This is a genomic window from Cupriavidus sp. 2TAF22 (genome assembly GCF_052115045.1).
GTDB lineage: Bacteria > Pseudomonadota > Gammaproteobacteria > Burkholderiales > Burkholderiaceae > Cupriavidus.
The window spans coordinates 170,576-227,090 of record NZ_JBFRFX010000005.1 but is presented as its reverse complement, the minus strand read 5'-3'; the positions used below and the strand labels follow the sequence as shown (position 1 = coordinate 227,090).

Here is a 56,515-nt window from a genome sequence, read left to right as displayed (position 1 = left end):
CCAGCGCCTGCGCCTGGCATTCCAGGTCGAGCAAGGTGTCGTAGGAACTTTCGAAAGTCCGGTTGAGCGCGCGCTTCATCAGCGCCAGCGCTTCCTGCGGCGCGTCCACGAAGCGCTGCGCGAACCGGCGCGCCTGCGCGTCGAGCTGGTCGGCCGGATGGACCGCATGCACGATGCCGCAGCGCTGCGCATCGGTCACTGCAAGGCGCCGCCCGGTGAACATCAGTTCCTTGGCCAGCATCATCCCCACGGCCCGCGGCAGCGCATAGAGCGAACCCATGTCGGGCAGCAATCCGACCTTGGCGAACGACATGCAGAACGAAGCGCGCTCCGACGCCAGCACGAAATCCGCCGCCAGGGCCAGCGAAAAGCCCGCGCCCGCGGCCGGCCCGTCCACCGCCGCGATCACGGGGATCTCGAGGTCGCGCAGCCGCCGCAGCCATTTGTGGATGTCCTGCAGCCGACGGCGCATCGCCTCCGGTGCGCGCGCCGAGGGGTCGGGGCTGGAGAAGATCGCCTGGATCGATTTCAGGTCCCCGCCCGCGCAGAAGCTGCCGCCGGAGCCGGTCAGGATCAGTGCGCGAATGCTGCGGTCATCCTCCACGCGGTCGAGCATGTCGTGATAATCCTGGCGCATCTGCAGCGTCAGGGCGTTGCGCGACGCCGGACGCTGGTGCGTGAATACCGCCACGCCGTCGTCAATGGCCAGGTGGCTGTGGCGCAATGGGATCTGCTGGGCCTGCATCGTCGTGTGTCCTCCGGGGAGTGGATAAGCGCGCGGCTCGCCGGCAGCGCGCGCGCGCCGTGTAGCCCATGCCAGCAGTGTGGCGCGCCGCACCGCCGCACCGCCCCCCTCATCAAAGGGGGCCAGGCGCGCGTTGCCGATGAACCGGCGCCTATGCGCGCGCATCGCCCCCAGTGGTGGGGGGCGATGCCGGAGCGGCTCCCGCTTAATGTGGAAGGCATCGGAAATGCAGGCGAGCCCCGCGGGCCGCCGATCCACTGGAGAGCCTTCATGAACTTTGCCCCCGACCCCAATCTCGATGCGTTCCGCCAGGAGGTGCGCGGCTTCCTGCGCCATCACCTGCCGGCCGACCTGCCGCGCCGCAAGGACGGCCTGCGCTCGCCACGTGCAGACGTGGTGCGCTGGCAGCGCATCCTCGCTGCCCAGGGCTGGGGTGCGCCCTACTGGGCGAACGAGCATGGCGGCACCGGCTGGAGCGTGCCGCAGCGCCTGGTATTCGACGAGGAATGCGCAGCGGCCGGCGCCCCTTCGCAGGATTCGTTCGCGCAGAAGCTGGTGGGCCCGGTGCTGAACCATTTCGCCAYGCCGGAGCAGAAGGCCGAGCACCTCCCGCCGATCTTCAGCGGCGAGCGCCTCTGGTGCCAGGGCTTCTCCGAACCGGGTTCCGGCTCCGACCTGGCATCGCTGCGCACCAGCGCCGTGCGCGACGCAGAGCACTACGTGGTCAACGGCCAGAAGATCTGGACCAGCTATGCCCATCATGCGGACTGGATCTTCCTGCTGGTGCGCACCGATGCCAGCGCCAGGAAGCAGGCCGGCATCAGCTTCCTGCTGGTCGACATGAAGACGCCGGGCATCACCGTGCGTCCGATCATCAGCATCGACGGCTGCCACCACCTGAACGAGACCTTCTTCGACAACGTGCGCGTGCCGGTGAAGAACCTGGTGGGCGCCGAAGGCGAAGGCTGGAAGATCACCAAGTTCCTCCTCAACAACGAACACGCCTCCACCGCCGACCTGCCCACGCTGCGGCGCCTGCAGGGCCAGATCCGGTCGCTGTCGCACACCGCGCGGGCAGGCGGCGCGACGCTGGCCGGCCGGCACGCGTTCCTGCTGCGCCTGGCACGCTATGAGGCCGAGCTAAAAGCCATCACCATCATGGTCCAGCGCGTGGCGGCGATGGAGCAGGACCACAGCCCGGCGGCCCATGCGATGGGCTCCATGCTGAAGATCCGCGGCACCGAACTGCAGCAACGGATGAGCGAGTTCCTCGTCGAAACGCTGGGCGATCACGGTGCCGTCGCGTATCCGGGCACCCACGCCGAAGCGGATGCACGGCGGCCGCCGCTGCCCATGGCGCACACCGCGCAGGGCATGGCCGCCGAGATGTTCTTCCGCCGCGCCACCACCATCTACGGCGGCACCAGCGAAGTCCAGCGCTCCATCATCGCCAGGTCGCTGTTCAGTTTCTGACGCCGCACAAGGCAAAGGAGTCCTTCGGCATGCCGCCCGAAGGACTCCTGCGAACAGCGCGCAATGCGCTGGAAGGCCGGGAAGGCGGCCGTTGGCGGGAACGGCTATTCGGGCTGCATGCCGGCCGCTGCGATCAGTTGCTTCCACGTCCGCTGGTCCGCCACCACGGACTTGCCCAGCTCGGCCCCGGTGCCGGGGTTGGGCAGGCTGCCGCGGCTGGCATAGTGCGTCATCGCCTCCGGCGAGGCGACGAACTCCAGCGTAAGCCTGGCAAGCCTGTCCACGATCGGCGCCGGCGTGCCCGCAGGGGCGAACAGCCCGCTCCAGTTGATGCGCGACACCGCCTCCACCACCGGGCTGTTCTGCATGCCGGCTTCGGACAAGGTCGGCACATCCGGCATCAGCGTGACGCGCCGCGGACTGAGCACGGCCAGCGCACGCAGCTTGTTCGACTGGATCAGCGGCATCGCCGCCGTGAACTCGACCATGGCGAAATCCACGTTGCCGCCGATCAGGTCAGGCAACAGTGTCGCGGTCGCCTTGTAGGGCACATCCGTCGTCTTGATGCCCGCCGCCTCCGCGAACGCCGCCGCCATCAGCCGGTAGCCGGTGCTGCTGCTGGCGCCGTTGAGCTTGCCGGGCCGGGCGCGTGCCGCGTTGACGAGCTCCGTCACCGACTTGTACGGCGCACTTGCGCCCACCACCAGCGCGACCGGCAACGACGACATCCGCGCGACCGGGACAAAGTCCTTGCCGGGGTTGTACGGCAGTTGCTTGAAGAGATAGGGGTTGGCCGACATCGCGCTGGATGCGGTCAGCAGCAGCGTGTAGCCGTCCGGCGCCGCCTTGGCCACATAGTCACTGGCAATGATCATGTTGGCGCCGGGCCGGTTCTCCACCACTACGCTCTGCCCCAGCTTCTGGGCAAGGAACTTCGCCAGCAGGCGGGTGTAGTCATCGATGCCGGTGCCAGGACTCGCCACGGACACGATCTTGATGACGTGCTCGGGGTAGCGCTGTGCCTGCGCGCCGGCCGGCGTTGCGAGCGCCGCCAGCATGCCGCTGGCGGCGGCGGCCAGGATCCGGCGTCGCAGCGGTGAAATGCCATGGTGCATGGTGTCTCCTCCTCGTGTGTACTGCCCCGCGGGGCAGCGGGTCTTATAGGAAAAAACGGCGCCGCACGGGCGCCGGTTTTCATGCTGGGAGGACGCGAAGTTCCGTCCGTCAGCCCGATGCTCAGGGATACCGCCTCATAATCGATTCCGCAATGCAGACCGGCTTGCTGCCGCCTTCGCGCTCCACGAGCATCTCCAGCTTGAGCTGCGCGCCACCGTTGTCCAGCGGGTCGAACGACACCAGCCTGAAATGCGCGCGCAGCAGGCTGCCGACCGGAACCGGCGCGGGAAATCGCACCTTGTCCAGGCCGTAGTTGACCCCGGTGCTGCTGTTCCTGATCTTGTAGGCGGTATGCGAAAACGCCGGCAGCAGGCTCAGCGTGAGGAACCCGTGCGCGATCGGCGCGCCGAACGGCCCGCTCTTGGCACGTTCGGTGTCGACGTGGATCCACTGGTGATCGCCGGTCGCATCGGCAAACAGGTTGATGCGATCCTGCTCCAGCACCAGCCATTCGCTGGTCCCGATGGATTCGCCGACCAGCGGCTTCAGGTCACTGATGTTCTCGTAGATCTTCATGCTTGCGTTTCCTCTTCGCCCAGGGATGCTTGCAGCGCGCGCGCGTTGCAAGCCTCATGCAGGTCTGCGTTGCCGAACAGCACGTCCGCCACCACAGCGCGTTTGAAGTAATGGCCCACGGTGTACTCCTCGGTCATGCCGATGCCGCCGTGCAGCTGGATGCCCTGCCCGCTGACATAGCGCGCGGCGCGGCCGATCAGGGCTTTGGCCTGCGACACCGTGCGGGCCAGCTCGGCCTCGCCGTCGTTCTCGATCGAGGCCAGCAGCGCGTACAGCATCGAGCGCGCCACTTCGAGTTCGGCTGCCATGTCCGCCATGCGGTGCTGCAGCGCCTGGAAACTGCCGATGGGCACGCCGAACTGCTTGCGCACCTTGAGGTACTCGGCCGTGATCTCGATCGTCTTCTCCATGCCGCCGATCAGCTCGGCGCACAGCGCGGCGATGCCGTGCGTGAGGCCGTGGCGCAGCGCAGCCTGTGCGCCGCCGGCGTCGCCGAGCAGCGCGTCGGCCGGGACGAACACCTGGCGGAACGTCACCTCCGCGGCCCGGCTGCCGTCATGCAGCGGCAAGGCCACCGCCTGCACGCCGGCAGCGTCGGCCGGCACCAGGAACAGGCTGCACAGCCCGACCGAGCCGGACTTGCCGGGCAGCACCGCTGACACGATAAAGGCATCGGCATCGCCGCCCCCGAGCACCAGCGTCTTGGTGCCCTGCAGGTGGTAGCCGCCGGGCGCCGGTTCGGCGCGCATCGCCACAGGTTCCGGCAGACCGCGCGACTCCGCTTCGCTGTAGGCCAGTGCGAAGCGGCGCGACCCGTCCGCCAGCGCTGGCACCAAGGCGTCCAGCTGCGCGGGGCTGGCGGCCGCCGCCAGGGTCTGTGCCGCCAGCACCGCGCTGCCGAGGTAGGGCTCCACCACCAGGCCGCGGCCTAGTTCAGTGGCGATCAGCACGGTATCGATGATCGAGCCGCCCAGCCCCCCGGCCGCCTCCGGCAGCGCCGCCGCGAGCCAGCCGTTGTCGGCAAAGGTCGCCCAGTGCCGGGCGTTGCAGGTCTCGGCGGACTTGACCCGCGCCGTGCGCGCCTCGAAGGCGTAGTCCCTGTCGACAAAGCGGCGCACGCTGTCCTGCAGCAAGCGCTGTTCGTCAGTCAAATTGAAATTCATGATCGGTCAGTGCCTTCAGAGTTGGAACATTGACTTTGCGATGATGGAACGCTGCACCTCACTGGTACCGCCATAGATCGTCGAGGCACGGCGGAAGAACATCTCGTTGGTGATGCCGCGGGCGACGTCCTGGCCCGGCAGCGGCGCCGCGGCATCCCCGTCCTGCGGCGTCGGATATGCCACGGCGCCGTGATCCCCCAGCGCTTCGGACAGGAAGCAGCTCATCTTCTGCTGCAGCTCGGTGCCGCGGATCTTCAGGATCGATCCCATCGCATGCGCGGCGGGACTGTGGTCCTCTTCGAGCGCCGCCACGCGCTGCACCAGCGTGGCAATCGCGGCAAGCTCCGCCTCGAAGCGAGCCAGCTGCAGCGCAAACTCATGGCGCTCCAGCAGCATGCTGCCGCCCGGATGGCGGTGCGTTGCCAGCGCGCGGATCTGCGTCAGGTAGCGGCGCAGCATCGGCAGGTCGGCGGCGGTGGCGTGTTCGTTGTTGAGCAGGAACTTGGTGATCTTCCAGCCTTCGCCCTCGGCGCCCACCAGGTTCTTCACCGGTACGCGCACGTTGTCGAAGAAGGTCTCGTTCAGGTGGTGGCAGCCATCGATGGTGACGATCGGGCGCACGGTGATGCCCGGCGTCTTCATGTCGACCAGCAGGAAGCTGATGCCGGCCTGCTTCCTGACCTCGGTATCGGTGCGCACCAGCAGGAAGATCCAGTCCGCGCGGTGCGCGTAGCTGGTCCAGATCTTCTGGCCGTTGACCACGTAGTGGTCGCCGTCGCGCACGGCGCTGGTGCGCAGCGATGCCAGGTCGGAGCCGGAGCCCGGCTCGGAGAAGCCCTGGCACCACTGCCGTGCGCCGCTGAAGATATGCGGCAGGTGCTCGGCCTTCTGCTCGGGCGAGCCGAAAGCGTTCAGCACCGGGCCAAGCAGCTTCTGCGCGCCGGTGTCCTGCGACGGCGCGCCGACCGCCGTGCATTCCTCGTCGAATACCAGGCGCTGCATCACGCTCCAGCCGGTGCCGCCATGCTCGGTGGCCCAGTAAGGCGCGCCCCACCCCTTCTCGTTCAGGATGCGCTGCCAGCGCGTGAGCTCCGGCTTGGGCGAGCGCGTGCCGATGCGGATGCGCCCGCTCAGTCCGGCGGGCAGGTTCTCGCGCAGGAAGGCGCGAACCCGCTCGCGGAAGGCCTCCAGGCCCAGGTCACGTTGAAAATCCATGCTTTGTCTCCTCGGACGCGGCTGGCAGGCCCGCCAGGGCGATTGCCGCCGCGTCGGCTTCAGGGCTGGTGGTCAGACCGGGTCCCAGCCGAACACATCGCGCGACAGGTCCAGCTTGAAGAACGAGCCCTCGAACATCGGGATGGCGCGCTCCACGCACGACTCCACGGTCCAGCCTTCGCTGTTGTGGGCGGTGCGGATCGGGCGCGGCTGCGAGAACAGGTAGACCTCGTTGTTGCGCACGCCGAAGATCTGGCCGGTAACCTGCTTTGCCTGATCCGTCAGCAGCGCGAGCGTGAACGGCGCGATCTTGCCGGCTTCGAGGCGCATATTGATCTTCATGCGCTCGGCCGCTTCCGGCGTGTTGGTCGGGATGCTGCCGACCATGCGCGTGAACGCGAACGGCGCGATGCAGTTCGAGCGCACATTGAACTTCTGCATGTCCACGGCGATGGACTTGGACAGGCCGACGATGCCGAGCTTGGCCGCCGCGTAGTTGGCCTGGCCGAAGTTGCCGATCAGTCCGGAGGTGGAGGTCATGTGCACGAAGGCGCCGCCCTCCTGCGCCTTGAAGTGCGGCGCGACGGCGCGCGAGACATTCCAGCTGCCCTTCAGGTGCACGCGGATCACGGCGTCGAAGTCGTCCTCGCTCATCTTGTGGAAGATGATGTCGCGCAGGTTGCCGGCATTGTTGACCACGCCGTCGACGCGGCCGTACAGGTCCAGCGCCTGTTGCACGATCTTCTGCGCCGAGGCCCAGTCGGCCACGCTGTCGGTATTGGCGGCGGCCTCGCCGCCGGCCGCGCGGATCTCGTCGACGGCCTGCTGGGCCGGTCCGGCGCTGCCGCCGGAGCCATCGATATTGACGCCGAGGTCGTTGACGATCACCCGGGCGCCCTGGCGCGCGGCTTCCTGCGCAATCCCCTTGCCTACGCCGGCACCCGCGCCGGTCACGATGATGACTTTCCCTTCGAGCAAGCTCATGTTTGATACTCCAGAATGGATCGATTTGTTCAGGCTATCGGCAGGCTGGATGGGTTGCTGCCTCGGTGAACATGATTGCGGCCGGCACGCCGGCGAGCACTCCCCAACCCGGGGGGCGCTCCAGAACGGTGCTTATGGAGCGGGATACAGCGCTGCCCCCCGCGCAATCACGCCTGCGCCGGCACCGTGGCGCTCAGGTCGCGCATGCGCGCTGCCGCCCCGCCGCGGCCGCCGACACCGAGCTTGGCGTAGATGTTCTTGAGATGCCATTTGACGGTCTCGGCCGAGACATTGAGCACCTTGGCAATCTTCTTGTTTGACATCGCCTGCGCCACCAGCACCAGGATCTCGCGCTCGCGCTCGCTCAACGCGGCCATGGGGCTCGCGGCCCCGCTGTCGGGCACCTGTTCCTGCCGCGCCGCGGCGCTGCCCGACGCCTGCTGCAGGCGCTCGACGTAGAACGCCAGCACGGGCTCGCCCACGGCGTCATGGACAAGGCGGCTGAACCGGTCGGGCGTGCCTTCCAGGACATCGAGAAGCGTCCGTGTCAGCCCGAGCCGGTGGCCTTCGCGCACGGCGTGGACGAAGTCCTGGCGCGCGGCCTGCGCCTCGCCGAGGCCCAGGCGCGCGATGGCGAGCTGCAGCCGCAGGCTGACCGCGCCCAGCGCCTGCTCGCTGCCGGCGAGCAAGAGCTGGATGCGCTCGATCGCGTTGGCATAGTCCTTGGTGTGCAGCGCCATGTCGACGCCGGCGCGCGCGGCCGCCCGCGCAGTCTGGGCCGCCCGCTCCGGGCCGGCCCCGGCATAGCGCTCCGCCAGGCCCTGGATGCACTCCAGCACCACATTGGCGCGCTCCATCTCGTCGCGCTGCAGATGGCGGCGCAGCCGCAGCACCAGCGCCTCGGCAAGCAGCCGGTCCAGGCCGTAGCGCACCGCATACGCCTCGAGCCGGTCCAGGTAAGCCAGCGCCTGCGCATGGCGGCCCGCGAGCCAGTGCGCATTGGACAGCACCAGGCAAGCGCGCAGCACGATCTCCGGCAGCGACACGCGCTCGAGCACCTCGATGCGCGGCTCGAGCAACTGGCAGGCTGCCTCGGTTTCGTTCAGCTCATACAGGGTATCGGCCAGCAGCCCGGCGGCCATGCAGGCCAGGCCAACGTAGGCGGCACCGTGGCGCTCGGCTTCTTCCATCACCTCGCGTACGATCTTGCCGGCCAGCTTGAGCTTGCCCTCGCGCGCCAGGCTGATGGCATGGATGCAGCGGCCGAGCTGGCCGCTGCGCGGCGCGCCGGTGCGCATCTCGGCTTCTTCCAGCACGCTGCGGGCCAGGCCGTAGTCGCCGCGCGCGGTGAGAAGCCATGACAACACATTGCCACGCGAATGCCAGGCAAAATCATCGATGTCGTCCGGCACGTCCCACAGGCGCGGCAGCATGGCCGTCGCCGCGTCGGTGTTATCCAGTTGCAGGGCCAGCCCAGCCCGCAACAGGCACAGCGTGTAGCACTCGCGCGCATCCAGCCGGTCCTGCTGCGATTCCATCTGGTCCAGGCTGCGCTGCAACTGGTCGAAATCCCGGGCGTAGAGCTGCAGATAGGCATTGACGACATGCAGGCCGAAACGCCCCTCCACCTGCTCCGTCGGCAGCATGCGCATCAGCCCCGCCACCTGGTGCAGCTTGCCGCGCGACAGCAGCGCGTGCGCGCAGCCTTCGACCATGCCCGCCGCCATGTCGGCGTGGCCGGCGCTGACGGCATGGAACACGGCCTCGTCCAGGTGCCCGCGGCGCTCGAACCAGCGCCATGCCGCGGCGTGCAGCGCGCGCTGCCCGGCCTCGCCGCGGCCGGCCAGGCGGTCGAGCAGCGTTTCACGCAGCAATGGATGGATGCGGTACCACGTCTCGTGGTCGGCACCGTCTTCCGAGGTGATGAACAGATGGTCGGCCACCAGCCGGCCCAGCCGGGACTGGATCTGGGCAATGCCCGCAAGGGGCCCGACAATGTCCGCGCAAAGCGGTGCGCTGAAGCGCTGGCAGATGGCCACGCTGACCAGCATGTCCAGGTCGGCCGGTGCCAGCCGCGCCAGCACCTCGCGCCCGAAATAGCCGGCAAATGCGCCGGTATCCTGCATGCGCGTCAGCGCGGACCTGCCGCCCTGCCGCGTGCGCAGGTCGACGGCAAAGAGCTGCAGCCCCGCCACCCAGCCGTCCGTGAGCGCATGCAGCGCAGCGGCATCGCTGCTGCCGATGGCGCCGAGCTGCTCGCGCAGGAAGCGTTCCGACTCGTCCTGCGTAAAGCGCAGGTCGCGCATGCCGAACTCCGCCACCGTGCCCTGCAGGCGCAGCCGCTCCATCGACAGCTCCGGCGCGCTGCGCGAGCTGAACACCAGGTGCAGCGGTGGCGGCGCATAGTCCAGGAGCCATTGCAGCGCCTGCAGCACGCGCGTGTCGGCGATCTGGTGCAGGTCATCGATCATCAGCACCAGCGCGCGCTGTCGCTGGGCCAGCGCCTGGACCAGCGTGATCACCCAGAGTTCGATGGCGGCCTCGCTGCAATCGGCGCCGACCACCTGCGCGGCGGCGGCGGCGGCGCCGGGGTCGGCTTCGCCGATGCTGGCCAGCAGGTAGTCGAAGAAACGGGCGGGCTCGTTGTCCTCCGCCGCCAGCGACAGCCAGCACACGTCATACCCGAGCGGCAGGATGGCCTTGCGCCACGCCATCAGGGTGCTGGTCTTGCCACTGCCGGCATGGCCCTGGATCACCACGCAGCGCTGGCGGCGCGCTTCAAGCAGCCGGTTCAGCAGCGCCTCGCGCGGCATGAGCTGGCGTGCGCCGCGCGGCGGCTGCACCCTGATGCTGGCAATGGGTCGCCACTCAGGCGCAGGCACCGCGGTGCCGCCCGTTCCCGGCAAGCGCTCTGCGGATGACGCATCCGCCAGCAATCCGGTCGGGCCGGCGGCGGCGGGCACGTGCCCCGCGTCAGCCGAGCCGCGGATCCATTGATACGCGGTGCCCGTGCCGGTCTGCATGGCGGACTCGATGGCCGCGAGCAGTTCGGGAATGCCGGCGGGAAAGCCGGCCGGGACGCCCCCCGGCCCCTGGCCCTGCGCATCGCGCAGGAAGCGCTGCACCAGGCGCAGCCAGCTCGCCACGCTGGGCGCGAGCTGCACGCTGATGCGCGGATGCTGCCGCAACCAATGCTGCAACGATGCATCGTAGTGGCCGGCATGGCTGACCGCCAGCACCAGCAGCCGGCATCCGGGCCCCGCCGCGGCGTCGGCCCGGTGCAGGAACGTCGGCCATGCCTCATCGCGGACGATACCTGCCGGCGCATCGGGCAGGCTGCCGTCCAGCATCGTCAGCGCCGTCATCAGCGAGACCGCGAGGCTGCGCTGATGGGCCGGCAGCGAACGCATGTGGCAAGCGCCCTGCCGCGCGGGCGGCACGGCCACATCGCTGTCGCCCGCGTCTGCGATCGACAGCACCAGCGCATGGACGTGCGGCGCGGCATGGAGGGCAATGACTTCCTGCCTCATGACGGATGGTGCCATGCCATCCCCGGCGCTGGCGTCGGGGGGAACCACGCCGCCCGGGGCGATCCGTTGCGGCGCGGCGCCGGCAAGCTCCTGCGCCGGCATGCCGTAGCCGTGACGGCTGGCGCCGGGCTTGAGGCCTGCCGCGCGCCAGTGGCGCGAGACGCTGGCCGCGCTCACGCCGAGTTCGGCGGCAAGGGTGCGGGTGCTCCAGCTGCGTGGCGCTTCTGCGTTCTCGCAATGGGTCAGCATCGCCAGGCGGGCAACATCCACCTTCACCGGCGGCGCGCCGCGCGGCAGGTCCTGCAGGATCCCGCCCAGTCCCGCCATCACAAAGCGCTCGCGCCAGCGTGCCACCTGTGCCCGGCCGACGCCGAGTTGCGGTGCAATTTCCTTGTTCTGCTCGCCATCGGCGGCCAGCAGGATGATGCGCGCGCGCTGCGCCAGCCGGGCCGGCGCGTCGGCGGCGCGGGTCAGCGCCTCGAGATCGGAGCGTTCCTGCTCCGTCAGGGTGATTCGGGGGGCAACACGCATGGACAGCCTCTGCGGATTGACGATGGCTTGGAGCCATGGAAATGCGATAGCGGTGCGTTGGCGCACCGCCGGCAGGACGCTTCGGCGCCTCAGCCCTGTGCCGCAACGGCGGCGGGCACGGGCTCCTGGTACAGCGTTTCGATCAGCGGCTTGCGGCGTTCGCGCGTGGTGGCCTGGTTGATGTAGCCCTTGTCGGCCACTTCATTGGCATCGATCGACGCCGGCTCGGCCATCAGCAGCACGCGGCGCACCTGTTGGCTGACGCCGCCACCGGCGCCGTTGCGCAAGCGCTGTTGCACGGCCTGCAGCACCAGCGGATGCGATACCAGCGCCGCGGCGCCCAGGGCGGCCAGTTCGGGTGCCAGCGCCTGGCAGGCCACCACGTTGGGCCATGCCAGCGCCGCCACGTAGCCCCGGTCATGGCCGCAGATCACCGCGTCGGTCAGCAGGGGCGCGCATTGCTCGAGCAGCGCCACGCGCACGGCGCCGGTGCGCACCCAGGTGCCGTTGACCAGCTTGAAGTCCTCCACGCAGCGCCCGGCATAGCGCAGCCCTTCGGCCGGCGCGTGCGCCACCGCCAGCCGCACGGCATCGCCCATGCAGTAGAAGCCCTCTTCGTCGAAGGCGGCTCCGGTCAGGTCCGCGCGACCGAGGTAGCCCTTGAACAGATTGCGGCCGCGCATGCGGATTTCATAGCGGCCGTCGCCGCCATCGAGCGGCACCAGCTTGACTTCGACGCCGGGCGCCGGCATGCCGAGGTTGCCGGTCTCGTCGGTCGGCCGGCTGAAGTTCAGGCCCATCGCGGTGGTCTCGGTGGCACCGAAGCCACTGGTGAACAGGATGCGCTCGCCGGTGATGCGCTCGGCCAGGCCCTGGAAGCGCGCATAGACGTCGGCCGGCAGGCTGGCGCCGCCGAAGCTGACGAACATCAGCCTCGCAAAGAAGGCGCGGGCCAGTTCGTCATCGCGCTCCAGCTCGGTCACCAGCATGGCCCATGCCGCCGGCACGGTGGCGAACATGGTCGGCGACACCTCGCGCAGGTTCTGCAGCGTGCGCGCGAACTGGCCCGCCACCGGACGCCCGTCGTCGATGTAGTAGGAAGCACCCAGCACAAAGGCACGGCCGAGGTTGCCGACACCGCCGAAGACATGGCTCCACGGCAGCCAGTCCAGCACCACCGCGCCCTGGTAGACCGGCGCGGCATGCGCGAACAGGAACTGGCCGATCAGGGCCTGGATGCTGGCGTAGGAGATCTCCACGCCCTTCGGCACACCGGTGGAACCCGAGGTGAAGAAGATGCGCGCGGTATGCTCGGGCCGCACCGCGGCATGCGCGGCCTCGAGCCGCGCCAGGCGCTGCGGCGTCAGCGCGGTTTCGCGCAGCGCCTCCCATGCCACCTGCCCCGCGGCCGCGCCCTCCACCGCGATGACCGCCCGGGCCGGCACCGCCAGCGCATCCAGCGCACGCGCAAACTGCGGCGCCGACTGCACGAAAACCGCCGCTGGCGCCAGCAGCTGGTGGATATCCCTGAGCCGCACGAAGTCCTTGCTCTGCAGCGAATACGCGGCGGAGGTCGCGGCACAAGGGATGCCGGCATATTCGGCGGCCGCGACCAGCAGCGCATGCTCGATCGAATTGCCGGAAAGGATCATCAGCGGCTGCTGGCGCGACAGGCCCATCTCCAGCAAGCCGGCCGCCACGGCCAGCATCTGCCGGTGAAAATCGCCCCAGGACAGAATGCGCCACGCGCCGGCGCTGTCGCGCTGGGCCAGCGCAGTCTGCGCGGCGCGCTGCTGCGCCCAGCCCTGCACGAAGCCGCTGAACCCCAGATGGGGGGATGGCACCGGCTCGGTGGCCGCGCGCAGCAGCAGCGTGCCGTCCGGCCGCGCCACATGGATGGCGTCGGCCGTGCGCAGCGCGGCATCACGGTAGCGAGGCGACGTAGCGGGCATGCCGTGCGTCAGGGCGGCCTCCGTGGCTGGGTGGCGATGGTTCAACATTGTCTTCAGTCTCCTCTGCTTGCGCCCTGGACCTGTCATCTCCAGGGCCGATATCGGTCAGTCGATGGTGGCGCCCGAGCGCTGGATGGTGGCCTTCCATTTGCTGCGCTCGGCCTTGACGAAGTCAGCGAACGGCTGAGCGGACATCGGCAGCGGCACGCCACCCATCTTGTGGATGGCATCGACGGCCGCCGGGTCCTGCAGCATGCGGCCGATGCCGGCCTGCCACCTGGCTACGACAGCGGCCGGCGTGCGCGCCGGGAAGAACAGGCCGATCCACGAAGTGGACTCCGCCTCGGGGTAGCCGGCCTGCGCGATGGTGGGCACCTGCGGCAGCGCCGGCAGGCGCGTGGCGCCCGTTACTGCCAGCGCGCGCAGCTTGCCGGCCTGGATCTGCGCCAGCGTGGACGCCGGATAGTCGAAGGTCATGTCGACCTGCCCGGCCAGCAGGTCATTGATGGACGGCGCGCTGCCCTTGTACGGGACATGCACAAACCTGACGCCGGCCTGCGCCTGGAACAGCTCGGCGGCCAGGTGCGTGCCGGTGCCGTTGCCGGCGGAAGACACGGTCAGCTTGCCGGGATTGGCCTTGGCAAAACCGACCAGCTCCCCGACGGACTGGTACGGCAGCCGGCTGTTCACGACCAGTACATTGGGAATGGAAACCAGCCCCTGCGCGGCGACGAAGTCCCTGGCCGGATCGAAGCGCAGCGCCTTGTACAGGTACTGGTTGCTCGCCATGGTCCCTTGCGTGCCCATCAGCACCGTGTATCCGTCCGGCTCGGCGCGCGCCGCCAGTTCGGTGGCCAGGTTGCCGCCCGCGCCGGGACGGTTGTCGACAATGACGCGGATGCCGGCATCACGCGTCATGCGCGCTGCTACCAGCCTGCCCAGCTGGTCGGTGATGCCGCCAGGCGGCCCCGGCACCACGAGCGTGACCGGCTTTTCGGGATAGGTGCCCTGCGCCTGTGCGGGCTGCGCTGCCCACGCCAGGGCGCCGGCTCCGAATGCCGCGGCACAGGTAGCGGCCAGTGTCCACTTACACAGGCGCCAGCACCGTTTTACAACGGATCTTTGCATTTCCAGTCTCCATTTCAGCGCCGGTGCTCCGGGACGGTGCCGGGCAGCCGAGGTGCGATGTGTTCTTGTCGCTCATCTTTCATCTACGAGCATTCGGAGCAATCCACCAAATGCCGTACTTAAAGATACTACGCCATTTCGTACTTATCTACCAGTGGTCGTAGAAATGACGGATATGTTCCACCTGAGCGCAGGCACGGCGCGACACGGCAGTGACCTGGTGGCGCCAAAAGCACCCCCGGAAGGGCTACGCCACCCTGTACCGCTGATAGCGGGGCTTATCCCGCGGCGCGTGGCTTATCCCGCGTCCGCCCCCCTTGGTCGAGTGGGGGCGAATGCCGGGCCGCTGCGTGACACTGTTCCGAAGATTCCGCAGCCCCCAGCCAGAAGCGGCTGCCAACGACGAGACCAGCCCATGCAGTACGACGCACCCCTCACCCCGGCCCCGCCATCCCTGCCGCAATGCCGGCCGGCGCCAGCGCGCCAGACGCCGCAGGCCCTTACGCCGATGGAGCGGCTCATGGACCTGTTGCAGGAGGTGCGCCAGTTCAGCAGCCAGCTGCAGCGCAAGGCCAGGCAATCGGCCCGCGGCGCCGGCGGGCCGGCCTATGCCGATGCATTGCACACCATGCTGTGCGACCGCATGCGCAGCGGCGATGCCCGCATGCGCATCGTCTGCTACGCGTCGGCGGCGGAACTGGGCGTGCCAGTGGAACTGCAGCCGGAACACTGCCGGCAGGCCATGAGCGGCGGCCGGGGCTTCCCCTTGCGCGTGCTGTTCTGGGCCGCGCACCGGCGCGTGCAGGCTGCCAGACGGCCGCGCCGCCATGCGGCGGCACAGCCGTGGAACTGAAGCGACCGACCGAATTGCCGCCCGCGCCGCGCGCGCGGGCATGGAGCCCGACCATGATGACCAGCACGACTGACCGGACCGCCATCCACACGCGACAGGTGACCTGCCACGGGTACGAGCGCAGCGATGGCATGCTCGAGATCGAGGCCGAACTGCGCGACCTCAGCCCCACCGGAACCGACCTGTTGTTCAAGCAGGTGCCGCCGGGCGGCGCCATCCACCATATGCGCATCGTGGTGACGATGGACCGGGCGCTGCTGATCCACGACGTGAAGGCCGTGATCGAAACCGGCCCGACCGAGTACTGCCGCGCGATCGAGTCTGCCTACGCCGGCCTGATAGGCCTGCAGATCCGCGGCGGCTTCCGCCAGCAGGCCAGGGCGATCGTGGGCGGCGTGCGCGGCTGCACCCATCTGACCGAACTGCTCGGCCCGCTGGCCACCACCGCCACGCAGACCACCATGGCCATCGGCCGCCGCGAGCGCAAAGGCCGCTGGCCGGGCGAGGGCACCGGGCCCATGCCGAAGCCCGTGCTGATCGGCAGCTGCCACACCTACCACGAGGACGGCGAGGCGGCGAAGCTGCTGTGGCCTGTGCACCGGCGCGTGCCGGCCGCGCAGGACGCCTGATCACTGGCGTCGGCAGCGCGGCGCCGCTGCCGAGGCCGCATGACGCGCATCGCGCGCTACCAGCAAGCCGGGCCGCCTCGGGCACCTGGCCGCTACGAAAACCACGGAGAAGACATGAGCTGTTTTGCAGAACGGGCCCGCGGGCCTTTGCGTACGTTGCTTGCGTTGCTCTGCCTGCCCGCGCTGCCAATGCCAGCCGCGGCGCAGGCGTATCCGGAGCGGCCGGTGCGCATCGTCTCGATCACCAGCGCCGGCACCGGCGCCGATGACTACACGCGCCTGCTGGCCAGGCACCTGGGACAGAAACTCGGGCAGAGCTTCGTGGTCGAGAACAAGCCCGGCGCGAACATGATCCTGGCCTGCGACTATGTCGCCAAGTCCGCGCCGGATGGCTACACGCTGCTGCTCTCGGCGTCCGGCGCCATGGCCGCCAACCCCTTCCTCTTCAAGCGGCTGCCCTATGACCCGCTGAAGGACTTCGTGCCGATCGCGCGCATGTCGGTGATTCCGGTCGCGCTGGTCGTGCCGGCCACCTCGCCGTACCGCACGGTGGCCGACCTGGTTGCCGCGGCCAGGGCGAAACCGGGCACGCTTAACTTCGGCACCTCGAGCACGGGCTACCGGACCATCCTCACCGCGTTCAACGACGCCGCGAAGATCCAGGCCGTGAGCGTTCCCTACAAGGCCATGAGCACGCTGCTGCCCGACCTGATGAGCGGCGTGGTCGACTACGGCGTCGTCGAGGTATCGGCCGTGGTGCCCCACGTGCAGTCGGGCAAGCTGCGCGCGCTGGCGGTCACCGCCAACGCACGCATGCCGCAGCTCAAGGACGTGCCCACCATGGCCGAGGCCGGCATGCCGGCGGCAGCGGTGAACAGCTGGACCGGCCTGTTCGCGCCGGCCGGCACGCCGCAGGCTGTCGTCGACAAGCTCGCGCGGTACACGCTGGAGTTCGTGAACTCGCCGGAGGCGCTCGCGCACTACGGCGCGCGCGGCAGCCTGGCCTTTCCCGCGAACGGCGCCGAGCTGCGCCAGACCATCGTCGCCGACCAGCAGATGTGGAAGCGCCTGATCACACTGGCCGGCATCGAGCCGGAATGACGCACGCGGCGTTTGCCGGCCGCACGCCAGCAACACCTGTCCTCCCCCCCTACTGACCCAAGGAAGCAAGCATGAGCATCAAAGGCAAGGCCTATATCGTCGGCGCCTATGAGCACCCGACCCGCAAGGCACCGGACAAGACCGTGGCCCAGCTGCACGCAGAATGCGCCAGGGGCGCGCTGGAAGACGCCGGCCTGACACTGGCCGACGTCGACGGCTACTTCTGCGCGGGCGATGCCCCGGGCCTGGGCGTGCTGAACATGGTCGACTACCTCGGCCTGAACGTGCGCCACGTGGACTCCACCGAGACCGGCGGCTCCTCTTACCTGGCGCACGTCTCGCACGCCGCGCAGGCCATCGCCATGGGCAAGTGCAACGTGGCGCTGATCACGCTGGCGGGACGCCCGCGCTCCGAAGGCTCCAGCGGCACCAAGCCGCGCAACTGGGGCGACAACCTGCCCGACCTGCCCTTCGAGGCACCGTACAGCCCGCTTACGGTCAATTCGTACGCCATGGTCGCCATGCGCCATATGTACGAGTACGGCACCACCAGCGAACAGCTGGCGTGGATCAAGGTGGCTGCTTCGCACCATGCCCAGCACAACCCCAACGCCATGCTGCGCGACGTGGTGACCGTGCAAGACGTGCTGAACTCGCCGATGATCTCGGACCCCCTGCACAAGCTGGACTGCTGCGTGGTGTCGGACGGCGGCGGCGCGCTGATCGTGGCGCGCCCGGAAATCGCGGCGAAGCTGAACCGGCCGAAGGTCAGGATCCTTGGCGCGGGCGAGCATGTGAAGGGCCAGCTGGGCGGCAAGGTCGACCTCACCTGGTCCGCGGCCCGCGCCTCCGGTGCGGCAGCCTTCGCCGAAGCCGGCGTCACGCCCGCCGACATCCAGTATGCGTCGATTTATGACAGCTTCACCATCACGGTGCTGATGCAACTCGAAGACCTGGGCTTCTGCAAGAAGGGCGAAGGCGGCAAGTTCGTCGCCGACGGCAACCTGATTTCCGGCATCGGCAAGCTGCCCTTCAACACTGACGGCGGCGGCCTGTGCAACAACCACCCGGCYAACCGCGGCGGCATCACCAAGGTGATCGAGGCCGTGCGCCAGCTGCGCGGCGAAGCCCACCCGGCCGTGCAGGTCAAGAACTGCGGACTGGCGCTGGCACAGGGCACCGGCGGCCTGCTGGGCTCGCGCCACGGCAGCGCCACCCTCATCCTGGAACGCGAATAACGCCTGACTGCAGGCATCGAGCACAGCCATGACCACACCCTACACCCCTACCCCATTCAAAGCGCCCGCCGAGCATCCCGACAACACGGAATTCTGGGCCGCCGCGCGCGAAGGCCGCCTGCTGGTGCGCCACTGCGACAGCTGCGGCAAGCCCCACTGGTACCCGCGCACGCTGTGCCCGTTCTGCCTGGGCACGACGCACTGGAAGCAGGCCAGCGGCCGCGGCACGATCTATTCGTTCAGCGTCACGCGGCGCGCCGGTCCGACGCCGTTCTGCATGGCCTACGTCGCGCTGGACGAAGGCGTCACGATGATGACGCAGATCGTCGATTGCGATCTCGACACGGTCCGGATCGGCCAGAAGGTGCAGCTGCGCTTCTCGCCGTCGGACGGCGGCGCGCCGCTGCCGACCTTCACGCTTGCCTGATCCGGCCAGCGGTTCCTGCCTCCTGCCCACAACCCTGCCAGCCTGATCCATGAATACGACTGCCTCCCTGGAACGACTGTTGAACCCGCGTTCGGTCGCCATCATCGGCGCCTCGGACGATCCATTGCGAATCGGCGGCCGGCCGATCGCCTCCATGCGCAAGCTTGGCTATGCGGGACGCATCCTGCCGGTCAACCCCAATCGCCGTGAAGTGCAGGGCCTGCAGGCCTGGCCCTCGGTCGCGGCCTTGCCGGAAGTCCCTGACGTGGCCATCGTGGCCGTCCCCTCCGGCCAGGTGCTGGAAGTGCTGAACGCACTGGGCGAACGCGGCGTGCCCGCGGCCATCCTGTTCAGCGCCGGCTTTGCCGAAGTCGGCGGCGACGGCGTGGCCATGCAGGCCGAGCTGGTGGCCGCGGCACGACGCACCGGCATGCGCCTGCTCGGGCCGAATTCGCTCGGCCTCGTCAACCTGCATACCGGCTTTGTCGGCAGCTTCTCCTCACTGGCTGGCATCGACGACGTGCGCGCCGGCCGGGTCGGTATCGTCAGCCAGTCCGGCGCGTACGGCAGCCACCTGGTATCAGCCATGGTGGATTCGGATGTCGGCCTGTCGAACATCGTCATGACCGGCAATGAGGCCGACCTGACGCTCGGCGAGATCGTCAGGCTGATGGTGGACGATCCCAACACCGATGTGATCGCCCTCTACTCCGAAGGCATCAACGATGGCGACGGCCTTGTCGACGCGCTGAAGGCCGCGCGCGCCGCGCGCAAGCCGGTGGTGATGATGAAGGTCGGCCGCAGCGAGGTGGGTGGCGCCGCGGCACAGTCGCACACCGCGTCGATCGCCGGCAACGATGCGGTGGTCGATGCCGTGCTGCAAGAGCTCGGCGTGGTGCGCGCCTACACCACCGAAGCAATGCTCGACATTGTCCGGCTGGCCACGCGCAGCGTGTTCCCGGCCGACAACACGCTGGGCGTGATCACCGTCAGCGGTGGCGCCGGCGTGATCGTGTCGGACGCCGCCGAGGAATACGGCGTGCCGATGCCAGAAATGCCCGCCTCCGCGCAGGCCGCGCTGCTCAAGCGGCTGCCCATCTGCGCCCCGCGCAATCCGGTTGACACCACGGCGCAGTTCATCAACGACCCGACGCTGGTGCAGCCGTTCATGGACATGATGCTCACCGAAGGCGGCTATCGCACGGTGCTGGGCTTCTTCAGCTATGCCGGCACCACGGGCCAGGTGGCGCCGGTGCTGCGCGAGCAGCTCGCACGGGTGCGCGCCGCTTATCCGGACCGGCTTTATGTGCTGGTGCTGCGCGGCCCGCGCGAGGTACTGCGCAACTACGAGGCCGAGGGCTTTACGGTGTTCGAGGACCCGACCCGCGCCGTCGCCGCGATCGCCGCCATGGGCCGTTTCGGCCGCGCCTTCGCCATGCAGCCGCTGGCGCCCGCGCCGCAGGTCGGACCGGTGGCCCTGCCGGCGCAGACGCCCAGCGAGGCGCAGGGCAAGAAGCTGCTGGCCGAAGCCGGCATCGCCAGCGCGCCGGAGAGCGCCTGCAGCGCGGTCGAGACCGCCGTGCTGGCGGCGCGCGAGATCGGCTACCCGGTGGTGATGAAGATCCTGTCCCCGGACATCCTGCACAAGTCCGAGATCGGCGGCGTGCTGCTGAACGTGAGCGACGAGGCAGCCGTGCGCAGTGGCTTTGCCACGCTGATGGAACGCGCCGCCAAGGCCGCGCCCGAAGCGCGCATCGAAGGCGTGCTGGTGGCAAAGCAGCTGGGCGGCGGCGTCGAATGCATCATGGGGATCAACCGCGACCCGGTGTTCGGCCCGATCGCCATGTTCGGTCTCGGTGGCGTATTCGTGGAGGTGCTCAAGGACGTGGTGTTCCACCGCTGCCCCTTCGGCGAGGACGTGGCCGAAACCATGATCCGTTCGATCAAGGGCGCGCCGCTGCTGTTGGGCGCGCGGGGCCGGCCGGTCGCGGATATCCCGGCGCTGGCGCGCACGCTCTCGCGCCTGTCGGCCTTCGCCGTGGCCGCGGGGCCGCGCCTGCAATCGATCGACCTGAACCCGGTCTTCGCGATGCCGCAGGGCGAGGGCGCGTACGCCGCCGACGCGGTCGTTGAAATCAATACGGACGCGGCCTGATGCGTGGGGGAAGGGCCGCCCTGGCGGCCCTTCCCCGTTTTTTTCCAGAGGATCTTCAGACATGAACCTTCAGAACAAGATCGCTATCGTCACCGGTGCCGCTTCCGGCCTGGGATTCGCGACATGCGAGGCACTGGCCGCGGCCGGCGCCACGGTGGTGGGCTTCGACCGCGATGCCGCCCGGCTCGCCGAGGCAATGGGCCCGGCGATGACGGCCATCGCCGTGGATGTTTCCGACGAGGCCAGCGTCAAGGCCGGCGTGCAAGCCGCGCTGCAAGCGCACGGCGCAGTCCATGTCGCCGTCAACTGCGCGGGCGTGCTGGGCCCGAGCAAGACGCTGTCCAAAGGGCAGCTCTTTCCGATGGACCTGTGGAACCAGGTGCTCGGCGTCAACCTCACCGGCACGTTCAACGTGATTCGCCATGCGGCGCTGGCGATGAGTGCCAATACCCCGGATGAAGGCGGCGAGCGCGGCGTGATCGTCAATACCGCGTCGATGGCGGCCAGGATCGGCCAGATGGGACAGGCCGCATACAGCGCCAGCAAGGCGGGCGTGGTCGGCATGACGCTGCCGATCGCGCGCGACCTGGCCGAACACGGCATACGCGTGATGTCGATCGCGCCCGGGCTGTTCGAATCCGGCATGTCGGCCGCCATGCCGCAGAAGGTGGCCGACGGCTTGCTGGAGAAGATGCTGTTCCCGCGCCGCATGGGCAAGGCCGCCGAGTTCGCCGGACTGGTGCGGCACATCGTCGAGAACCGCTATCTCAACGCCAGCACCATCGAGATCGACTGCGGCTCGCGCTGATCCGGCGCCGCCGGTCCCTTGCCCTGGTCAGCCCGCCTGCCGGAGACGATCCCGATACCGGTTGGGCGTGACGCCCTTCCAGCGCCGGCAGGCGCGGATGAAATTCGAGACCTCGCCATAGCCGAGCGCTTCGGCCACCTGCTCCAGCGTCAGGCCGCTGGCGAGCAACTCCTCGGCCAGTGCTTCGCGCACTTCTTCCTGCAGCTGGCGGAAGCTGGTGCCCTCCTCCACCAGGCGGCGGCGCAATGTGCGGGAGGTCATATGCAGTTCTCCGGCTAGCGTCTCCATGTCCAGCCACTGGCCCGGCCGGGCCACCATGCGGTCGCGCAGCTTGCCCGCAAGGCCATCGCGCGCCTGCCGGCGGGCGAGCATCGCCTGGCATTGCGCTTCGCACTGGCTCGCCACCTCGGCGCTGGCGCCCGGCAGCGGATGGTCAAGATAGCCGGATGCGTCCTTGACGATGCGGTTCTCCGCAGCCGCGAAGCGCGGCATGATGCCGAACAGCGCCAGGTAGGGGCGAGCATCGGCAGGCTCCGGCATGCGCAGGCTGACGCTCTGCACGGGCAACGTGGTGTGGATCAGGTCGCGCATGATGCTCGTCATGCTCGCGCAGTCGCGCTCGACGATAAACGTGCGCACGTCTTCCGGCACCTTGCTGTCGTCGAGGGTGGAAACCAGCGTGTCCCCCACCACTTCGGTGTGGATATCGGGAAACGGATACGAGAGATCGAGATAGCGCACCGCCATGCCGATGGCATGGCGCAGCGTGGCGCAACTCAGCAGCGCAAACCCCCAGATGCCATAGGTCGCCAGCCGGTAGCGCAGGCCAGCATCGATGCCCAGGCCCGGGGCATGTCCCAGCGCATTCACAAGGTTGCGTATCAGCCGCAACTCCTGCTCCGCTTCCACCACGGCGCCCGGGTTGGCCAGTTGCTGCCAGTTCAGGCCGGTCCCTTGCAGGCAGCGATCCCCCGACAAGCCATGGTCGAGCCCGAACTGCAGCAGCAGCTGCACGCTCGGTCCATTGTGACGGGGAACATGCCTGACGGTACGCATCGGCGCGAAGGAATTGGGTTGTCCGGAAATGATAACTATCTGTCCGAATATGCCATAACACCGACGCGCGCGCCCACTTAGCATTACTACCCATCGAGTGGCGTATCAACGCCCGAAAGACAAGAACCAGGAGACAACCCCCGTCGTCGCGGCTACCGCAGCGACACCCACCGTCCGGCAGCGCCGGACCGGTTCACTGCGCCAGCACGCGGCGCGGCATTGGTGCTCATCCATCGCACCAGGCGCGCCAAATCCCACCTTTGACAGACAAGGACATATCGACCATGCGAATGCAGGACAAGATCGCACTCGTCACCGGCGGCGCCTCGGGCATGGGCCTCGCCTTCTCGCGACGACTGGCCCGGGAAGGCGCCCGGGTCTTCTTCACCGATATCAACGAGACCGGCGGCCGGCAGGCCGAAGCGGAACTGAGGCAGGCAGGACTGCAAGCTGCTTTCCTGCGGCACGATGTCGCGCAGGAAGCCGACTGGCTGCGCGTGCTGGACCATATCCGCGTGGCCGAAGGCCGGCTGGACGTGCTGGTGAACAATGCCGGCATTGCCATCTCCCAGACCATTGAAACCTGCACGCTCGAAGACTTCGACAAGATCCTCAACGTCAATCTCAAGAGCGTCTTCCTGGGCTGCAAGCATGGGCTCGCGCTGATGAAGGCAAAGGGCGGCTCGATCATCAACGTGTCGTCGATCACTGCGATCTGCGGCGAGCCGATGGCGCCCGCCTACAGTGCGTCCAAGGCAGGCGTTCGCTTTCTGTCGAAGTCCGTGGCGCTGCACTGCGCCGAAAAAGGCTATGCCATCCGCGTCAACAGCCTGCATCCCGGCTACATCGATACGCCGCTGCTCGCCAGCGGCAACACCGGCAGCCTGAGCGAAGCCGAGCTGATGGCCTCGCGCATGCGCATCGGCGGCGAGATCCCGCTCAAGCGCCGCGGCACGCCCGACGAAGTCGCGGGCGCCGTCCTGTACCTGGCCAGCGATGACTCCGCCTATGTCACCGGCACCGAACTGGTGGTCGACGGTGGCTATGCCTGCCATTGACTGCCATCGACCTTTGCTCTGCGCACCAATTTCTGATCCAGGAGACCCTGACCATGGCACTTCCCGAAACCATCACCCATCAGGACAAGCTCCTGTACGTCGACACCACCGCGCACCCCTTCCTGAAGGCCTTCGGCGGCCATGAAGGCATCGAGATCTTCCCGCTGTTCCTGGACCCTTGCAACGGCGTATGGATCATCCGCGCCCGCTTCGCGCCCGGGCTGACGCTGCCGCTGCACTTCCACACCGGCGTGGTTCACTTCTACACCATGAGCGGCAGCTGGTACTACACCGAGTACCCCGACCAGAAGCAAACCGCCGGCTGCTATCTGTATGAACCGGGTGGCTCGATCCACCAGTTCAACACGCCGGCCGACAACGACGGCCCGACCGACGTGATCTTCCAGGTCATTGGCGCAAACGTGAACTTCATGCCGGACGGCTCCTTCATCAGCCTGTCGGATGCCGGCCAGATCAAGGCCTGGGTGGACCAGGCCATCCGTGCGCAGGACAACGGCATGAAATACATCTCGGGCGGCCTGCCGGGCCTTTCCGCCTGACGAATCGCTTCGGAGAATGCACAGATGCTACGCACGATGGGCTTTCCCGGCCAGTACGTGCAGGGCCCCGGCGCCCTGCGGCAACTGGGCGCCCTGCGCGGCAGGATGGGCTGGAAGCGGCCGGTGGCATTGCGCCAAGCCTGACCCTCACCTTCACCGGGAAGAATCATGACCGAACGAATGAAACGCGCGCTGGCCGCGATCGCGACGGGACTGGCCGTTGCCGTTGCCAGCCCGTTTGCCGCCGCGGCCCAGGGCAGCAGGCCGAACATCCTCGTCATCTGGGGCGATGACATCGGCTGGCAGAACATCAGCGCTTATGGCATGGGCACCATGGGGTACACCACGCCGAACATCGACAGCATCGGCATGGCCGGCATCCGCTTTACCGACCACTATGCGCAGCCGTCCTGCACGGCGGGGCGCGCGGCGTTCATCACCGGGCAATACCCGATCCGCTCCGGCATGACCACGGTCGGCCAGCCGGGCGACAAGCTCGGCCTGAAAGCTGAATCGCCCAGCCTGGCCGAGGTGCTCAAGCGCCTTGGCTACCGTACCGGACACTTCGGCAAGAGCCATCTGGGCGACCACAACGAGAACCTGCCGACGGCGCATGGCTTCGATGAATTCTTCGGCAACCTGTATCACCTCAACGTCGAAGAACAGCCGGAGTACCACGACTACAAGCACTACGCGAGCGACTATCCGGGCGGGCCCAAGGCATTCGCGCAGAGGTTCGCGCCGCGCGGCGTGCTCCACGCCTTCGCCACGGACAGCGACGACGCCAGCACGGATCCGCGCTTCGGGCGCGTAGGCCGGCAGAAGATCGAGGACACCGGCCCGCTCACCATGAAGCGGATGGAGGACTTCGATGCGGAGGAAGTCATTCCAAAGGCCATCGACTTCATGCAGAAGTCAAAACAGGAAGACAAGCCGTTCTTCGTCTGGCTCAACACCAGCCGCATGCATCTGTACACCCACCTCAACGACAAGTGGCGTTACGCGGCAGCCAGGTACACGCATGAAGATGACCTGCACGGCGGCGGCATGCTCCAGCACGATCACGATATCAGCCTCGTACTGGACTATCTCAAGCGCAGCGGCCTGGACAACAACACCATCGTCTGGTACTCGACCGACAATGGCCCGGAGCACTCGTCGTGGCCGCATGGCGCGACTACGCCCTTCCGTGGCGAGAAGATGACGACCTACGAAGGCGGCGTCCGGGTGGTGTCCATGCTGCGCTGGCCGGGCGTCATCAAGCCGGGCCAGATCAAGAACGGCATCCAGGCGCATCAGGACATGTTCACCAGCTTCGCGGCCGTAGCCGGCGCTCCCGACGTGGCGGAGCAGATGCAGCGCGAGAAGAAGCAGTACATCGACGGGATCAACAACGTCGACTACTGGACCGGCAAGTCGCAGGAAAGCGCGCGGCGGGACTTTCTCTACTACTACGAGAGCAAGCTGGCGGCGGTGCGCATGGGCCCGTGGAAGTTCCACTTCTCGGTGAAGGAGGATTACTACAGCGACCTGCGTCCCCGCACCATCACCATGCTGTTCAACCTGCGCAGCGACCCGTTCGAAAGCTATGACAGCAAGGATTCCTACGGTCATCTGGTGCAGAAGGCAGCGTGGATGGCGGGCCCGCTGGGCGAATTGATCGGGAACCACCTGCAAACGCTGGGGGAATATCCGCCGGTGCAAGCGGCCAAGTCGTTTGACCGCTCGAACATGGTGCAGGACTTCCTGCAGCAGAAGCGGCAGCAGGCTGCCGGGCGGCAATAGGAGTCTCCGATGGAACGCAGCGGGCAGCTCGGGGCACGAGCGGTGAAGACATCGGGAGGCGGCCGGCTGGCCACGCGGCGCCACGGCCGCGCAATCATGCTGGCCTTCGTGGCATGCGTTGCCGCCGCCACCGGCGGCGGCCTTGCCTGGTGGCAGGCACGCACCCATGCACCGGGCGCCGTCGTCGCCAGGCCTGGAGATGGCGTTAGCGGGCCGCGGGGCATGGTCCACATCCCCGGCGGCGAATTCCTGATGGGCAGCGACAGCAAGATGGCCCAGGACAACGAGAAGCCCGCGCACAAGGTGCGCGTCCATGGCTTCTGGATGGACCAGCATCACGTCACCAATGCCGAGTTCCGCAAATTCGTCGCGGCCACCGGTTACGTCACCACTGCGGAAAAGACCCCTGAATGGGACACCCTGAAGGTCCAACTGCCGCCGGGCACGCCGCGCCCGCCCGCCAGCGCGATGGTGCCGGGCGGCATGGTGTTCGTGGGCACATCGCGGCCGGTGCCGCTGCAGGACTATTCACGCTGGTGGCGCTACGTTGCGGGCGCCGACTGGCGCCATCCGGGCGGGCCCGGCACGTCGATCGATGGCAAGGACGACCACCCGGTGGTGCAGGTCTCCTATGAAGACGCGCAGGCCTATGCCCGATGGGCCGGCAAGCGCCTGCCGACGGAAGCGGAGTGGGAGTTCGCGGCACGCGGCGGCCTGGCGCAGGCGACCTATGCGTGGGGCGAGAAGTTCGCCCCCGACGGCAAGCAGATGGCCAACGCCTGGCAGGGGCAGCAGGCGCAGCCCTTTCCCGTGGTGAGTCCCAAGGCGGGCGGCGCGCCGGGCACGAGCCCGGTCGGCACCTTCCCGGCCAACGGCTACGGCCTGCATGACATGACCGGCAATGCCTGGCAGTGGGTAACGGATTGGTACCGGCCCGACCAGTTTCAGCGCGAAGCCGCTCTCGGCCGGCTGATCGAGAATCCCGCGGGTCCCGTGGCCTCCTGGGATCCGGGCGAGCCCGGCGTTCCCGTCAACGCGCCGAAGCGCGTCACGCGCGGCGGCTCCTTCCTCTGCAACGAGGACTACTGCCTGAGCTATCGCCCCAGTGCCCGACGCGGCACCGACCCTGACAGCGGCATGTCTCACCTCGGTTTCCGGCTGGTCATGGACGACAGTCGCTGGGATGCGAAGCAGCGCGATCGCTAGCCTCAGCCTCCTGATCGGGACGCTCTCCACAACCGGCTCTTCGCCGCCCCGAAGCGGTCCCTGTACAAGCCAGGCACAACAACAGCGTAGACCAACGCCAATGCAACGCCCCTCTGGGAGGAGACACGATGACAGATGCCAAAAAGACCATTGACGTAAAGCAGTTCATCGACGGACAGCGGTTCTCGCCATATCAATGGCTGATCCTGGTCGTCTGCTTCCTGACCATTGCCATCGACACCTACGATGCCTTCGCCGTCGGCTTCGTTGTCCCGGTGCTGATGCAGGCATGGCACCTGGACAAGGCGGTCTTCGGGCCCGTCATGAGCGCATCGATCCTCGGCATGGCGATCGGCGCCCTGCTGGCCGGCCCTCTCTTCGACCGCACCACGCCGAAGACCGTGATGGTTGCCTCCATGATCCTGTTCGGCCTGTGCAGCTTCGGCAGCATGTTTGCCGAAACGCCGCTTTCGCTGGGTATCTGGCGATTTCTCACCGGCCTTGGCATCGGCGCGGCGGTGCCGGGAGCCACGACACTCGTCTACGAGTACGCACCGGCAAGGCGCAGCGCGCTACTCGTCAATACCATGGGCTGCGGAGGAATGATCGGCGCGGCGGCGTGCGGCATGACCGCCGGGCTGCTGATTCCGGCCTACGGCTGGAAGAGCCTGTTCGTGGTGGGTGCGTTCATGCCGATCGCCCTGGCGATTGTCGTGCATTTCACGGTGCCGGAGCCGCTGCGTTTCATGGTGCTGCGCCAGTGGCCGGCCGAACGGATTGCCGCCGTGCTTCGCCGCATCGCCCCGGCGCATGACTTCGAAGGCGCGCGCTTTGCCTTTTCCGAAGATCAGCCCAAGGGCCCCGGATCGGGGATGGCCGTCATGCTGTCGAAGCCGCTGCGCGCGGGAACGCTGGCGCTGTGGCTGACCTACTTCGCCGGCACGTTCGCCTACTACCTGCTGATGGGCTGGATGCCCACGCTGATCCAGGAGTCAGGCGCGACCTTGCGGCAGGCGACGATCGCGACCAGCCTGTTGGCCCTGGGCGGCATCATTGGCGCCTTCCTTGTCGGCTGGCTGATGGACCGCTTCGAGCGCAACAGCGTCGTGGCGCTGGCATTTGCCCTGGGCGGCGCCTCGGTCTGGCTGATCGGGCAACAGGCCGGCAGCCCGATCTGGCTCGCCGCCAGCATCCTGCTTGCCGGCGTGGGCCTGAATGGCGCGATATTCTCGATGGGCGGCCTCGCTGCAGCGTTCTACCCGACGCATGGCCGCTCGGCAGGCATCGCATGGATGTACGGCATCGGCCGCATTGGCGGCATCCTCGGGCCAATCACCGGCGCTGTCATGCTGCGCGCGGGGGGCGCCGACGTGTTCTTCACGATCGTGGCGGCCACCATCCTCTTCCCTGTGCTGGCGCTTTGGTTCAAGCGCAGGGCAACATCAGGCGCAGGCGAGATCGCAGCCTCTGTCCGTGACGGGGTCGGAAGCAGCCGCTTGCGCTGACAATTCGACCAACCCCTGCCCGCCATCGCTGCCGTTCGGACTTGCCAGGCCGAACGGCAGCATTGGGGCGCAACGCGCGCGGCTTCGGGTCCATCTTCCGTCCCGCGGTCAAAACCTGTGCCGGACAGCTACAGCCACGCCGTACCTGCCCTTCTGCCCTGCGCTCGGCAAGTAGCCGGCGGCAAAGCCGTTGGGCGAGGAATCGAAATTCAGCCCGGCGCTTCTTTTTCGATAGTCCCCGAAGAACCCGGTTTCACTCCCACTCGATCGTCGCAGGCGGCTTGCCCGACACGTCATACACCACCCGGTTCAGCCCCCGCACCTCGTTGATGATCCGGTTCGAGCAGCGGCCCAGCAGCGCGTACGGCAGGTGCGCCCAGTGCGCCGTCATGAAGTCGGTGGTCTGTACCGCGCGCAGCGCGACGACGTAGTCGTAGGTGCGGCCGTCGCCCATCACGCCGACGGACTTGACCGGCAGGAACACGGCGAAGGCCTGGCTGGTCAGGTCATACCAGCTCTTGCCCACTTGCGCGGGTTCGCACAGGCCGGCGGCGGCGTCCTTCTCGGTGGCCAGCGTGCCGCGCAGTTCTTCGATGAAGATGGCATCGGCGCGGCGCAGCAGTTCGGCGTAGTCGCGCTTGACCTCGCCCAGGATACGCACGCCCAGGCCCGGGCCCGGGAACGGGTGGCGGTAGACCATTTCGGGCGGCAGGCCGAGTTCCACGCCGAGTTCCCGCACTTCGTCCTTGAACAGGTCGCGCAGCGGTTCGAGCAGCTTGAGGCCCAGCGTTTCCGGCAGGCCGCCCACATTGTGGTGGCTCTTGATGGTGGTGGCTTTCTTGGTCTTGGTGCCGCCGGACTCGACCACGTCGGGGTAGATGGTGCCTTGCGCCAGCCACTTGGCCTTGCTTAGCTTCTTGGCTTCGGCCTGGAACACTTCGACGAACTCGCGGCCGATGATCTTGCGCTTGGCTTCCGGATCGGTCACGCCGGCGAGGTGGCCGAGGAACTGCTCGGCGGCGTCGATGTGCACGACCTTGGCATGCAAGCGGCCGGCGAACATTTCCATCACCATCTTGCCTTCGTTCAGGCGCAGCAGGCCGTGATCGACGAACACGCAGGTGAGCTGGTCGCCGATGGCGCGATGGATCAGCGCCGCGGCCACCGACGAATCGACGCCGCCGGACAGGCCGAGGATCACTTCTTCGTCGCCGACCTGCTCGCGGATCCGGTTGACGGCTTCAGCGATGTGGTCGCGCATGACCCAGTCGGGCCTGGCGGCGGCGATCTTCTGCACGAAGCGGTCGAGGATGTCGCGGCCCTTGGCGGTATGCGTGACTTCCGGGTGGAACTGCACGGCGTAGTAGCCGCGCGCCTCGTCGGCCATGCCGGCGATCGGGCAGCTCGGCGTGGATGCCATCAGCTTGAAGCCCGGCGGCAGCTCGGCGACCTTGTCGCCATGGCTCATCCAGACCTTGAGCATGCCGTGGCCTTCGGGCGTGGAGAAATCCTCCAGGTCCTTGAGCAGCGCGGTGTGGCCATGCGCACGCACTTCGGCGTAGCCGAATTCGCGGTGATCGCTCCACTCCACCTTGCCGCCGAGCTGCACGGCCATGGTCTGCATGCCGTAGCAGATGCCCAGCACCGGCACGCCGAGGTCCCACACGGCCTGCGGCGCGCGCAGCTGATGGTCTTCGTAGGTGCTGGCGTGGCTGCCGGACAGGATGATGGCCTTGGGCGCGAACTCGCGCACGAATTCTTCCGACACGTCGTTCGGGTGGATCTCGCAGTAGACGTGCGCTTCGCGCACGCGGCGGGCGATCAGCTGCGTTACCTGCGAGCCGAAATCAAGGATGAGGATTTTGTCGTGCATGATGGGCGGATGACGTGTCGTCCGGCGCGGGGTCGGGCATCACTTCCGTGCCCGGGCCATAGCCGGGCGGTGGCGTGAAACCAGGCTCGCGCCGGTATTCGGGTGATTGCGGCCGGCCTGCCACGGGGGGCGCGCCGGCATCCTTGTCTTGCGAATCTTTCTGCAGTTCGCGCTGCGCGCGCAGTTCACGCTCGCGCACGCGCACGCGCTTGGCCGCCGGCAACTGCACGGCCGCGAAAAATGCCAGCACCGCGGCCAGCACCGGCAGCCAGATCTTGCCCGCGCCCTGCACCGGCAGGTCGAGCATGAGCATCCAGGCCACGATCAGCACCGCGCTGACCAGGTTGACCTGGCCCACCGTGCGTGCCACCGCCACCGTGAGCTGCCCGTTGATGGTGGCCTGCCACAGCAGCAAGGCCAGGCCGATCAGCGCCACGCCGAGCAACTGCCCGTAGAGGGGGGGCTGGGGCTGCGGCAACTGCAGCGCGCTGTAGAGCGTCGTGAAAGGCGAAAGCAGCAGGACGATGCCGAGCAGCAGATCCAGCAAGGCATCGAGAAACAGCACAGCTCGCAGCAGAACTTTCATGAAATCTCCTCCGGTCAGGCGTAAGGCCCGGCCTGGGGGCGCGGCCGGCTCGGCCCGGCAGAAAGCTGTACCGGGCCGTGTGACTGGCGGGGCATCGCGCCCCGCGCAGCCACTGGGTCAAAGCGACTTAGTCGATGTAGTAGTTCGGCGCTTCCTTGGTGATCTGCACATCGTGCACATGCGACTCGCGCATGCCCGCGGCCGTGATCTGCACGAACTCCGAGGTCTCGTGCCAGCTGGCGATGGAGCTGCTGCCGCAATAACCCATGGAAGCACGCACGCCACCGCACAGCTGGTGGATGATCGCCGTGACCGCACCCTTGTAGGGCACGCGGCCTTCGATCCCTTCGGGGACCAGCTTGTCGACGTTGGCGGTATTGTCTTCCTGGAAGTAGCGATCGGCCGCGCCGTCCTTCATCGCGCCCACCGAGCCCATGCCGCGGTAGCTCTTGAACGAGCGGCCCTGGTACAGGAACACTTCGCCCGGCGCTTCTTCGGTGCCGGAGAACATGCCGCCCATCATGACCACGTGCGCGCCGGCTGCCAGCGCCTTGGCGACGTCGCCCGAGTAGCGGATGCCGCCATCGGCCACCAGCGGCACGCCGGTGCCCTTGAGGGCTTCGGCCACGTTGGACACCGCGGTGATCTGCGGCACGCCTACGCCCGCCACGATGCGGGTGGTGCAGATCGAGCCCGGGCCGATGCCGACCTTGACGCCGTCGGCGCCATGATCGACCAGCGCGCGCGCGGCGGCGCCGGTGGCGATATTGCCGCCGATCACCTGCACCTGCGGATAGTTCTGCTTGACCCAGCGCACGCGGTCCAGCACGCCCTGGCTGTGGCCATGCGCGGTGTCGACCACGATCACGTCCACGCCGGCCTTGACCAGCAGGTCCACGCGCTCGTCATTGTCCGGGCCCACGCCGACCGCCGCGCCAACGCGCAGCTGGCCGCGGTCGTCCTTGCTGGCCAGCGGGTGCTCCACGGCCTTCTGGATGTCCTTCACGGTGATCAGGCCGCGCAGCTCGAAAGCCTGGTTGACCACCAGCACGCGCTCGAGGCGGTGGCGGTTCATCAGGCGCTTGGCGTCCTCCAGCGAGGCGTCCTCGCCCACCGTCACCAGCTTTTCGCGCGGCGTCATCTTGGCGCGCGCGGGGGCTTCCAGGTCTTCCTCGAAGCGCAGGTCGCGGTTGGTGATGATGCCGACCACGGTCTTGCCTTCCAGCACGGGGAAACCGGAAATACCGTGTTGATGTGACAGCGCAATCACATCCCGGATCTTCATGTCCGGAGGGATGGTGATCGGATCACGCAGCACGCCGGATTCGTAGCGCTTCACGCGCGCGATTTCGCGAGCCTGGTCGGCCGGCTTCAGGTTCTTGTGGACGATGCCAATACCACCGGCCTGCGCCATGGCGATCGCCAGGCGGGCTTCCGTGACGGTATCCATGGCGGCGGATACCAGCGGAATGTTCAGCTCGATCGAACGGGTCAGGCGGGTACGGAGGGAAACATCACGGGGCAGTACCGACGAATAGGCCGGCACAAGCAGCACGTCATCGAATGTGAGTGCTTTCTGGACAAGACGCATAGCAATTCCTCTAGGCGCAAAACCGAATTATACAGGAATGGCACGTTTCTTGACGCGCCTGCGAGTGCCCTTGTGCGAGTCTGCTATGCTCTTTGTCCTTTTTCCGGCATAGGTCTGACCAAGATGGGTATCGGCGTACTGTGCGGCCTGCTGGCCGGCGCGTTCTGGGGCATGGTGTTTATCGCCCCCAAGCTGCTGCCCGTGTTCTCGCCGTGGGAACTCGCGATCGGCCGCTACCTGGCCTATGGGCTGGTCGCGTTCATTGCCGCGCTGCCGCTGATGAAGCGCATCGCCCGCAAGCTGACCCGCGCCGATTGCGTGGCCCTGCTGCGCCAGGCCTTCACCGGCAACCTGCTCTACTACGTGCTGCTGGCCTTCGGCGTGCAGCTGGCCGGCGTCGGCCCGACGTCGCTGATCATCGGCATCCTGCCCATCTCGGTCACCATCATGGGCAGGCGCGACCACGGCGCGGTGCCGCTGTCCCGGCTGATCTGGCCCTTGCTGGTGGTGGCCGCGGGCATCGCCTGCATCAACATCGACCTGTTCGGCGGCGGTGGCGGCGCCCACGGGCAGGCCGGCGCGGCGGCGCTGCGCCCGGCATGGGAGCGCCTGGCGGGCGTCATGTGCGCGGCAGGCGCGCTGGTATGCTGGACGCTCTATGCCGTCGACAACGCGCGCTACCTGCAGCGCAACCCCCAGTACAGCGGCAACGAATGGTCGGCCTTGTACGGCATCTCCACCGGCGTGGTCTCGGTGGTGCTGGCGATCGCTGGCTGGCTGCTGGCCGGCGACAGCCTGGCCGCCGCCGGCAGCGGCCGCGACTGGCACTGGTTCTGGACGGTCAACGCGGCGGTGGCACTGGGCGCGTCGCTGATCGGCAACAACTTGTGGAATATCTCGAGCCGCCGACTGCCGCTCACGCTGTCTGGCCAGATGATCGTGTTCGAGACGCTGTTCGCGCTGGCATATGGCTTTGTGTTCGACCATCGCCTGCCGCGCCCGCTGGAGATTGCCGCCATTGTGTTGTTGATGGTCGGCGTGGCCTGGTCGGTGCGCTTGCACGCCACCGGCAAGTCTGCCTAAACTAGCGGCCAATCCCGGCGGTCAGGGGCGCGCGAGTCACTCGTGGGGCGGGGATCTCCTGCCTGCCTGGGACGACTGCGAATCGTTGCGGATGGCAGTTGCGGCCTGCCGCAGCGCGCGCCCTTCGCAGCCATTGTTCCCCGCAGGCCGTCACCCCGACCCAAGCCAATGAAACCAATGACTGCGCGCAAGACCGCCCGCCCGCTCGCGCTCCTCACGCTCGCCGCCCTGGCCTGCCTTTGCCAGTCCGGCATCGCCCAGGCGCAATGGCAATGGCGCGACGCCAGCGGCCGTACCGTGTTCAGCGATGTCCCGCCGCCGCCCTCGGTGCCGCCCGCCAGCGTGGTCAAGGCCCCCGGGCGCTTTGCCGGCGCCTTGCGGCCCGCCGAGCCGGCGCCGGCCGTGGCGGCCGTGGCGGCCATGTCGGTGAATGCCAGGACGGAGCTGAAAGGCGAGGCGAAAGCAGAGGCCAGGCCGGCCGCGAGCGCGGAAGACGCCTTCCAGAAACGCCGCGCGGACGCGCTCAAGGCCGATGCCGAGCAAGCCACCAGGGACAAGCTCGCCCAGGAACGCCAGGTGCGCTGCACCGAGATGCGCAACTTCGCCACGGCATTGCAGCAAAACCGCCGCATTGCCCTGCCGGCCGCGGATGGCTCGGCGCAGCACCTGAACGACGACCAGCGCCAGGCCGAAATGCAGCGCGCGAACGCGAGCATCGCGGAAAACTGCGCCTAGGCGAGGAAACGGAGCGCCTTGCGCGTCAGCCGCCGCGCAGCCATTTCTGGCCTTCCCTGGTGCCGCCGCGACGGGTTTTCAGCACGCGCTTGCGGCGCGCCGACTTCGGATCCGCCACCAGCGGGCGATAGACTTCGATACGGTCGCCGTCGCGCACGACGGTGTCGGGGGTCTTGAGCTTGCTGAAGATGCCCACGCGCAGGGTGGCGGGATCCACCTCCGGGCAGGCCTGCAGCAACCCGGACGCGCCGATCGCGCCGATGACGCTGGTGCCGGGCGCCACCTCGATTTCCCTCAGGAAGGCGCCTTCAGGGCGGGCGTAGCACACCGATACGCGCACCGTGCCGGCCGCCGCGTCAGCCATTGCCATACACCACCTCGGCCCGCTTGACGAAGGCGTCGACGAAGGTATTGGCGATCATGCTGAACACCGGTCCGATGATCTTCTCCAGCAGGAAGCTGGAGAACTCGTAGTGCAGGTGGAACTCGATCTTGCAGGCGTCCTCGCGCAGCGGCGTGAAGCGCCAGGATCCGCTGAAGACCTTGAAGGGGCCGTCCTCGAACACCATATCGATGCGGGTGGGCCGCTCCTGGGTGTTGCGGGTATGGAAGTACTGCTTGATGCCGTTGAAGTGGATGTGGATCTTGGCGTCGAGCATGGTCTCGGTCTGCTCGAACACCTCCACGCCACCGCACCAGGGGAGGAACTTGGGATAGTCCTCGACTTGCGTGACCAGGTTGTACATCTGCTCGGCGGAGTGGCCGAGCAGCACGGATTTATGGACGTCTGCCATGTATCGGGAAATCGGGTGTATCGGGAAAGCAAGCACGGCCCGAACGAATCCCGGGCGCGGCATGACGCACTGCGGGATCCACCGGGGCGGGCCGGTTTGCTAGAATCGCAATTTTAGCCCACGCACGGCACATCGGCATCCCGRCCGCGTCCTGGCCACAATGCAAGGGCGCCTGGCGGCCTCCCGGCGGCGCGGCCCACCCGCCCGGCTTCCCCATCTGATTTCTGGTTTTTCGTTTTTTTGTTTTTTGTTTTTTGTTTTTTCTTACCTTCATCTCCTCTACCCGGATCGCATGACCATCGCAGACAACAAGAAGGCCTTTTTCGACTACTTCATCGAAGAGCGATACGAGGCGGGGATCGTGCTCGAGGGCTGGGAAGTCAAGGCGATCCGCGCGGGTCGCGTGCAGATCAAGGAGGGTTACGTGGTCGTGCGCGATGCCGAGCTGTTCCTGATCGGCGCCCACATCAGCCCGCTGCAGAGCGCTTCGACCCACATCAACCCCGATGCGGTGCGTACCCGCAAGCTGCTGCTCAAGGCCGAGGAAATCAAGCGGCTGATCGGCAAGGTGGAGCAGCGCGGCTTCACGATCGTGCCACTTAACCTGCATTACACGCGCGGCCGCGTCAAATGCGAGATCGGCCTGGCCAAGGGCAAGAAGCAGTTCGACAAGCGCGAAACCGAGAAGAACCGCGACTGGCAGCGCGAAAAGGCGCGCATCATGAAGGGCGCGACGAAGGAATAAGGCGCGGGGAGCAACGCTCCCGCCTGGCGCCAGCCGCGTGCGTCGCGCGCGCCCTTGCCTGCCCTCCTTGCCTTCCCTGTATCCGCTAGGCCTTCTGCGCTTTCACGATCTGCAGCGCGGCCGCCACCATGCTGCTCATCTCCCCGAGGTTGCCCGGCACGATCAGGGTGTTGCCCTGCTTGGCCAGGTTGCCGAAGGCGCCCACGTATTCCTCCGCTACCTTCAGGTTGACCGCCTCCATGCCGCCATCGGTGCGGATGGCGCGCCCGATCTTCTCGATCGCCTGCGCATTGGCTTCGGCCACGGCCAGGATCGCCGAGGCCTCGCCCTGCGCCCGGTTGATGGCGGCCTGGCGGTCGCCTTCCGATTTCTGGATGGCCGCCTCGCGCGCGCCCGTGGCCAGGTTGATCTGCTCCTGGCGCTTGCCTTCCGACGCCGCGATCAGCGCGCGCTTTTCGCGCTCGGCGGTGATCTGGGCCTGCATGGCATGCAGGATCTCCTTGGGCGGCGTGAGGTCCTTGATCTCGTAGCGCAGCACCTTCACGCCCCAGCTGGCGGCGGCTTCATCGAGCGCGTTGACCACGCTGTGATTGATGTAGTCGCGCTCTTCAAAGGTCTTGTCCAGCTCCAGCTTGCCGATCACCGAGCGCAACGTGGTCTGCGACAACTGGGTGATGGCAACCACGAAATTGCTCGAGCCGTAGGACGCCTTCATCGGATCGGTGACCTGGAAATACAGCACGCCGTCCACCTGCAACTGCGTGTTGTCGCGCGTGATGCAGACCTGGCTGGGCACGTCGAGCGGGATTTCCTTCAGCACGTGCTTGTAGGCCACCCGGTCGATGAAAGGCAGCACCACGGTCAGGCCCGGCGTCAGCGTCGCGCGGTACTTGCCGAGGCGCTCCAGCACCCAGGCATGCTGCTGCGGCACGATCTTGAAGCTCTGCGCCACCAGCACGATCACAGCGACCAGGACCAGCAGGGGCAGCAGGCTGCCGAAGAACTCGAACATGTGACCTCCGTGAGGGGGTTGAAGAAAGACAGAACGGAATAAAAACCGCGGGAAACAGGCCCGCGCCAGGACCAAACGCCTAGCGCGGGCTGACGAACAGGGTGTTGCCGTGCACCTCGACGATGCGGAAGCGCCCGGGCGCCGCGGCGGCGCCGGGCTGTAGCTCGACATCCCATTCGGTGCCGCGGTAGCGCACCCGCGCACGGCCGCCCGAGCCCCACGCCGGCACTTCCAGCTCCTGGCCGATGTCCAGGTTGACGTTGGGATCGCACTCGGCAGCATCGCGCCGCGTGCGGCCGTAGCGGGAGCGCCGCAGCACCACGAAGCCGGCCAGGGCCACCAGCGCGGCCAGCACGGTCTGGCTGGCCGCGGCAAGCCCCCCCAGCGCGGCAAGGCCGCCGGCGGCGGCCCCAAGTGCCACCATCAGCAGGTACAAGGTGCCGAGCGCCAGTTCCGCGATCACCAGCACCGCGGCCAGTGCAAACCAGATGTAGTACGGCGCCATCTCCCCCCCTACCGATCAGCAGTCCCAATTGAAAAACCCCCGCAGCGCCAGGGCGCCTGCGGGGGTTCGGAACACCTGGCGCAGGGCCGGTGTACCGCTATTGTGACTTCAAATGCCTCAGGAAGCCAGTTGCTTCCAGGTATCGATGACCGAGTCCGGGTTCAGCGAGATCGACTTGATGCCTTCCTTGGCCAGCCACTCGGCAAAGTCCGGGTGATCCGAAGGACCCTGGCCGCAGATGCCGACGTACTTGTCCAGGCGCAGCGCGGTGGAGATCGCGCGCGACAGCATGAACTTGACCGCCGGGTCGCGTTCGTCGAAGTCCTTGGCCAGCAGTTCCATGCCGGAGTCGCGGTCCAGGCCCAGCGTGAGCTGGGTCAGGTCGTTCGAGCCGATCGAGAAACCGTCGAAGAACTGCAGGAATTCCTCGGCCAGGATGGCGTTGGACGGCACTTCGCACATCATGATGATACGCAGGCCGTTCTCGCCGCGCTTCAGGCCGTGCTTGGCCAGCAGCTCGATCACCTTCTCGGCCTGGCCGAGCGTGCGCACGAACGGCACCATGATCTCGACATTGGTCAGGCCCATGTCGTCGCGCACGCGCTTCATGGCCTTGCATTCCATCTCGAAGGCTTCGGCGAAGTCTTCGGAGATGTAGCGCGAGGCGCCGCGGAAGCCCAGCATCGGGTTTTCCTCGTCCGGCTCGTAGCGCGAACCGCCGATCAGCTTCTTGTACTCGTTGGACTTGAAGTCCGACAGGCGCACGATGACGGGCTTCGGGTAGAACGCCGCGCCGATGGTGGCGATGCCTTCGGCCAGCTTGTCGACGTAGAACGCGCGCGGGCTGGCGTGGCCGCGGGCCACGCTTTCCACGGCCTTCTTCAGGTCAGCGTCGACCTGCGGGTAGTCGAGGATGGCCTTCGGGTGGACGCCGATATTGTTGTTGATGATGAACTCGAGGCGGGCCAGGCCCACGCCCTGGTTCGGGATCTGGCAGAAGTCGAAGGCCAGTTGCGGGTTGCCGACGTTCATCATGATCTTGACGTCGATTTCCGGCATTTCGCCGCGCTGCACTTCCGTGACCTCGGTCTCGAGCAGGCCGTCGTAGATACGGCCTTCATCGCCCTCGGCGCACGACACCGTCACCAGCGTGCCGTCCTTGAGCACGTCGGTGGCATCGGCGCAGCCGACCACGGCCGGCACGCCCAGTTCGCGCGCGATGATGGCAGCGTGGCAGGTACGGCCACCGCGGTTGGTGACGATGGCAGCCGCGCGCTTCATCACCGGCTCCCAGTTGGGGTCGGTCATGTCGGCGACCAGCACGTCGCCGGGCTGCACGCGTTCCATTTCCGCCGGGTCGTTGATCACGCGCACGCGGCCGGTGCCGATCTTCTGGCCGATCGCGCGGCCGCTGGTCAGCACGGGTGCCGTGCCCTTGAGCTTGAAGCGCTGCTCGGCCTTGCCGGCGGACTGGCTCTTCACGGTCTCCGGGCGCGCCTGCAGGATGTAGATCTTGCCGTCGCGGCCGTCGCGGCCCCATTCGATGTCCATCGGGCGGCCGTAGTGCTTCTCGATGATGACGGCGTACTTGGCCAGCTCGGCCACGTCCGCGTCGGTGATCGAGTAGCGGTTGCGCAGTTCGATGGGCACGTCCACGGTCTTCACGCGGCCGGCTTCGCCCGGCGCGGTGAATTCCATCTTGATCAGCTTGGAGCCGATCGAGCGGCGGATGATCGGGTACTTGCCGGCTTCCAGCGTGGGCTTGAAGACGTAGAACTCGTCGGGGTTGACCGCGCCCTGCACCACGGTTTCGCCCAGGCCGTAGCTGGAAGTGATGAAGACCACTTCCTGGAAGCCCGACTCGGTGTCGATGGTGAACATGACGCCGGAAGCGCCCACGTCCGAGCGCACCATGCGCTGCACGCCGGCCGACAGCGCCACCACGTCATGGGCAAAGCCCTTGTGCACGCGGTAGGAAATGGCGCGGTCGTTGTACAGCGAAGCGAACACGTGGCGGATCTTGTCCAGCACGTCGTCGATGCCGCTGACGTTCAGGTAGGACTCCTGCTGGCCGGCGAACGAGGCGTCGGGCAGGTCTTCGGCGGTGGCCGACGAGCGCACCGCGAACGAGGCTTCGGCGCCTTCGCGCTCTTCGGCACGGGCGTAGAACTCGCGGACTTCCTGCTCGAGACGGGGCTGGAACGGGGCCTTGACGACCCAGTCGCGGATCTCGGCGCCGGCCTCGGCCAGTGCCTTGACGTCGTCGACGTCGAGGGCCTTGAGGCGATCGGAAATGCGCTGGGTGAGGTTGTTGTGGGTGAGGAAGTCACGGAACGCGAGCGAGGTGGTGGCAAAGCCGCCGGGAACGCGCACGCCGGCCTCGGCCAGCTGGGAGATCATCTCGCCCAGCGACGAGTTCTTGCCCCCCACGGTTTCCACATCTTCCTTGCGCAACTGCTCGAACGGCAGCACATAGGCGCCGTCAATTGCCGGGTTGTTCATAAAAGCCTCAAAAACAAAGTAAGAAACCTGTTGCTGACGCCCGGAATCTTGTTGGAGTTCTGCTACCGGACGGATCGCTTGGCTAAACAGTCCCGCGCATTCCCACCCTCGGTGGGGACCGGAGTTCGACCGTGATTGCTGCAGCGCACATTGTCGACAATCCGTGGCCGGATCGTTGCCCCGACAGCGCTGGCGGAATTGCTTAGCGAAAAGATCGCCGCTATTCTACCGTGCCGCTCCGCACTTTCGCGGAGCACGGTTTCAAAAAATAATTGTACAGACATGTCCCAGCCCGCCGCTCCCGCCGCGCCCCTTGAGCCGCAGCAATCCCAGGAACCGCGCAAAGAGGAGCGCCCTGCCATCCGTACGGTTTTTATCGTCTCCGATGGCACCGGCATCACCGCGGAAACCTTCAGCCACTCCATCCTGGCCCAGTTCGAGATGCGCTTTCGCAAGGTGCGCATGCCGTTCGTGGACACCCCGGAGAAGGCACATATCGCGGTAGGCAAGATCAACGAGGCCTTCTACGCCGAAGGCGCGCCGCCCATCGTCTTCACCACCCTGGTCAACCAGGAGTCGAACAAGGCGATCCGCCGCGCCAAGGCCATGATCCTGGACATGTTCCAGACCTTCATCGAGCCGCTGGAAAAAGAACTGGGGCTCAAGTCCACGCACGCGATCGGCCGCTTCCACCAGAACGCGGACACCGAGGCCTACCAGAACCGCATCGAGGCGATCAATTTCTCGCTCGCGCACGATGATGGCCAGTCGCACAAGAACCTGGCCGAGGCCGATGTGATCCTGGTGGGCGTGTCGCGCAGCGGCAAGACCCCGACCAGCCTCTACCTGGCGATGCAGTACGGCCTGAAGGCCGCCAACTACCCGCTGATCCCCGACGATTTCGAGCGCGGCAAGCTGCCGACGGCGCTGTACGCGTTCAAGCCGAAGATCTTCGGGCTGTCGATCAACCCGCAGCGGCTGGCCGAGATCCGCAACGAGCGGCGCCCGGGCAGCAAGTACGCCGCGCTGGAAAACTGCCGCTACGAGGTCAACGAGGCCGAGGCGATGATGCGCCGCGAAGGCATCAAGTGGCTGTCGTCCACCCACAAGTCGATCGAAGAGATCGCCACCACGATCCTGCAGGAGATCAAGGTGGAGCGCGACAGCAACTACTGATCGGGAGCGCCGGCGGCGGGGCCGGCGGCAGGAACAGGCTCAGCCGCCCGGCCGCCGCTGGCGCACGGCCTCGAACAGGCAGATCGCCGTGGCTGCCGCCACGTTGAGCGACTCCAGCCCGCCCGGCTGCGGGATGCCCACGGTACGGTCGACCCTGGCCATCCATTCCCGGCTCACGCCGCTGCCCTCGTTGCCCACCACCCAGCCGACCGGCGCACGCAGGTCGGTGTCGTACACCGCGGCCTGAGCGTGCGACGAGGTGGCCAGCAGCGGCACGGCCAGGCGCGGCGCCAGCATCTCGAGCGTGCAATGCTCGACGATATTCAGGTGAAAATTCGCGCCCATGGCCGCACGCAGGGTCTTGGCTGACCAGGCGAAGGCGCTGCCGGTCACCAGGAAGGCATGGCCGATGCCGGCCGCGGCCGCGCTGCGCAGGATGGAGCCGACATTGCCGGCGTCCTGCACACCGTCGAGGATGACGCAGTCGGTGTCGATGCGCGACGGCAGGTGGCCGGACGGCGTATCGATCACCAGCATCAGGTCGATACCGTTGACCACGCCGGCAATCTGCTCGAACAACGCATCGGCCAGCAGCACCACGCGCTCGGGCGCGACCTGCGCCAGCAGCGGTGCGACCTCCGCATGGTCGTAGTGCCGCTCCGACACCACGCACTGCACCGGCTGGCCCAGCGCGGCCAGGTAGGCCTGCGCCAGGTGCACGCCATCCAGCACCGACTGCCCCGCCTTGCGGCGCGCATGCGTCGAGGTGGTCAGCGCCTTGAGATGCTTGAACAGCGCGTTCTCGCGCGAAGTGACGTGTTTCACGATGCCTGCTCCGCCGATGCGTCCCACGCCGACGCGGGTGCCGGCGCGATGGGTCCCCGCGCGATTGCCTCGCGCACGGGCGCGAATGAGCGCCGGTGGTGCGGCGTGGCGCCGAACTCCGCCAGCGCGGCCAGGTGCTGCGGCGTGCCGTAGCCCGCATGGGCATCGAAGCCGTACTGCGGATACGACGCATGCAGCGTGAGCAGCTCGCGGTCGCGCGCGACCTTGGCGAGGATCGACGCCGCCGAGATCGCCTGCACCTTGGCATCGCCCTTGACGATGGCCTCCACCGCGAAGCGCACCTGCGGGCAGCGGTTGCCGTCCACCTGCACCAGGTCCGGCTCGAGGCCGCCGTCGGCCAGGCCATGCACCGCGCGCTGCATGGCCAGCATGGTGGCGTGCAGGATGTTGATGGTGTCGATTTCCTCCACCGACGCAAAGGCGATATGCCAGCCCAGCGCGCGTTCGCGGATCTGCTCGAACAGTTCCTCGCGGCGGCGCGCCGTCAGCACCTTGGAGTCGGCCAGGCCGTCGATGGGCCGGGCGGGATCGAGGATGACCGCGGCGGCATAGACCGGCCCGGCCAGCGGCCCCCTGCCCGCCTCGTCGACGCCGCACAGGCGGCGGGCCTGCGCGGCGGCCGGGGTCAGGTCGAAACCAAGCTGGGCGGCATCGGCCTGCATGGCCCGGGCGGACTGTCGGCGCGCCATTACACGCCCCTCCGTTGGCGGATCAGGTCCGCCACCACGGCCGAGGCGATCTCGGCGGTATTGCGCTTGAGGGTCTGGTGCATCTGGGTGAAATGTTCGCGCAGGAACGCGGTATTGCCTTCGTCGTTGAGCTGCAGCAGGGTCTCGCGCGCCAGCGCCTCGGGCGTGGCGTCGTCCTGCAGCAGCTCGGGCACGACAAAACGGCCCGACAGGATATTGGGCAGCCCCACGTACGGCAGGTAGCCCTGGCGCTTCATGATCTGCGCTGTCAGCCAGGGCACCTTGTACGAGATCACCATCGGCTTCTTGTACAGCGCCGCTTCCAGCGTGGCGGTGCCGCTCGCCAGCAGGATCACGTCGGCGGCTTCCATGGCGAGATGCGACTGGCCATCGACGATGGTGAGCGGGATCTGCGGGAATTGCCGGTGCAGCTCTTCGACGATCTCGCGCAGCGACGCGCTGGCGGCCGGCAGCACGAAGGCCAGGTTGCCGTCCATGTCGTGCATGCGCGCCATGGCGCCGAAGAACGTCGGCCCGAGGTTGCGCACCTCGGACTGCCGGCTGCCCGGCAGCACCGCCACCACGCGGCTTGCGGCGGGCAGGCCCAGCCGCGCGCGCGCGCCTTCGGTATCGGGCACCATCGGGATCACGTCGGCCAGCGGATGTCCCACGTAGGTGGCGGGAATGCCGGCCCTGGCATAGATCTCAGGCTCGAACGGGAACAGGCACAGGATATGGTCCACGGCGCGCGCGATGGTGCGGATGCGCCCGCCGCGCCAGGCCCAGATCGACGGGCTGACAAAGTGCACCACCGGGATGCCGGCACGGCGCAGCGGCACTTCCAGCCCGAAATTGAAATCCGGCGCATCCACGCCGATAAAGCACAGCGGCGGCCGCGCCAGCAGCGAGTCGCGGATCGCGCGGCGCGTGGCCAGGATCTCGCGCAGCGAGCCCAGCACCTCCACATAGCCATTGACCGACAGCGTTTCCATCGGCCATTGCGATTCGAACCCCTGGGCCATCATGCGCGAGCCGCCGATGCCGGCGTAGCGCACGGTCTCGCCGAGGCGCGCCTTGAGCCCGCCCATCAGCAGCGAGGCAAGCAGGTCACCGGAATTCTCGCCGGCGACCATGGCAACCGTGCCGCGCTTGTTCTCGTGCGCCGTGCCCGCTACGTCCGGGGCAGCATCCGTGGCCGGTAGGACACCGTCGACCATGGCGTTGACCGGGTTCAGCGCACAATGCCGCGCTGAGTGGCGGCAATGAAGTCCAGGAAGCCCTGCAACGGCACGCTCGCGCTGCCGTCGGCCTGGGCGATCAGTTGCGCGATCTCGATGCGCGCGGCCTCGAAGCTCAGGTCGGACTTGTAGAGCACCTTGTAGGCCTGGCGCAGCGCCGCGATCTGCGCGGCATCGAAGCCACGACGGCGCATGCCTTCGACGTTGATGCCGTGGGGCGTGGCCTTGTTGCCGCCCTTGTCGCCGGCGGCGATCACGAACGGCGGCAGGTCCTGCACCAGCGCCGAGGCGCCGCCCAGCATGGCATGGGCACCGATGCGCACGAACTGGTGCACCCCGCTCATGCCGCCGAGGATGGCCCAGTCGCCCACCTGCACGTGGCCGGCGATCTGCGCGTTGCTGGAGAACACCGTATGGTTGCCCACCTGGCAGTCATGCGCGATATGCACATAGGCCATGATCCAGTTGTCGTCGCCGATGCTGGTCACGCCCTGGTCCTGCACCGTGCCGGTATGGATGGTGGTGAATTCGCGGATGGTGTTGCGGTCGCCAATCACCAGGCGCGTCGGCTCGTTGCGGTACTTCATGTCCTGCGGCATGCCGCCGACCGAAGCGTAGGGCCCGATGCGGTTGTCCGCGCCCACGGTGGTATGGCCTTCGACGGTGGTATGCGCGCCCACCTGGGTGCCGCTGCCGAGACGCACGTCGGGACCAATGATCGAGAACGGCCCGACGGTCACGTCGGCGGCGAGTTCGGCCTTGGGGTCGACCAGTGCGCTGGGATGGATTTGCGTCATGCGTCCTGTCCTATGGTCTGAGGAGAAGAGAAGGTACGGTCAATACAAAGTGCCGATGCTGCGATGCCCCGGCCGCGAGCGGTGCGCACGTCCGCCGGGCAATGCCGGCGCGAGCGTGGCGCAGGCCGCTTCAGCGGCCCGGCGTCATTCGGCCTGCTTGACGGTACACATCAGCTCAGCTTCGCAAGCCACCTTGTCGTCCACCGTGGCGAACGCCTTGAACTTCCAGATGCCGCGGATATAGCGCTCGACCGAAACGGTCATGTGCAGCTGGTCGCCCGGCGTGACCACCTGCTTGAAGCGCGCGCCGTCGATGCCGACGAAGTAGTACAGCGAGCCTTCCTTGCGCTCCATCTCGGCGCCGAAGGTCAGCAGGCCGGCCGACTGCGCCAGCGCTTCCAGGATCATCACGCCCGGCATCACGGGATGGCCGGGAAAATGGCCCTGGAAGTAGGGTTCGTTGATCGAGACGTTCTTCAGCGTCTTGATGCGCTTCTGCGGCTCGAGCTCGAGCACGCGGTCCACCAGCAGGATCGGGTAGCGGTGCGGCAGCAGCTTGAGGATCTTCTGGATATCAATATCGGCTGCGGTCATGATGATTTCTCTTCGTTTTGCTGTGTAGGATTGCCGGCCTGGCCACGCAGGCGTTTCTCGAGCTGCACCACGCGCTCGCGCAGCTTGGTGAGCCCCCGCACGATGGCTGCGTTGCGCTCCCAGTCGCCGTGCGGCAGGAAAGGAAACACGCTGGTGAAATGGCCGCCTGGCTTGGTTATGGATTTGGTGATCGAAGTGCCGCCCGATACCGTGGTGCGATCGGCAATGTTCAGGTGGCCGGCAAAATTGGCCGACCCGCCGATCACGCAGAAACGGCCCACCTTGGTGCTGCCGGCGATGGCCGCGCAGCCCGCGATCACAGTATGCGCGCCCACCCTTACGTTATGGGCGATCTGCACCTGGTTGTCGAGCTTGCAGCCGTCCTCGATGACGGTGTCGGCCATGGCGCCGCGGTCGATCGCGGTATTGGCGCCGACCTCTACGTCGTTGCCCAGCACGGCACGGCCGGTCTGGGGAATCTTGACGTACTCCACCCCCGCCGGCCCGATATCGGGCGCGAAGCCAAAGCCGTCGGCGCCCAGCACCACGCCGCTGTGCAGTATGCATCTCATTCCGACCACGCAATGGTGATAGACCGAGACATTGGCATAGATCAGCGTGTCGTCGCCAATCTCCGCGCCCGAGCCGACAAAACCGTTGGCAAGGATGCGCACCCGCTCGCCCAGGCGCGCGCCGCTCTCGATCACCACATTGGGACCGATGAAGCACGACGGCGGCACCACGGCGTCGGGCGCCACGCTGGCGCGCGGATCGATGCCGGTGCGGTGGTCCGTGTTGGCGCGGCGCTCGAAGCCCTGCGCGATGCGGGCAAAGCACACGTAGGGATTGCGCGCCACCAGCCAGTTGCGGCCGTCGGCCTGCCCTTCGGCGCGGATGCGCTCGAGATCGGCTGCCGAGACGATCACGGCGCCGGCGTGCGACGCCAGCGCCTGCGGCAGATACAGGGGATTGGAGAGAAACGAGAGCTGGTCGGGACCGGCCTGGTCGAGCGGCGCGAGGCCGCGCACGGCGAGGTCGGGATCACCCACAACCTGCGCGCCGGTCTCGGTGGCGAGCTGACCCAGTGTGGGTGTTTGCATGGCAGTACTTCCTTGAACGACGGGAGCGACTTGGATGACGAAGCGGTCAGCCGGCTTACTTGCTGCCGGCGTTCAGCGCCTTCATCACATCGTCGGTAATGTCGATGCGCGGATTGACGTACACGGCTTCCTGCACGATCAGGTCGTACTTGCGCTGCTCGGCGAGCTGGCGGATCACGCGGTTGGCGCGCTCGAGCACCTGCGCCAGTTCTTCATTGCGGCGCTGGTTCAGGTCCTCGCGGAACTCGCGCTGCTTGCGCTGGAACTCGCGGTCGAGGTCGGCCACTTCGCGCTGGCGGCGCTGGCGGTCGGCGTCGGCCAGCACGGCGGTGTCCTTGTCGAGCTTGTCCGCGATGCCCTTGATCTTCTGGGCCATGTCCTGCAGTTCGCGGTCGCGCTTGGAGAATTCCTGCTCCAGCTTGACCTGGGCCTGCTTGGGGGGCACCGAGTCGCGCAGGATGCGTTCGGAATTGACGGCCGCGATGCGGGCTTCCTGCGCCATGGCCGGAACGGCGGCCAGCAGCGCGCCGGCCGTCAGCGCCACGGCGGCCAGGCTCTTGATCAGTGGGAACGTTGTTTTCATGAATCGGATCCTCAATCCTCTTTCCTGTCTCTTTCCTGTCTTTCCGCTATCAGAACGCAGTACCGATCTGGAACTGGAAGCGCTGGACCTTGTCGTCCTCGGCCTTCTTCAGCGGGAAGCCCACGCTGACCTTGAGCGGACCGATCGGCGACAGCCAGGACATGCCCACGCCAGTCGAATACTTCAGCTGGCTGAACAGCAGCGGCGCGCCTTCCTCGTACACGTTACCGAAGTCGAAGAAGGTAAACAGGCGCAGCGTGCGGTCCACGCCCGAGCCCGGCAGCGGGAAGATGAATTCCACGTTGCCGATCATCTTGGACGCGCCGCCCACCGGGTTGCCGTTCTGGTCCTTCTTGCCCAGCGTGCTGGTCTGGTAGCCGCGCACCGAGCCGATACCACCGGCGTAGAAGTTCTTGAACACCGGGAACGGCGTGTTGCCGTAGCCGTGGCCATAGGCCACTTCGCCGTTGAAGGCCAGCGTGAAGGCCTTGGACAGCGGGTAGAAGTACTGCTGCTGGACGCTGGCGCGATAGTACTGCGTATCGCCGCCGGGCACGCCGATTTCGACGTTGGCCTGGGTGTAGGGGCCCTTGGTCGGCACCAGCGCGCTGTCGCGGCGGTCGCGCGCCCAGCCGATCGTGAACGGGAAGTTGTTGATCGGGTCGCCGCTGCTCTTGCCCACCTTCTGTAGCCATGCCGTGTACTGGCTCGGCGTATTGACCGAGGTGTACACCTGCGAGCGCTCGTAGCCGATGCCGAAGAACACGGTGTCGGTTTCCGAGAACGGCACGCCGAACTTGAAGCCACCGCCCATCGACACGATCTTGTAGTCCTGGTCGCCGGTGTAGTACAGCGGGCGGGACGTACGGTAGAACACGTCGGTCGAGCGGCTGATGCCGTCCACCGTGAAGTACGGGTCGTACTGCGTCAGCGAGATCGTGCGGAAGGACTTGGCGGTGTTCACGTCCAGGCCCAGGCTGGTACCGGAGCCGAACACGTTGTCCTGGCGCAGGCCGGCCTGCAGCACCAGCTTGTCCGTGGAGGAGAAGCCCAGGCCCAGGCTGATCTGGCCGGTCGGCTTCTCGGTCACGTTGACGTTCACATCGACCTGGTCGGGCGCGCCGGCCACGTCCTCGGTGGTGATGTTGGTGTCGGTGAAATAGCCGGTGCGGTTGATACGGGCCTGCGATTGCGTCAGCTTCTCGCTGTCGAACCACGAGCTTTCCATCTGGCGCATCTCGCGGCGCACCACTTCGTCGCGGGTCTTGCTGTTGCCCACCACGTTGACGCGGCGCACGTATACGCGGCGGCCCGGATCGACCATCAGCGTCAGCGCGACTTCGCGCTTTTCCTTGTCGATCTGCGGTTGCGGGTTGATGGTGGTGAAGGCGTAGCCGTAGGTGCCCAGCAGGTCGGTGATGGCCTTGGTGCTCTGGGTCAGCTTCTCGGACGAGAAGATCTCGCCCTTCTGCAGCTTGAGCAGCTTTTCCATCTCGGCCTGCTTGCCGAGCAGCTCGCCCGCCAGGCGCACGTCGGACACCTTGTACTGGTCGCCTTCCTTGATGTTCAGCGTCAGGAAGATGTCCTTCTTGTCCGGCGTGATCGAGACCTGGGTGGACTCGATGGCGAACTCGAGGTAGCCGCGGTTCAGGTAGTACGAACGCAGCGCTTCCAGGTCGGCGGTGAGCTTCTGCTTGGAATAGAGGTCGTTCTTGGTGTACCAGGACAGCCAGTTCGGGGTCGACAGCTGCATTTCATCGCGCAGCGTGCTTTCCTTGAATGCCTTGTTGCCGACGATATTGATCTGGCGGATCTTGGCCACCGGGCCTTCGTCCACATTGAACACCACCGACACGCGATTGCGGTCAACCGGGGTGATCGTGGTCTGGACGTCGGCCGCGTAGTAGCCGCGCGCCACGTACTGGCGCTTGAGCTCCTGCTCTGCCTTGTCGATCAGCGCCTTGTCGTAATAGCGGGCTTCGGCCACGCCGACCGCGCGCAGGGAGCGGCGCAGGGTGTCCTTGTCGAATTCCTTGATGCCGACGAACTCGAGCTGGGAGATGGCCGGTCGCTCTTCGACCTGGACCACCAGCACGCCGTCCTCGGAACGGATCTGGACATCCTTGAAGAAGCCGGTATTGTAGAGCGCGCGAATCGCTTCCGCGCCCTTGTCGTCGCTGAAGGTCTCGCCGACCTTGACCGGCAGGTAGCCGAATACTGTGCCGGGCTCCACGCGCTGCAGGCCTTCGACACGGATATCCTTGACTACGAATGGCTCCGCGGCCCAACTGACTGGGGTCCAGGCCGCGATGATGGCACTCGCCAGCAAGCCCAGCGAGATGCGCTTATGTCTGATCAATCTTGATCCCCTCTTTGATTCCATGCAGGATTGCGCTCCGATGCTTCACGGGGCTGCGCCTTGTCGGCGTGCGGCGCGAGGTGTCGGTGACACCCGCATGCCGCTGCCGGCAACCTACGTCTAGCCGCGCGCAAGAAACAGCCGGCTGACGTCGTTGAACAAGGCGAGCGAAGTCAGGAGCAAGACGCAGGCGATGCCGACCTTCTGCAGCACAGCCTGCCAGTGGTCTGGTACGGGCCTGCCAGTCAAAAATTCAACGCAATAATACAGCAAATGCCCCCCATCCAATACCGGAATAGGTAACAAATTCAACACACCGAGGCTGACGCTGACCAGCGCCAGGAAGCCCACAAAGGGCTGCCAGCCGAGGTTGGCGGCACGCCCGGCGTAGTCCGCCACGGTCAGCGGCCCGCTCAGGTTCTGCAGCGACGCCTGCCCCACCAGCATCTTGCCGAGCAGCTTGAGCGACAGCGCGCTGGTGGTCCAGACCTGCCCGATCGAACGGGTCATTGCCTCGGCCGGCTGGTAGCGCACGGTCTCCATTTCCACCGCCTGGCTCAGCGCCGCGCCGAGCTTGCCGGTGGCCGCGGCGCCGGCGCTGGCGCCGTCCGGGGCCGGCACGGCATCGAGCTTGACCGGCACGTCGATGCGCTGGCCGCCCCGCTCGATACCCAGCGTGACCTCGGCCCCGGGTCGCGCCCGCACCCCGCGGATCAGCTCGCCCGCCTGGGTCAGCGGCTTGCCTTGCCATGCCACCACGCGGTCGTCCTTGCGCAAGCCGGCGCGCTGCGCGGCGGAATCCGGCAGGACTTCGGTGATCGTGACCGGGCCGCCCTTGAGCGCCAGGCCCAGGATGGCGAGCGGGTCTTCCTCGGGATTGCCGCCGGTATTGGGCAGGCGCGCCAGCCGGACGTCGCGCTCGGCGCCGTCCGGCGCGCGCACGCGCAGCACCGCGCTGGCATCGCCAAAACCCTGGGCGAACACCGCCATGCGCAGGTCGTTCCAGGAGCGCACGCGCTCGGTCTCGCCATTGGCCTGCAGCGACAGGATGCGGTCGCCCTCGCGCAGGCCTGCCTGGGCCGCCGCCGTGCCGGCCGGCGGCGCGGCCACGACGGGCGCGGCCTCGCGCATGCCACCCGCGAACAGCACGAAATACAGCACCACCGCCAGCGCGAAGTTGGCCAGCGGCCCGGCCGCCACGATGGCAAAGCGCTTGCCTACCGGCTGCCGGTTGAAGGCGCGCGGCAAGTCGGCGGGATCGATGGCGGGGTCTCGCTCGGGATCGCGCTCGCGCTCGTCGAGCATCTTGACGTAGCCGCCGAGCGGAATTGCGGCGATGGTCCACTCGGTACGGTCGCGGCCCCTGGATACCCAGCGCAGCAGCGGCCGGCCGAAGCCGATCGAGAAACGCAGCACCTTGACGCCGCACAGGCGCGCGGCAAGGTAGTGACCCATTTCATGGAAATAGATCAAGATGCACAGGGCAACGACAAAGGCGATTACGGTTTGCATGGCAGGCAGCTTGTCGTCAGGGGCTGGCCGCCCCGATGGCATAAAGGATACGCCGGGCCCGTGGCCCCGCATCCCGCTGTCCGGTGGCGGCCGGCAGCGGCCGGCAACAGCCGGCTCGCCGCTATTGTCGCCGATCCCGGCAACAGCCCCGCCAAACTCAGGATGCGCCCCGGTTTTCCAGCAGCTCGGCCGCGCGGCGGCGTGCCTCCTGGTCCGCGCCCAGCACGGCTTCCAGCGCGTCGGCGCTGCCGCCCGCGGTCCGTTCGAGCACGCCGGCCACGATGCGCGCGATGTCCGTAAAGCGGACCTTGCCCTGCAGGAATGCCTCGACCGCGACTTCGTTCGCGGCATTCAGGGTCGCCGGCGCCAGCCCGCCCGCGCGCAGCGCGTCGAACGCCAGGCCCAGGCACGGGAAACGCGTGAGATCCGGGGTTTCGAAGGTAAGCGCGCCGGCAGTGGCCAGGTTCAGCGGCGAAACGCCGGCATCAATGCGCTCGGGATACGCCATGCCGTACGCGATCGGCGTGCGCATGTCGGGGTTGCCAAGCTGGGCCAGCACCGAGCCGTCGGCGTACGACACCATCGAATGCACGATGCTCTGCGGGTGGATCAGCACCTCGATGCGGTCGGCCGGCGCGGCGAACAGCCAGTGCGCCTCGATGACCTCGAGCCCCTTGTTCATCATGGTGGCGGAGTCGACCGAGATCTTGCGCCCCATCACCCAGTTCGGGTGGGCGCAGGCCTCGTCGGGCGAGATGTCGTGCAGCGTGGCCGGGTCGCGCGTGCGGAACGGGCCGCCCGAAGCCGTCAGCACCACCTTGGCCACGCCCGCGCGGTAGCGCGGGTCATCGGCCGGAAGGCACTGGAAGATGGCGTTGTGCTCGCTGTCGATGGGCAGCAGCGTGGCGCCATTTTCGCGCACGGCATCCATGAAGATGCGCCCGGACATGACCAGCGCTTCCTTGTTGGCCAGCAGCACGCGCTTGCCGGCGCGCGCCGCGGCCAGCGAGGGACGCAGGCCTGCCGCGCCGACAATGGCGGCCATTACCGCGTCCACGGCCGCATCGGTGGCAACCGCTTCCAGCGCGGCCTCGCCGTAGCCGACCTCGGTCTTGACGCCATCGGCGCGCAGCAGTGCCTGCAGTCCGGCGGCGGCCTCGGCGGAGCCCATCACGGCATGCGCCGGGCGGAACTCGCGGCACAGGGCTGCCATCTTGTCCACTTGCCGATGCGCCGTCAGCGCGTGCACGACGTAGCGCTCGGGGTGGCGCTTGATCACATCAAGCGTGCTGTCCCCGATCGAGCCGGTGGCACCCAGGACGGTAATACGACGCATATCAGATCAACTCAAAGATAGGTGGCCAGCAAAGCGGCCAACGGGAAAACGGGCAGCAGCGCGTCGATGCGATCGAGCACGCCGCCATGGCCAGGCAGCAGCCGGCTGCTGTCCTTCATGCCGACCTGGCGCTTGAGCAGCGACTCGAACAGGTCGCCCACCACGCTGGCGATCACCAGCAGCGTGGCCAGCAGCGCCACGATCACCACGCCGCCGTGGTCGGCCAGGCGCGAGTACCAGGTCGGCGAAAATGCGTGTGTGGCGGCCAGCGCGAGCGAAATCGCCAGCGCCAGCACCCAGCCGCCGAGCGCACCCTCCCAGGACTTGCCCGGGCTGATGGCGGGCGCAAGCTTGCGCCGCCCGATGGCCTTGCCGACGAAATAGGCGCCGATATCGGCCGCCCAGACCAGCACCGCCACCGACAACAGCACGCCGATGCCCAGCTCGCGCAGGACCAGGGTGGCCTGGCCGAAGGCTGGCAGCATGAACAGTCCGAGCACGACGCCCAGCGCCGTGAAGCCCGGGGTGGCGCGGCGCACGCCGCGCGCCAGCAGCACCAGCGCCACGCCCCAGCAGGCCACGCCGATCTGCAGCAACAGGGTCAGCGCATCGCGCCCGGGCGCCTCATGCCAGGCAATCAGCGCCAGCAGGCAGGCCACGGCATAGGCGTAAGGCCAGAATCCGCGCAGCCCGACCAGGCGCCCGAACTCCCAGCCCGCCAGCAGCACGATCACCGCCACCAGGCCGGCCAGCGCCGACGGCGGCGCCAGGAACAGGATCGGCAGGATCAGCAGCAACAGGCATACGGCGGTGATGACACGGGTAAGGAGCATGCGCTGGGAGGATCCCGGAGTAATGGAAAACAGCTGGAAACAGCTTCAGGCGGTGCCCGAAAGCCCGGACGGCGCCACTACCTGCGCGCTGGTGCGGCCGAAGCGGCGTTCGCGCTGCCGGTACGAGGCAAAGGCCTTGTCCAGTTCCGCGGAGTCGAAATCCGGCCAGAAAACGTCGGTGAAATAGAGCTCCGAGTACGCCAGCTGCCACAGCAGGAAATTGCTGATGCGCTGCTCGCCGCCAGTGCGGATGAACAGGTCCGGCTCCGGCGCGTACGACATGGCCAGGTGCGGCGCCAGCACGGATTCGTCGACCGAATCCGGATCGAGCATCGGAGAGCGTTGCAGCATCTTGCGCATGGCCTGCAGCAGGTCCCAGCGCCCGCCATAGTTGGCGGCGATGGTCACGGTCAGGCCGGAGTTGCCGGCGGTGCGCGCCTCGGCATCGGTGATCAGTTGCTGGATGCGCGGGCTGAAGCGGGCCAGGTCGCCAACCACGCGCACGCGGATATTGTTGGCGTGCATCTTGATCACCTCGCGGCGCAGGGCGGTCATGAACAGCCGCATCAGGAACGAGACCTCGTCGGCCGGACGGCGCCAGTTCTCCGAACTGAAGGCGAACAGGGTCAGGTACTGCACGCCCCGCGCCGCGCACGCCTCGACCACCGCCCGGACTGCATCCAGGCCACGGCTGTGGCCGGCAACGCGCGGCAGGTGCCGCTGGGTCGCCCAGCGGCCGTTGCCATCCATGATGATGGCAACGTGGCGGGGCACATAGGTGGAATCGGGGACGCCGAGCGTGGAACTGATGTGATGCATGATGAGAAACGGTACCGGACAGGGCGACAGCTGGCAAGCCGCCACCCCGTGCCTCACACCGTCATGATCTCCTTGTCCTTCTCGGCGACCATCCGTTCGATCTCGGCGACGAACTTGTCGGTCAGCTTCTGGACTTCGTCCTGCCCGCGGCGCTCGTCGTCCTCGGAGATGGCCTTGTCCTTGACCAGCTTCTTGAACTGCTCGTTGGCATCGCGACGCAGATTGCGCACGGCGACCTTGGCGCCTTCGGCCTCGCCCTTGACGACCTTGGTCAGCTCCTTGCGGCGCTCTTCGGTCAGCATGGGCATCGGCACGCGGATGGTCTCGCCCATGGTGGACGGATTCAGGCCGAGGTCGGCATCGCGGATCGCTTTCTCGATCGCGCCTACCATCTTCTTTTCCCACGGCTGCACGCTGATGGTGCGGGAATCTGCCAGGCCGACGTTGGCCACCTGGCTGATCGGCACCGGCGAGCCGTAGTAATCGACCTGTACGTGATCGAGCAGACCAGTATGGGCGCGACCAGTGCGAATCTTGGCCAGATCGGCCTTGAACGCATCAATGGTCTTCTGCATCTTCTGCTCGACGCTCTTCTTGGTGTCGGCGACGCTCATTTTTACCTCCGGGAGAAACGGGTAACCATGACCCCGGATACCGGGGTCGAAAATGAATCATTCTACTCTTTGCCGCGACCCGCGCCACCCTGCCGGGTGGCGTCCGGCCCACGGCGCCGGGCGATGCGCTTATACGTGCACCAGCGTGCCTTCGTCCTCGCCCATGATGACGTGCCTGAGCGCGCCCGGCTTGACGATCGAGAAAACCTTGATCGGCAGCTTCTGGTCGCGGCACAGGGCGAACGCGGTGGCGTCCATCACCTGCAGGTTGCGCGAGATGGCCTCGTCGAACGAAATCGTGGTGTAGCGCGTGGCGCTCGGGTCCTTCTTGGGGTCGGCGGTATAGACACCGTCCACCTTGGTCGCCTTGAGCACGATCTCGGCACCGATTTCCGCGCCGCGCAGGGCCGCGGCGGTGTCCGTGGTAAAGAACGGGTTGCCGGTGCCGGCGGCGAAGATCACCACCTTGCCCTCTTCGAGCTGGCGGATGGCGCGCGGGCGGATATAGGGCTCGACCACCTGGTCCATGCGCAGCGCGGACTGCACGCGGCCTTCGATATTGGCATGGCGCATGGCGTCCTGCAGGGCCAGCGCGTTCATCATCGTGGCCAGCATGCCCATGTAGTCGGCCGTGGCGCGGTCCATGCCCGCGGCACCGCCGGCCACGCCGCGGAAGATGTTGCCGCCGCCGATCACCACCGCGACCTGTACGCCGAGCTTCACGATCTCGGCAATGTCGTTGACCATGCCCTCGATGGTGGAACGGTTGATGCCGAAGGCATCGTCGCCCATCAGGGCTTCGCCGGACAATTTCAGTAGGACGCGCTTATAGGCAGGCATATTGATTCCCGGAGATGGAGCGGCTCGTTCTTTTGAGCCGCGTATTTGATTGCGAGCTTGAAAGCAGCGGCACGAAACGGCGCCGCCGCCAGGAAAGCCGGTTTTCGGGGTGGCCTGGCTGGCGCGGCGGGCGCGCAGGCAGACGACTGCGGAAACGGGCTATGACGGCCGCGCGGCGCGGCAAAGCGCGGCACGGACACCATTTGTGCCGAGGGGCACCTCGCGGTGCCCCTCGGCATTATACGGCGGCCTGTTTGCGCCCTACCGGGCGCGGGACTGGCCGCCAGGACTTCAGGCCTTCTGGGCGGCTGCCACCTGGGCGGCCACTTCGGCGGCGAAATCGTCCTGCTTCTTCTCGATGCCTTCGCCGACCACGTACAGGGTGAAACCCTTGACCGCGGTGTTGGCAGCCTTGAGCATCTGCTCGACGGTCTGCTTGTCGTTCTTCACGAAGGTCTGGTTCAGCAGCGACACTTCCTTCAGGTACTTCTGCACCGAACCGTCCACCATCTTGGCGACGATCTCGGCCGGCTTGCCCGATTCGGCAGCCTTCTGCTCGGCGATGCTGCGCTCCTTGGCGATCAGCTCCGCCGGCACGTCGGCCGACGACAGCGACACCGGCTTCATCGCGGCCACGTGCATGGCCACGTCCTTGGCGGCCACTTCGTCGCCGTCGAACTCGACCATCACGCCGATGCGGGTGCCGTGCAGGTAGGCTGCCAGCTTGCCGCCGTCGGCGTAGCGCTTGAAGCGGCGGATCGCCAGGTTCTCGCCGATCTTGCCGATCAGCGCGGTACGGGTGGCTTCCACGGTCACGCCGTCGATTTCCAGCGCCGACAGGGCGGCCACGTCGGCCGGGTTCTGCTTGGCGACCAGCTCGGCGACCTTGGCCGAGAAGGCGAGGAAGTCATCGTTCTTCGACACGAAGTCGGTTTCGCAGTTCAGTTCGACCAGTGCGC

The 56,515-nt window shown here is 67.3% G+C and carries 50 protein-coding genes (2 of these 50 cut by a window edge); 17 read left to right on the top strand and 33 right to left on the bottom strand.

Translation table 11 applies throughout. The features are described 5' to 3' along the window. Positions 1 to 745: the 5' portion of an enoyl-CoA hydratase/isomerase family protein gene (locus AB4Z48_RS08760; protein WP_441613523.1), read on the bottom strand. 92 nt of this gene lie to the left of the window's left edge; 745 of the gene's 837 nt are visible here — the first part of the coding sequence; its start codon is at positions 743 to 745; its stop codon lies beyond the left edge, outside the window. A 270-nt stretch (positions 746 to 1,015) separates the two neighbouring features. On the opposite strand from AB4Z48_RS08760, the gene AB4Z48_RS08755 reads away from it, so the two are divergent. Continuing rightward, positions 1,016 to 2,218 (top strand): acyl-CoA dehydrogenase, encoded by a 1,203-nt coding sequence (locus tag AB4Z48_RS08755; RefSeq protein ID WP_441613522.1) that lies wholly within the window; start codon positions 1,016 to 1,018, stop codon positions 2,216 to 2,218. Positions 2,219 to 2,322: 104 nt separating this feature from the next. On the opposite strand, the gene AB4Z48_RS08750 is transcribed toward AB4Z48_RS08755, so the two are convergent. The 8 genes from AB4Z48_RS08750 to AB4Z48_RS08715 all read right to left on the bottom strand — a co-directional run bounded on the left by AB4Z48_RS08750 (position 2,323) and on the right by AB4Z48_RS08715 (position 14,413). Beyond that, positions 2,323 to 3,333, bottom strand: a complete 1,011-nt coding sequence (locus AB4Z48_RS08750) for a Bug family tripartite tricarboxylate transporter substrate binding protein (RefSeq protein WP_441613521.1) — start codon at positions 3,331 to 3,333, stop codon at positions 2,323 to 2,325. Positions 3,334 to 3,454: 121 nt separating this feature from the next. Beyond that, the gene (locus AB4Z48_RS08745) at positions 3,455 to 3,910 is read right to left on the bottom strand and encodes a MaoC family dehydratase (RefSeq protein ID WP_441613520.1); all 456 of its coding nucleotides are present in this window, start codon (positions 3,908 to 3,910) and stop codon (positions 3,455 to 3,457) included. Continuing rightward, a complete protein-coding gene (locus tag AB4Z48_RS08740) occupies positions 3,907 to 5,073 on the bottom strand; it encodes an acyl-CoA dehydrogenase family protein (RefSeq protein WP_441613519.1) in 1,167 nt (388 codons plus the stop codon). Before AB4Z48_RS08740 ends, AB4Z48_RS08745 begins: the two co-directional genes overlap by 4 nt. A 15-nt stretch (positions 5,074 to 5,088) precedes the next feature. Further along, entirely contained in the window at positions 5,089 to 6,288 is a 1,200-nt protein-coding gene (locus AB4Z48_RS08735; RefSeq protein WP_441613518.1) for an acyl-CoA dehydrogenase, read from the bottom strand. A 72-nt stretch (positions 6,289 to 6,360) separates the two neighbouring features. Then, a complete protein-coding gene (locus AB4Z48_RS08730; protein ID WP_441613517.1) occupies positions 6,361 to 7,272 on the bottom strand; it encodes an SDR family NAD(P)-dependent oxidoreductase in 912 nt (303 codons plus the stop codon). A 167-nt stretch (positions 7,273 to 7,439) separates the two neighbouring features. Further along, complete coding sequence (locus tag AB4Z48_RS08725; RefSeq protein ID WP_441613516.1) at positions 7,440 to 11,333, bottom strand: LuxR C-terminal-related transcriptional regulator; 3,894 nt, start codon at positions 11,331 to 11,333, stop codon at positions 7,440 to 7,442. An 89-nt stretch (positions 11,334 to 11,422) separates the two neighbouring features. Next, positions 11,423 to 13,333: an AMP-binding protein gene (locus tag AB4Z48_RS08720; protein ID WP_441613515.1), complete on the bottom strand. Its 1,911-nt coding sequence runs from the start codon at positions 13,331 to 13,333 to the stop codon at positions 11,423 to 11,425. 57 nt (positions 13,334 to 13,390) lie between these two features. Next, positions 13,391 to 14,413 carry a Bug family tripartite tricarboxylate transporter substrate binding protein gene (locus tag AB4Z48_RS08715; protein ID WP_441613514.1) on the bottom strand — a complete coding sequence of 341 codons (1,023 nt, stop codon included), beginning with the start codon at positions 14,411 to 14,413 and terminating at the stop codon, positions 13,391 to 13,393. A gap of 520 nt (positions 14,414 to 14,933) precedes the next feature. On the opposite strand from AB4Z48_RS08715, the gene AB4Z48_RS08710 reads away from it, so the two are divergent. The 7 genes from AB4Z48_RS08710 (at position 14,934) to AB4Z48_RS08680 (ending at position 21,624) form a co-directional block, all read left to right on the top strand. Beyond that, complete coding sequence (locus AB4Z48_RS08710; protein WP_441613513.1) at positions 14,934 to 15,266, top strand: hypothetical protein; 333 nt, start codon at positions 14,934 to 14,936, stop codon at positions 15,264 to 15,266. A 53-nt stretch (positions 15,267 to 15,319) separates the two neighbouring features. Beyond that, positions 15,320 to 15,895, top strand: coding sequence for a DUF2889 domain-containing protein (locus AB4Z48_RS08705; RefSeq protein WP_441613512.1), 576 nt, complete (start codon positions 15,320 to 15,322; stop codon positions 15,893 to 15,895). 114 nt (positions 15,896 to 16,009) lie between these two features. Then, complete coding sequence (locus tag AB4Z48_RS08700; RefSeq protein ID WP_441613511.1) at positions 16,010 to 16,996, top strand: Bug family tripartite tricarboxylate transporter substrate binding protein; 987 nt, start codon at positions 16,010 to 16,012, stop codon at positions 16,994 to 16,996. Between the two features lie 71 nt (positions 16,997 to 17,067). Then, positions 17,068 to 18,234, top strand: a complete 1,167-nt coding sequence (locus tag AB4Z48_RS08695; RefSeq protein ID WP_441613510.1) for a thiolase domain-containing protein — start codon at positions 17,068 to 17,070, stop codon at positions 18,232 to 18,234. A 28-nt stretch (positions 18,235 to 18,262) separates the two neighbouring features. Continuing rightward, complete coding sequence (locus AB4Z48_RS08690; protein ID WP_441613509.1) at positions 18,263 to 18,661, top strand: Zn-ribbon domain-containing OB-fold protein; 399 nt, start codon at positions 18,263 to 18,265, stop codon at positions 18,659 to 18,661. Positions 18,662 to 18,740: 79 nt separating this feature from the next. Then, positions 18,741 to 20,816 carry an acetate--CoA ligase family protein gene (locus AB4Z48_RS08685; protein ID WP_441613508.1) on the top strand — a complete coding sequence of 692 codons (2,076 nt, stop codon included), beginning with the start codon at positions 18,741 to 18,743 and terminating at the stop codon, positions 20,814 to 20,816. 61 nt (positions 20,817 to 20,877) lie between these two features. Further along, complete coding sequence (locus AB4Z48_RS08680; RefSeq protein ID WP_441613507.1) at positions 20,878 to 21,624, top strand: SDR family NAD(P)-dependent oxidoreductase; 747 nt, start codon at positions 20,878 to 20,880, stop codon at positions 21,622 to 21,624. Positions 21,625 to 21,651: 27 nt separating this feature from the next. On the opposite strand, the gene AB4Z48_RS08675 is transcribed toward AB4Z48_RS08680, so the two are convergent. Next, entirely contained in the window at positions 21,652 to 22,638 is a 987-nt protein-coding gene (locus AB4Z48_RS08675; protein ID WP_441613506.1) for an AraC family transcriptional regulator, read from the bottom strand. Positions 22,639 to 22,964: 326 nt separating this feature from the next. Here AB4Z48_RS08675 and AB4Z48_RS08670 point away from each other — a divergent pair, with 326 nt between their 5' ends. The 5 genes from AB4Z48_RS08670 to AB4Z48_RS08650 all read left to right on the top strand — a co-directional run bounded on the left by AB4Z48_RS08670 (position 22,965) and on the right by AB4Z48_RS08650 (position 28,794). Further along, a complete protein-coding gene (locus AB4Z48_RS08670; RefSeq protein WP_441613505.1) occupies positions 22,965 to 23,738 on the top strand; it encodes a glucose 1-dehydrogenase in 774 nt (257 codons plus the stop codon). 53 nt (positions 23,739 to 23,791) lie between these two features. Beyond that, on the top strand, positions 23,792 to 24,298 hold the full coding sequence (locus AB4Z48_RS08665; protein WP_441613504.1) for a 2,4'-dihydroxyacetophenone dioxygenase family protein: 507 nt from the start codon (positions 23,792 to 23,794) through the stop codon (positions 24,296 to 24,298). Between the two features lie 168 nt (positions 24,299 to 24,466). Next, positions 24,467 to 26,083 (top strand): arylsulfatase, encoded by a 1,617-nt coding sequence (locus AB4Z48_RS08660; RefSeq protein WP_441613503.1) that lies wholly within the window; start codon positions 24,467 to 24,469, stop codon positions 26,081 to 26,083. Between the two features lie 96 nt (positions 26,084 to 26,179). Beyond that, the gene (locus AB4Z48_RS08655) at positions 26,180 to 27,289 is read left to right on the top strand and encodes a formylglycine-generating enzyme family protein (RefSeq protein ID WP_441613577.1); all 1,110 of its coding nucleotides are present in this window, start codon (positions 26,180 to 26,182) and stop codon (positions 27,287 to 27,289) included. Between the two features lie 128 nt (positions 27,290 to 27,417). Continuing rightward, positions 27,418 to 28,794, top strand: a complete 1,377-nt coding sequence (locus AB4Z48_RS08650; protein ID WP_441613502.1) for an MFS transporter — start codon at positions 27,418 to 27,420, stop codon at positions 28,792 to 28,794. Positions 28,795 to 29,047: 253 nt separating this feature from the next. On the opposite strand, the gene guaA is transcribed toward AB4Z48_RS08650, so the two are convergent. From guaA to guaB, 3 genes are all read right to left on the bottom strand, one after another. Then, entirely contained in the window at positions 29,048 to 30,667 is a 1,620-nt protein-coding gene (guaA, locus tag AB4Z48_RS08645; protein ID WP_441613501.1) for a glutamine-hydrolyzing GMP synthase, read from the bottom strand. Then, a complete protein-coding gene (locus AB4Z48_RS08640) occupies positions 30,642 to 31,253 on the bottom strand; it encodes a hypothetical protein (protein ID WP_441613500.1) in 612 nt (203 codons plus the stop codon). The genes guaA and AB4Z48_RS08640 overlap by 26 nt, the downstream gene beginning before the upstream one ends. A gap of 127 nt (positions 31,254 to 31,380) precedes the next feature. Continuing rightward, positions 31,381 to 32,844 (bottom strand): IMP dehydrogenase, encoded by a 1,464-nt coding sequence (gene guaB, locus AB4Z48_RS08635; protein WP_441613499.1) that lies wholly within the window; start codon positions 32,842 to 32,844, stop codon positions 31,381 to 31,383. Positions 32,845 to 32,967: 123 nt separating this feature from the next. On the opposite strand from guaB, the gene AB4Z48_RS08630 reads away from it, so the two are divergent. Further along, positions 32,968 to 33,927, top strand: a complete 960-nt coding sequence (locus AB4Z48_RS08630) for a DMT family transporter (RefSeq protein WP_441613498.1) — start codon at positions 32,968 to 32,970, stop codon at positions 33,925 to 33,927. Between the two features lie 168 nt (positions 33,928 to 34,095). Continuing rightward, positions 34,096 to 34,662: a DUF4124 domain-containing protein gene (locus AB4Z48_RS08625; protein WP_441613497.1), complete on the top strand. Its 567-nt coding sequence runs from the start codon at positions 34,096 to 34,098 to the stop codon at positions 34,660 to 34,662. A 25-nt stretch (positions 34,663 to 34,687) separates the two neighbouring features. Here the strand turns inward: AB4Z48_RS08625 and AB4Z48_RS08620 are convergent, their stop codons facing one another. Further along, complete coding sequence (locus AB4Z48_RS08620; RefSeq protein WP_441613496.1) at positions 34,688 to 35,032, bottom strand: RnfH family protein; 345 nt, start codon at positions 35,030 to 35,032, stop codon at positions 34,688 to 34,690. Then, positions 35,019 to 35,456 carry a type II toxin-antitoxin system RatA family toxin gene (locus tag AB4Z48_RS08615; protein WP_441613495.1) on the bottom strand — a complete coding sequence of 146 codons (438 nt, stop codon included), beginning with the start codon at positions 35,454 to 35,456 and terminating at the stop codon, positions 35,019 to 35,021. The genes AB4Z48_RS08620 and AB4Z48_RS08615 overlap by 14 nt, the downstream gene beginning before the upstream one ends. A 292-nt stretch (positions 35,457 to 35,748) precedes the next feature. Here AB4Z48_RS08615 and smpB point away from each other — a divergent pair, with 292 nt between their 5' ends. Continuing rightward, entirely contained in the window at positions 35,749 to 36,201 is a 453-nt protein-coding gene (gene smpB, locus AB4Z48_RS08610) for an SsrA-binding protein SmpB (protein ID WP_441613494.1), read from the top strand. An 85-nt stretch (positions 36,202 to 36,286) separates the two neighbouring features. Here smpB and AB4Z48_RS08605 read toward each other — a convergent pair whose 3' ends face one another. The 3 genes from AB4Z48_RS08605 to ppsA all read right to left on the bottom strand — a co-directional run bounded on the left by AB4Z48_RS08605 (position 36,287) and on the right by ppsA (position 40,220). Further along, positions 36,287 to 37,213 carry an SPFH domain-containing protein gene (locus AB4Z48_RS08605; protein WP_441613493.1) on the bottom strand — a complete coding sequence of 309 codons (927 nt, stop codon included), beginning with the start codon at positions 37,211 to 37,213 and terminating at the stop codon, positions 36,287 to 36,289. A gap of 79 nt (positions 37,214 to 37,292) precedes the next feature. Then, positions 37,293 to 37,718, bottom strand: a complete 426-nt coding sequence (locus AB4Z48_RS08600; protein WP_441613491.1) for an NfeD family protein — start codon at positions 37,716 to 37,718, stop codon at positions 37,293 to 37,295. 117 nt (positions 37,719 to 37,835) lie between these two features. Next, a complete protein-coding gene (ppsA, locus tag AB4Z48_RS08595) occupies positions 37,836 to 40,220 on the bottom strand; it encodes a phosphoenolpyruvate synthase (RefSeq protein WP_441613490.1) in 2,385 nt (794 codons plus the stop codon). A 282-nt stretch (positions 40,221 to 40,502) separates the two neighbouring features. Here ppsA and ppsR point away from each other — a divergent pair, with 282 nt between their 5' ends. Further along, positions 40,503 to 41,396 carry a posphoenolpyruvate synthetase regulatory kinase/phosphorylase PpsR gene (gene ppsR / locus AB4Z48_RS08590; protein ID WP_441613489.1) on the top strand — a complete coding sequence of 298 codons (894 nt, stop codon included), beginning with the start codon at positions 40,503 to 40,505 and terminating at the stop codon, positions 41,394 to 41,396. A 39-nt stretch (positions 41,397 to 41,435) separates the two neighbouring features. On the opposite strand, the gene AB4Z48_RS08585 is transcribed toward ppsR, so the two are convergent. From AB4Z48_RS08585 to tsf, 15 genes are all read right to left on the bottom strand, one after another. Next, positions 41,436 to 42,221 (bottom strand): TrmH family RNA methyltransferase, encoded by a 786-nt coding sequence (locus AB4Z48_RS08585; protein ID WP_441613488.1) that lies wholly within the window; start codon positions 42,219 to 42,221, stop codon positions 41,436 to 41,438. Next, the gene (gene rnhB / locus AB4Z48_RS08580) at positions 42,218 to 42,931 is read right to left on the bottom strand and encodes a ribonuclease HII (RefSeq protein ID WP_441613487.1); all 714 of its coding nucleotides are present in this window, start codon (positions 42,929 to 42,931) and stop codon (positions 42,218 to 42,220) included. The genes AB4Z48_RS08585 and rnhB overlap by 4 nt, the downstream gene beginning before the upstream one ends. Continuing rightward, complete coding sequence (gene lpxB / locus AB4Z48_RS08575; protein WP_441613486.1) at positions 42,931 to 44,148, bottom strand: lipid-A-disaccharide synthase; 1,218 nt, start codon at positions 44,146 to 44,148, stop codon at positions 42,931 to 42,933. Before lpxB ends, rnhB begins: the two co-directional genes overlap by 1 nt. Positions 44,149 to 44,162: 14 nt before the next feature. After that, positions 44,163 to 44,966, bottom strand: a complete 804-nt coding sequence (gene lpxA / locus AB4Z48_RS08570) for an acyl-ACP--UDP-N-acetylglucosamine O-acyltransferase (protein WP_441613485.1) — start codon at positions 44,964 to 44,966, stop codon at positions 44,163 to 44,165. Positions 44,967 to 45,110: 144 nt separating this feature from the next. Beyond that, positions 45,111 to 45,560, bottom strand: coding sequence for a 3-hydroxyacyl-ACP dehydratase FabZ (gene fabZ, locus AB4Z48_RS08565; protein ID WP_441613484.1), 450 nt, complete (start codon positions 45,558 to 45,560; stop codon positions 45,111 to 45,113). Further along, the gene (gene lpxD / locus AB4Z48_RS08560) at positions 45,557 to 46,660 is read right to left on the bottom strand and encodes a UDP-3-O-(3-hydroxymyristoyl)glucosamine N-acyltransferase (RefSeq protein ID WP_441613483.1); all 1,104 of its coding nucleotides are present in this window, start codon (positions 46,658 to 46,660) and stop codon (positions 45,557 to 45,559) included. The genes fabZ and lpxD overlap by 4 nt, the downstream gene beginning before the upstream one ends. A gap of 55 nt (positions 46,661 to 46,715) precedes the next feature. Continuing rightward, positions 46,716 to 47,243: an OmpH family outer membrane protein gene (locus tag AB4Z48_RS08555; protein ID WP_441613482.1), complete on the bottom strand. Its 528-nt coding sequence runs from the start codon at positions 47,241 to 47,243 to the stop codon at positions 46,716 to 46,718. A 49-nt stretch (positions 47,244 to 47,292) separates the two neighbouring features. Beyond that, a complete protein-coding gene (gene bamA / locus AB4Z48_RS08550) occupies positions 47,293 to 49,626 on the bottom strand; it encodes an outer membrane protein assembly factor BamA (RefSeq protein ID WP_441613481.1) in 2,334 nt (777 codons plus the stop codon). Positions 49,627 to 49,722: 96 nt separating this feature from the next. Beyond that, complete coding sequence (rseP, locus tag AB4Z48_RS08545) at positions 49,723 to 51,114, bottom strand: RIP metalloprotease RseP (RefSeq protein ID WP_441613480.1); 1,392 nt, start codon at positions 51,112 to 51,114, stop codon at positions 49,723 to 49,725. A 157-nt stretch (positions 51,115 to 51,271) separates the two neighbouring features. Further along, positions 51,272 to 52,450 (bottom strand): 1-deoxy-D-xylulose-5-phosphate reductoisomerase, encoded by a 1,179-nt coding sequence (ispC, locus tag AB4Z48_RS08540; RefSeq protein ID WP_441613479.1) that lies wholly within the window; start codon positions 52,448 to 52,450, stop codon positions 51,272 to 51,274. 11 nt (positions 52,451 to 52,461) lie between these two features. Further along, complete coding sequence (locus AB4Z48_RS08535) at positions 52,462 to 53,283, bottom strand: phosphatidate cytidylyltransferase (RefSeq protein WP_441613478.1); 822 nt, start codon at positions 53,281 to 53,283, stop codon at positions 52,462 to 52,464. Positions 53,284 to 53,328: 45 nt separating this feature from the next. Beyond that, complete coding sequence (locus tag AB4Z48_RS08530) at positions 53,329 to 54,102, bottom strand: isoprenyl transferase (RefSeq protein ID WP_441613477.1); 774 nt, start codon at positions 54,100 to 54,102, stop codon at positions 53,329 to 53,331. Positions 54,103 to 54,155: 53 nt separating this feature from the next. Beyond that, the gene (gene frr / locus AB4Z48_RS08525; RefSeq protein ID WP_441613476.1) at positions 54,156 to 54,716 is read right to left on the bottom strand and encodes a ribosome recycling factor; all 561 of its coding nucleotides are present in this window, start codon (positions 54,714 to 54,716) and stop codon (positions 54,156 to 54,158) included. A 129-nt stretch (positions 54,717 to 54,845) separates the two neighbouring features. Beyond that, positions 54,846 to 55,556, bottom strand: coding sequence for a UMP kinase (pyrH, locus tag AB4Z48_RS08520; RefSeq protein WP_441613475.1), 711 nt, complete (start codon positions 55,554 to 55,556; stop codon positions 54,846 to 54,848). 291 nt (positions 55,557 to 55,847) lie between these two features. Next, positions 55,848 to 56,515 carry the 3' portion of a translation elongation factor Ts gene (gene tsf, locus AB4Z48_RS08515; RefSeq protein ID WP_441613473.1) on the bottom strand. 211 nt of this gene lie beyond the right edge of the window, so the window shows 668 of its 879 coding nt (coding positions 212-879); its start codon lies beyond the right edge, outside the window; its stop codon occupies positions 55,848 to 55,850.

Bases quoted from the DNA above. Each gene is read 5' to 3' on its own strand.
- AB4Z48_RS08750 (WP_441613521.1), bottom strand. From the start codon at position 3,333: ATGCACCATGGCATTTCACCGCTGCGACGCCGGATCCTGGCCGCCGCC.
- AB4Z48_RS08745 (WP_441613520.1), bottom strand. From the start codon at position 3,910: ATGAAGATCTACGAGAACATCAGTGACCTGAAGCCGCTGGTCGGCGAA.
- AB4Z48_RS08740 (WP_441613519.1), bottom strand. From the start codon at position 5,073: ATGAATTTCAATTTGACTGACGAACAGCGCTTGCTGCAGGACAGCGTG.
- AB4Z48_RS08735 (WP_441613518.1), bottom strand. From the start codon at position 6,288: ATGGATTTTCAACGTGACCTGGGCCTGGAGGCCTTCCGCGAGCGGGTT.
- AB4Z48_RS08730 (WP_441613517.1), bottom strand. From the start codon at position 7,272: ATGAGCTTGCTCGAAGGGAAAGTCATCATCGTGACCGGCGCGGGTGCC.
- AB4Z48_RS08725 (WP_441613516.1), bottom strand. From the start codon at position 11,333: ATGCGTGTTGCCCCCCGAATCACCCTGACGGAGCAGGAACGCTCCGAT.
- AB4Z48_RS08720 (WP_441613515.1), bottom strand. From the start codon at position 13,333: ATGTTGAACCATCGCCACCCAGCCACGGAGGCCGCCCTGACGCACGGC.
- AB4Z48_RS08715 (WP_441613514.1), bottom strand. From the start codon at position 14,413: ATGCAAAGATCCGTTGTAAAACGGTGCTGGCGCCTGTGTAAGTGGACA.
- AB4Z48_RS08710 (WP_441613513.1), top strand. From the start codon at position 14,934: ATGGACCTGTTGCAGGAGGTGCGCCAGTTCAGCAGCCAGCTGCAGCGC.
- AB4Z48_RS08705 (WP_441613512.1), top strand. From the start codon at position 15,320: ATGATGACCAGCACGACTGACCGGACCGCCATCCACACGCGACAGGTG.
- AB4Z48_RS08700 (WP_441613511.1), top strand. From the start codon at position 16,010: ATGAGCTGTTTTGCAGAACGGGCCCGCGGGCCTTTGCGTACGTTGCTT.
- AB4Z48_RS08690 (WP_441613509.1), top strand. From the start codon at position 18,263: ATGACCACACCCTACACCCCTACCCCATTCAAAGCGCCCGCCGAGCAT.
- AB4Z48_RS08680 (WP_441613507.1), top strand. From the start codon at position 20,878: ATGAACCTTCAGAACAAGATCGCTATCGTCACCGGTGCCGCTTCCGGC.
- AB4Z48_RS08670 (WP_441613505.1), top strand. From the start codon at position 22,965: ATGCGAATGCAGGACAAGATCGCACTCGTCACCGGCGGCGCCTCGGGC.
- AB4Z48_RS08665 (WP_441613504.1), top strand. From the start codon at position 23,792: ATGGCACTTCCCGAAACCATCACCCATCAGGACAAGCTCCTGTACGTC.
- AB4Z48_RS08660 (WP_441613503.1), top strand. From the start codon at position 24,467: ATGACCGAACGAATGAAACGCGCGCTGGCCGCGATCGCGACGGGACTG.
- AB4Z48_RS08655 (WP_441613577.1), top strand. From the start codon at position 26,180: ATGCTGGCCTTCGTGGCATGCGTTGCCGCCGCCACCGGCGGCGGCCTT.
- AB4Z48_RS08650 (WP_441613502.1), top strand. From the start codon at position 27,418: ATGACAGATGCCAAAAAGACCATTGACGTAAAGCAGTTCATCGACGGA.
- guaA (WP_441613501.1), bottom strand. From the start codon at position 30,667: ATGCACGACAAAATCCTCATCCTTGATTTCGGCTCGCAGGTAACGCAG.
- AB4Z48_RS08640 (WP_441613500.1), bottom strand. From the start codon at position 31,253: ATGAAAGTTCTGCTGCGAGCTGTGCTGTTTCTCGATGCCTTGCTGGAT.
- guaB (WP_441613499.1), bottom strand. From the start codon at position 32,844: ATGCGTCTTGTCCAGAAAGCACTCACATTCGATGACGTGCTGCTTGTG.
- AB4Z48_RS08630 (WP_441613498.1), top strand. From the start codon at position 32,968: ATGGGTATCGGCGTACTGTGCGGCCTGCTGGCCGGCGCGTTCTGGGGC.
- AB4Z48_RS08625 (WP_441613497.1), top strand. From the start codon at position 34,096: ATGAAACCAATGACTGCGCGCAAGACCGCCCGCCCGCTCGCGCTCCTC.
- AB4Z48_RS08620 (WP_441613496.1), bottom strand. From the start codon at position 35,032: ATGGCAATGGCTGACGCGGCGGCCGGCACGGTGCGCGTATCGGTGTGC.
- AB4Z48_RS08615 (WP_441613495.1), bottom strand. From the start codon at position 35,456: ATGGCAGACGTCCATAAATCCGTGCTGCTCGGCCACTCCGCCGAGCAG.
- smpB (WP_441613494.1), top strand. From the start codon at position 35,749: ATGACCATCGCAGACAACAAGAAGGCCTTTTTCGACTACTTCATCGAA.
- AB4Z48_RS08605 (WP_441613493.1), bottom strand. From the start codon at position 37,213: ATGTTCGAGTTCTTCGGCAGCCTGCTGCCCCTGCTGGTCCTGGTCGCT.
- AB4Z48_RS08600 (WP_441613491.1), bottom strand. From the start codon at position 37,718: ATGGCGCCGTACTACATCTGGTTTGCACTGGCCGCGGTGCTGGTGATC.
- ppsA (WP_441613490.1), bottom strand. From the start codon at position 40,220: ATGAACAACCCGGCAATTGACGGCGCCTATGTGCTGCCGTTCGAGCAG.
- ppsR (WP_441613489.1), top strand. From the start codon at position 40,503: ATGTCCCAGCCCGCCGCTCCCGCCGCGCCCCTTGAGCCGCAGCAATCC.
- rnhB (WP_441613487.1), bottom strand. From the start codon at position 42,931: ATGGCGCGCCGACAGTCCGCCCGGGCCATGCAGGCCGATGCCGCCCAG.
- lpxB (WP_441613486.1), bottom strand. From the start codon at position 44,148: ATGGTCGACGGTGTCCTACCGGCCACGGATGCTGCCCCGGACGTAGCG.
- lpxA (WP_441613485.1), bottom strand. From the start codon at position 44,966: ATGACGCAAATCCATCCCAGCGCACTGGTCGACCCCAAGGCCGAACTC.
- fabZ (WP_441613484.1), bottom strand. From the start codon at position 45,560: ATGACCGCAGCCGATATTGATATCCAGAAGATCCTCAAGCTGCTGCCG.
- lpxD (WP_441613483.1), bottom strand. From the start codon at position 46,660: ATGCAAACACCCACACTGGGTCAGCTCGCCACCGAGACCGGCGCGCAG.
- AB4Z48_RS08555 (WP_441613482.1), bottom strand. From the start codon at position 47,243: ATGAAAACAACGTTCCCACTGATCAAGAGCCTGGCCGCCGTGGCGCTG.
- bamA (WP_441613481.1), bottom strand. From the start codon at position 49,626: ATGGAATCAAAGAGGGGATCAAGATTGATCAGACATAAGCGCATCTCG.
- rseP (WP_441613480.1), bottom strand. From the start codon at position 51,114: ATGCAAACCGTAATCGCCTTTGTCGTTGCCCTGTGCATCTTGATCTAT.
- ispC (WP_441613479.1), bottom strand. From the start codon at position 52,450: ATGCGTCGTATTACCGTCCTGGGTGCCACCGGCTCGATCGGGGACAGC.
- AB4Z48_RS08535 (WP_441613478.1), bottom strand. From the start codon at position 53,283: ATGCTCCTTACCCGTGTCATCACCGCCGTATGCCTGTTGCTGCTGATC.
- AB4Z48_RS08530 (WP_441613477.1), bottom strand. From the start codon at position 54,102: ATGCATCACATCAGTTCCACGCTCGGCGTCCCCGATTCCACCTATGTG.
- frr (WP_441613476.1), bottom strand. From the start codon at position 54,716: ATGAGCGTCGCCGACACCAAGAAGAGCGTCGAGCAGAAGATGCAGAAG.
- pyrH (WP_441613475.1), bottom strand. From the start codon at position 55,556: ATGCCTGCCTATAAGCGCGTCCTACTGAAATTGTCCGGCGAAGCCCTG.